A 40,584-nucleotide genomic window follows, 5' to 3' on the forward strand; every position below is an offset into this window, starting at 1 on the left:
CCGGTCGTGGAGGTCGAGGCGTGGCTGGAGCGTTGGGGTGGCCGGGTGTCGGTCGCGGCGGTCAATGGGCCTCGCTCGGTGGTGGTGTCGGGTGACCGGGAGGCGTTGGATGAGCTGGTCGAGGAGCTGACGGGCGAGGAGGTGCGTATCCGGCGGATCGCGGTGGACTACGCGTCCCACTCCGCGCACGTCGAAGAGCTTCACGAAGAGCTGCTGGACCGGCTGGCACCGCTGTCTCCGCGCACGGCGGAGGTGCCGTTCTTCTCCACGGTGACCGGTGACTGGCTCGACACCACGGGTATGGACGCGGACTACTGGTACCGCAATCTTCGGCAGACGGTCGGCTTCGAACCGGCGATCCGCGCCCTTCTGGCGCAGGAACACAGGGCGTTCATCGAGGTCAGCTCCCACCCCGTACTCACCGTCGGGGTCCAGGAGACGGTGGACGACACCGACTGCCAGGCCGTCGTCTGCGGCACGTTGCGCCGCGACCACGGCGGTCTCGACCGGTTCCTCACCTCGCTGGCCCAGGCGTTCGTGCGCGGTGTGCCGGTCGACTGGGCGGGCACGTTCGCGGACTTCGACACCCACCATGTGGAACTGCCCACCTACGCGTTCCAGCGGGAGCACTTCTGGGCCATGCCCGCCGGGCCGGACCCGGACGGCCGGGCGGACCCGGAGGACACCCGTTTCTGGACCGCGGTCGAGCAACAGGACATCGCGTCCCTGACCTCCGCCCTCCATATCGACGAGACCTCGCTGGCCGCGGTGTTGCCCGCGCTGTCGTCCTGGCGCCGGCGGCGCCAGGACCGGGCCACCGTGGACGGCTGGCGCTACCGGGTCGCCTGGCGCCCGCTGCGCGGCGTCCCCACCGCGTCCCTGTCCGGCACCTGGCTGGTCGTCACCGCCGAGGGCATCGCGGACGGCGAGGTGACCGCGGCTCTCGCGGGACACGGCGCGGACGTACGCCGACTGGCGCTGGACGAATCATGCGCCGACCGCGCCGTGCTGGCGGCGCGCCTCAGCGACGTCACATCACCCTCTGAGGACGGCTCCCCGGGCCTCGCCGGGGTCGTCTCCCTGCTCGCCGCCGCCGAGGAACCGCACAGCGACCACCCCGCGCTGGCCAACGGCCTCGCCCTGACCGTGGCCCTGGTCCAGGCCCTCGGTGACGCGCGTATCGACGCGCCGCTGTGGTGCCTCACCCGGGGCGCGGTGTCCGCCGGACGCTCCGACCGCGTGACGAGCCCCGTCCAGGCCCAGGTGCACGGCGTCGGCTGGACGGCCGCGCTCGAGCACCCCGACCGCTGGGGCGGTCTGGTCGATCTGCCCGAGACCTTCGATCAGCGCGCCGCCCAGCGGCTGGCAGCGGTACTGGCGGGGGCCACCGGCGAGGACCAACTCGCGATCCGCGCCTCCGGTGTGCTCGCCCGGCGTGTCGTGCGCGCGTCCGCGGGCGACACCGAACCGGACCGGCGCTGGACCCCGCGCGGGACCACGCTGATCACCGGCGGCACCGGGACCCTGGCGCCGCATCTGGCCCGCTGGCTCGCCGGGCAGGGTGCCGAGCACATCGTGCTGACCAGCAGGCGGGGCATGGCCGCGCCCGGTGCGCCCGCGCTCGTGGCCGAACTGGCCGAGCTGGACGTCGAGGTCGAGGTCGTGGCGTGTGATGTCACCGACCGCGCGGCGCTCGCCGCCCTGCTGGCGCGGCTCAAGGAAGACGGCCGTACGGTCCGTACCGCCGTGCACACGGCCGCGAGCATCGCGCTGCACAGCCTGGACGAGACCACCATGGCCGAGTTCGCCGAGGTCATCAACGCCAAGGTGGCCGGGGCCCGGCACCTGGACGAACTGCTCGACGGCGATGAACTCGACGCCCTCGTCCTCTACTCGTCCACGGCCGGAACCTGGGGCAGCGGCCGCCACGCGGCCTATGTGGCGGGCAACGCCTTCCTCGGCGCGCTCGCCGACCACCGCCGCGCCCGCGGACTGCCCGCCACCTCGCTGGCCTGGGGCATCTGGTCCGATGACACCCGGCTGGGCCGGGTCGACCCGGAGCAGATCCGCCGCAGTGGCCTGGTCTTCATGGACCCCGAGCCGGCCCTGGCCGGGCTGCGGCAGGCCCTGGACGACGACGAGTCCGCGCTGGTCGTCGCCGATGTCGACTGGGAGCGCTACTACCAGGTCTTCACCTCGGTGCGGCCGACGCGCCTGTTCGACGAGGTGCCCGAGGTACAGCGGCGGGCGGAGGCCGCCGAGCCGTCCGGTAGCGCCCAGGGTGAGTTCGCGGCGAGGCTGCAGTCCCTGCCCGCCGCCGAGCGGGACCGGCTGCTGCTGGAGCTGGTCCGTACCGAGGCGGCGGCGGTCCTGGGACATGGCTCGCCTGAGGCGCTTACGGAAGAACGGGCCTTCCGCGATATCGGGTTCGACTCGCTGACCGCGGTGGATCTGCGCAACCGGCTCGCCGCCGCCACCGGCCTGACGCTGCCGACCACCCTGGTCTTCGACCACCCGAGCCCGGCCGCCCTCGCCACGTATCTGCGGGTGCTGATCGCCGCCGACCGGGACGCACCGGCCGGGTCCGGCCTCGCGCCCGCCGCCGCGGTCGCCGACGACGAGCCCATCGCCATCGTCGGCATGAGCTGCCGTTACCCGGGAGGTGTGGCCTCCCCCGAGGAGTTGTGGGATCTCGTCGTCGGCGGAGGAGACGGCATCACCGGTTTCCCGGCGGACCGCGGCTGGGACGCCGATGCCCTCTACGATCCGGACCCGGACCGCAAGGGCAGGACGTACTCCACCCAGGGCGGTTTCCTGCACGACGTGGCCGACTTCGACGCCGCGTTCTTCGGGATCTCGCCGCGCGAGGCCGTGGCGATGGACCCACAGCAGCGGCTGCTGCTGGAGACCGCGTGGGAGGCGTTCGAACGTGCCGGTGTCGACCCGGCCACGCTGCGCGGCAGCAACACCGGGACGTTCATCGGCGCCAGTTACCAGGACTACACCACGGGTGTGCGGGGGGCCGCCGAGGGCTCCGAGGGCCACATGATCACCGGCACTCTGTCCAGTGTGCTGTCGGGCCGGGTGTCCTATGTGTTCGGGCTCGAGGGCCCCGCGGTCACCCTGGACACGGCGTGCTCGTCCTCGCTGGTGGCGCTGCATCTGGCCTGTCAGTCGCTGCGTGACGGGGAGAGCTCCCTCGCCCTGGCGGGCGGCGTCAGCGTGATGGCCACCCCCAGCGCGTTCGTGGGCTTCAGCAGGCAGCGGGCGATGGCCGCCGACGGCCGGTGCAAGGCGTACTCCGACGCGGCCGACGGCATGAGCCTGGCCGAGGGCGTCGGGCTCGTCCTGATCGAGCGGCTGTCCGACGCGCTGCGCAACGGCCACCCGGTGCTCGCGCTGGTCCGCGGCTCCGCGATCAACCAGGACGGCGCGTCGAACGGGCTGACCGCCCCCAACGGCCCGGCGCAGCAGCGGGTCATCCGGCAGGCCCTGGCCAACGCCCGGCTCACCGCGGGAGAGATCGACGCGATCGAGGGCCACGGCACGGGCACCGCGCTCGGCGACCCGATCGAGGCCCAGGCGCTGCTGGCCACCTACGGGCAGGACCGCGAACGCCCGCTGCTGCTCGGCTCGGTCAAGTCCAACATCGGCCACACTCAGATGGCCTCCGGCATGGCCGGTGTGATCAAGATGGTCATGGCCATGCGCCGGGGGCTGCTGCCGCTCACCCTCCATGTCGATCAGCCCTCCTCCCACGTGGACTGGTCGGCCGGCGCCATCGAGCTGCTGACCGGACCGGTCGAGTGGCCCGCCACCGGGCGCCCCCGGCGGGCGGCCGTCTCCTCCTTCGGCCTCAGCGGCACCAACGCCCACACCGTGCTCGAACAGGCACCTGGGGCGGCGGAGCCCGCAGAGCCCACCGACGATGGCGCCCTCTCCGCCCCGGCGCCCGTCACCCTCTCCGCCCGCGGCGACGAGGCCCTGCGCGCCCAGGCGGCCCGGCTGCTCTCGCTGCTGGAGACACGGCCCGAACTGCCCCTGAAGGATGTGGCTTTCTCCCTGGCCACCACCCGCTCCGCGCTGGAGCGGCGCGCCACGGTCGTGGCGGCGGACCGGGCGGAGCTGCTGAGCGGCCTCTCCGCGCTGCGCGACGGAGACCCGCACGCCGCCCTCCTCCAGGGAGGCGTGGCCGGTGGCCGGACCGCGTTCCTCTTCTCCGGCCAGGGCAGCCAGCGGGCCGGGATGGGCCGGGAGTTGTACGAGGCGTTCCCGGTGTTCGCCGAGGCCCTGGACGAGATGTGCGCGCATCTGGACGGCCACCTCGAACGGCCGCTGCGCGAGGTGCTGTTCGCCGAGGAGGGGACGGCGGAAGCGGAGCTTGTGGACCGCACGGGCTGGACGCAGCCCGCCCTGTTCGCCATCGAGGTGGCGCTGTACCGCCTCGTCGAATCCTGGGGGATCACGGCCGACTATCTGGCGGGTCACTCGATCGGCGAGATCGCCGCCGCGCATGTGGCGGGGGTGCTGTCGCAGGCCGATGCGTGCGCACTGGTGGCGGCCCGGGCCCGGCTGATGCAGGAGCTGCCCCCGGGCGGGTGCATGGTGGCGATCGAGGCGGCGGAGGACGAGGTCGTCCCCCAACTGGGCGAGGGAGTGTCGATCGCGGCAGTGAACGGGCCGCGTTCGGTGGTGGTGGCCGGTGAGGAGTCCGCGGTCGAGCAGATCGCCGCGCGGTTCGCCGAGGAGGGCCGTAAGACCCGGCGGCTGACGGTCAGCCACGCCTTCCACTCACCGCTGATGGAGCCGATGCTGGCCGAGTTCCGTCAGGTCGCGGAGGGGCTTTCGTATGAGGCCCCGCGTATCGCCCTGGTCTCGAACCTGACCGGAGGGCCGGCCTCGGCCGAGGACGTGTGCTCGCCGGAGTACTGGGTGGAGCATGTGCGCCGCACCGTGCGGTTCGCCGACGGGGTGGAGTGGCTGGCCGGGCAGGGCGTCACCGCCTTCCTGGAGCTGGGCCCCGACGGGGTGCTGAGCGCGATGGCCCAGGAGAGCCTGGCGGACCGGCCGCGTACTGCGCTGCTCCCGGTGCTGCGCAGGGGCCGTGCCGAGGTGTCCGCGCTCGTCTTCGCGCTGGCGCGGCTGCACACCCACGGCGTCGGCGTGGACTGGACCGCCTTCTTCGCCGGATCCGGGGCGCACCGCGTCGACCTGCCCACCTACGCGTTCCAGCGCCGCCGCTTCTGGCCCGAGACCGTCGCCGGGGCGGACGGCGACGGTGTGACGGACGCGGCGCGGGCCGAGGACACCGAGTTCTGGTCGGCCGTGGAACGGGCCGACCTGGAAACCCTGTCCTCTGCGCTCGATCTGGACGACGGTGTGCTGACGGCGATGGTGCCCGCGCTGTCGACCTGGCGCAAACAGCGCCGCGACCGGTCCGCCACCGACAGCTGGCGCTACCGCGTCACCTGGAAACCCGTCACCGGCAACGCGTCCAGTGCCCCCGCGCTCTCGGGGCGCTGGCTGGTCGTGGCGCCGCCCGGCGCGGCCGAGGACGCGTGGGCGCGCGCGGTCCTCGACGGCCTCGGCGTGCCGACCGTACTGGTCGAGTCCGCGGCCGAGGACCGGGCCACGCTGGCCGAGCTGCTGGGCCAAGCCGACACCGAGGGCATGGGGTTCACCGGCGTCCTGGCGCTGCCCGCGCACCACACACCCGGCGACGAGGGCGATCCGGCCACGGACGCGGCGCGGGCCGCCACCGTGGTCCAGGCCCTGGGCGACGCGGGCGTCGAGGCCCCGCTGTGGTGCCTCACCCGGGGCGCCGTGTCGATCGGCCGCTCCGAGCCGGTCCTCGATCCGGCGCAGGCCGCGGTGTGGGGACTTGGCCGGGTGGCCGCCCTCGAACACCCGGAGCGCTGGGGCGGCCTTGTCGACCTGCCCGCGGATCCCGAGCCGAAGGCCGTACGCCGACTCGCCGGGGTGCTGGAGCGGACCGGCGGCGAGGACCAGGTGGCGGTGCGCGCGTCCGGCGCCTACGCACGGCGGCTGACCCGCATCCCGGCTGAACCCGCCACTGACCAGGGGGAGTTCACCCCGACCGGCACCGTACTGATCACCGGCGGCACCGGTGCCCTCGGCGGGCACCTCGCCCGCTGGCTGGCCGCCGAGGGCGCCGCGCATCTGGTGCTCCTGAGCCGCCGGGGGCCGAGCGCGCCGGGTGCGGACGACCTCGTCCGGGAGCTGACCGAGCTCGGCGCCCGCGTCACCGTCGAGGCATGCGACGCCGCGGACCGCGACACGCTGGCCGCCGTGCTGGACCGGATCCCTGCCGACACCCCGCTGACGGCCGTGATCCACACCGCGGGCGTCCTGGACGACGGGGTGGTGGACGCCCTCACCCCGGACCGGTTCACCGCCGTGATGCGGTCGAAGGCGCGGGCCGCCCGCAACCTCGACGAGCTGACCGAGGACCACGGCCTCGCCGCGTTCGTCCTGTTCTCCTCGGTCGCGGGCACCATAGGCGCCCCGGGGCAGGGCAACTACGCCGCGGCCAACGCCTATCTGGACGCCCTGGCCCAGCGCCGCCGGGACCGCGGTCTGACCGCCACCTCCCTCGCCTGGGGACCGTGGGCCGAGGCCGGGATGGTGGCCGACGGCGCGGCGCTGGAGGGCCGCGTACGCCGGGGCGGCTACACGCCAATGCCCCCACGGCTGGCCGTCGCCGCGCTCCGACAGGCCCTCGAACGCGACGAGCGGGCGTTGACCGTCGCCGACATCGACTGGGACCGCTTCCTCGACGTGTTCGCCACGGCACGGCCCGCGCCCCTGGTGGCGGACCTGCCGGAAGCACGGCGCGCCCGGGAGGCGACGGACACCGGCCGCGGCGGCGCGCTGTCGGACGGGCAGGGGCTGCACGGCCGGCTGACCGGCCTCCCCGAGGCCGAGCGCGGCGCGTACGTACTGGACCTGCTGCGCGGCCGGGTGGCCGCCGTACTCGGACACGGCGACACCACGGCCATCGCCCCCGACCAGGCATTCCGGGATCTGGGCTTCGACTCGCTCACCACGGTCGAGTTGCGCAACGCGCTGTCGGCGGAGACCGGGCTGACCCTGCCGTCCTCCCTGGTCTACGACTACCCCACGCCGTACGCGCTGGCGGACTTCCTGCTCGCCGAAGTGCTCGGCGCGGCGGTGGACACCGCGCTGGCCCCGACGGCTGCGGCGGCGCCCTCCGCGGCCGACGACCCGATCGCCATCGTCGGTGTCAGTTGCCGGTTCCCCGGCGGCGTGGCGTCGCCCGAGGACCTGTGGCGGCTGCTCGCCGACGGCGGCGACGGCATCACACCGTTCCCCACCGACCGGGGATGGGACCTCGACGCGCTCGCGGGCGGCGCCTCCGCCACGCGGGAGGGCGGTTTCCTGCCCGGCGCGGGCGACTTCGACGCCGCGTTCTTCGGGATCTCCCCGCGCGAGGCCCTTGCCATGGACCCCCAGCAGCGGCTGCTGCTGGAAACCTCCTGGGAGGCGCTGGAGCGGGCCGGGATCGACCCCGCCACCCTCCGGGGCAGCGACACAGGCGTGTTCGTGGGCACCAACGGGCAGGACTACGCGGGTGTGCTGCGCAAGGCCACCGCCGATGTGCGCGGCCATGTGGCCACCGGCAACACGGCCAGCGTCATGTCCGGGCGGCTGTCGTACACCCTGGGGCTCGAAGGCCCGGCGGTCACGGTCGACACCGCCTGCTCGTCCTCGCTGGTGTCGCTGCACTGGGCGGCCCAGGCGCTGCGGCGCGGTGAGTGCTCGCTCGTCCTGGCCGGTGGCGTGTCGGTGATGTCGAGCCCGGACTCGTTCACCGAGTTCAGCGTGCAGGGCGGACTGGCCCCCGACGGCCGGTGCAAGGCGTTCGCCGACGCCGCCGACGGCACCGCCTGGTCCGAGGGCGTCGGGGTGCTGGTCCTGGAGCGGCTGTCGGACGCCGTACGCAACGGGCACGAGGTCTGGGGCGTGGTGCGCGGCACCGCGGTCAACCAGGACGGCGCGTCCAACGGGCTGACGGCGCCCAACGGTCCCGCGCAGCAACGGGTGATCCGGCAGGCCCTCTCCGATGCGCGGCTGACGCCGGCCGACGTCGACGCGGTGGAGGCGCACGGCACCGGCACCACCCTGGGCGACCCCGTCGAGGCACACGCCCTGCTCGCCGCCTACGGCCGGGAGCGCCCGGAACCGCTGCTGCTGGGCACCGTGAAGTCCAACATCGGTCACACCCAGGCCGCGGCCGGGGTGGCGGGTGTCATCAAGATGGTCATGGCGATGCGACACGGTGTGCTGCCCAGGACCCTGCATGTGGACATGCCGTCCTCGCATGTGGACTGGGCATCGGGCGCGGTGTCGCTGGTGCGCGAGGCCACGCCGTGGCCGCGGACGGGCCGGCCGTGGCGGGCCGGTGTGTCGGCCTTCGGCGTCAGTGGCACCAACGCCCATGTGATCGTCGAACAGGCGCCGATGGCCGAACCTTCCGAGCCGTACGAGCCCGAACGGATCCCGGCCGTGGTGCCATGGGTGGTCTCGGGCCGTGGCCCCGAGGGCTTGAGCGCGCAGCTCGACGGGCTCACCTCTTTCATCGAAAGGAGCGATCCGCGGCCGTCCCCCGTGGCCGTGGGGTACACCCTGGCCACCGGCCGCCCGGCGTTCGACCACCGCGCGGTGCTGCTGGCCACCGGCGACGGAGTCACGGAGGCGGCCCGCGGGGTGATACGCGCGCCCGGCGGCAGGACGGCGTTCCTCTTCTCGGGCCAGGGCAGCCAGCGGCCCGGTATGGGACGGGCACTCCACGACCGCTACCCGGCCTTCGCCGAGGCGCTGGACGACGTACTGGCCCATCTGGACGTGGAGCTGGACCGCCCGCTGCGGGAGGTGTTCTTCGCCGACGCCGGGACGGCCGAGGCCGAGCTGCTGGACCGTACGGGATACACCCAGCCGGCCCTGTTCGCCGTCGAAGTGGCCCTGTTCCGGCTGCTGGAGTCGTGGGGAGTACGGCCGGACCTGCTGGCCGGCCACTCCATCGGGGAACTGGCGGCGGCCCACGTCGCCGGGGTGTTCTCGCTCGCCGACGCGTGCCGGCTGGTGGCGGCGCGGGCACGGCTGATGGAGGCGCTGCCGGCCGGTGGCGCGATGGTCTCGCTGGAGGCGGCCGAGGACGAGGTCTCCCCGCTGCTGGCCGGACACGGCGAGCTGGTGTCCATCGCGGCGGTCAACGGCCCCACCGCGACGGTGATCGCCGGTGACGAGGAGGCGGTGGCGCGGATCGCCGCGCGGCTGGAGTCCCGCGGGCGCAGGACCAGGCGGCTGCGGGTCTCGCACGCCTTCCACTCGCCGCTGATGGAGCCGATGCTCGACCCGTTCGCCACGGTGGCCGGACACCTGGCGTACCAGGAGCCGCGGATCCCCGTCGTCTCCACCCTGACCGGCCGCCTCGCCACGGCCGAGGAGCTGTGCTCACCCGCGTACTGGGTGCGCCAGGTGCGGGAGACCGTACGGTTCGCCGACGGCGTACGCACCCTGCGGGACGCGGGCGCGACCGCCTTCGTCGAGCTGGGCCCGGACCGGGTGCTGGCCGCGATGGCCCGGCACACGCTGGCCGATGAGCGGCCCGAACCGCTGGTGGCCCCGCTGCTGCGCGCGGACCGCGACGAGGAGACCGAGATCACGGTGGCGCTGGGCGCGCTGTATGTGCACGGGATGCCGGTGGACTGGTCGGCGTACTTCGGCGGCACCGGCGCGCACCTGACCACCCTGCCGACGTACGCCTTCCAGCGCGAGCGTTTCTGGCCCGAGTTGGCACCGGGCGCGGCGGAGAGCGCGGTGGTCGATCCGGTGGACGCGGAGTTCTGGTCGGCCGTGGAGCGGGAGGACCTGGAGTCGCTGGCGGCCACGCTGGAGGTGGACGGCGATTCGCTGACCGCGGTGGTGCCCGCGCTGTCGTCGTGGCGCCGGTCCCGCCACGACGAGTCCGTCGTGGACGGCTGGCGTTACGAGGCGAGCTGGACACCGCTGACCGGCCCGGCCTTCGCCGGGACGCCGGTCGGCGCCCTGGAAGGCACCTGGCTGCTGCTCGTCCCCGCCCCCGACGACGCCAGGGTGGTCGACGAGGAGTGGTTGGCGGCCGTCGCCGAGACGTTGGGTCAGGGGGAATCGGGCACCGTACGCATCGAAGTGGCGGACGCGGACCGGGCCGCCCTGGCCGCACGGCTTGGTGAGATGCGGGAACAGTTCGCGGGTGTGCTGTCCCTGCTCGCCCCCGGGCGGACCGGGCCCGAAGCCACCGCGCTGACCTGCGCCTTGATCCAGGCATTGGGCGACGCGGGCATTGAGGCACCCCTGTGGTGCGCCACCGTGGGCGCGGTCCGCGTGGGCCGCGGTGACGGCCCGGCGGATCCGGGGCAGGCCGCGGTATGGGGCCTGGGCCGGGTGGCCGCGCTGGAACACCCGGAGCGCTGGGGCGGGCTCGTCGACCTGCCCGGCTCTCTCGACCAACGGGCCCGCGCCCGGCTCACGGCCGTACTGGCGGGCGGCGCGGGCGACCCCGCGGAGGACCAGCTCGCGGTGCGCGCCGGCGGGGTGTTCGGCCGACGTCTGGTGCGGGCCGCGGCGCCCGTCCCCGACGGGCGGTGGCGGCCACGGGGCACCGTCTGGGTCACGGGTGGCACCGGCGACGCGGCAGGACAGCTCGCCCGGTGGCTGGCCGCGGAGGGGGCCGAGCATCTGGTGCTGACCGGCCCGCAGGACCGCGACGGGCCCGACATCGCAGAACTGGCCGCCGAACTCGCCGAGTCGGGTGTCCGGGTGACCGCGCGGGCGTGTGACCCGGCCGACCGCGGCGCCCTGGCGGCGCTGCTCGACGAGTTGCCGCCGGACGCGGTCGTGCACGCCGGACAGCCCGACCTGTCACCCGTCGCGCCCGGCGCCACGGACCGTATCGACGCGCTCGGGCCCGCCCCGCTCGCGGCGGCGCTGGCGGACCGGACCGCGGAGGCGGCGCACCTCGACGAACTGCTGGGCGACCGGCCCCTGGACGCCTTCGTGCTGCTCACCTCGGTCGCCGGGGTATGGGGCGTGGCGGGGCGGGCCGCCGACGCGGCCGTGGACGCCGCGCTCGAAGCGCTGGCCCGCCGGCGCCGGGCACGCGGGGCCCCGGCCACCTCGGTGGCCTGGAGCGCCTGGGACACGTCACCCACCGACACCCCCGACGGGATGGCGGCACATCTGCGACTCAGCGGACTGCCCGCCCTGCCGCCGCGGCTGGCGGCGACCGCGCTGGGCCGGGCGGTGGACGGCGAGCCGGCCGCGGTGACGATCGCGGACGTGGCCTGGGACCGGTTCGCTCCGGCGTTCACCGCCGTACGGCCGAGCGCGCTGTTCGCCGCGCTGCCCGAGGCCCGTACGGCGCTGGCAGCCGCGGCGGCCGAGCGGGACACCGACGTTGCCGGCGCCACGGGCACGGCGGCCGAGCTGCGGACCCGGCTGCTGGGCCTGCCCGGCGTCCAGCGCTCCCACGCCCTGCTGGACTTGGTGCGCGGCGAGGTCGCCGAGGTGCTGGGCCATGCGGGTGCCGAGGCGATCGAGGCCGACCGGGCATTCTCGGACCTCGGATTCGACTCGCTGACCGCGGTGGACCTGCGCAACCAGCTGACCCGGGCCACCGGTCTGCCCCTGCCCACCACCCTCGCCTTCGACCACCCGACCCCGGCGGCGCTCGCCGGCCACCTGTACGCCGAACTGCTCGGGCAGGACGGCGCCGACGACACGGCGTCGCTGCCCGCCCGTACCGCCGACGACCCGATCGTGATCGTCGGCATGAGCTGCCGCTACCCCGGCGGTGTGCGCTCGCCCGAAGACCTGTGGCAACTGGTCGTGGACGAGGCCGACGCGATCGGACAGCTGCCCACCGACCGCGGCTGGGACCTCGACACGCTGAGCGGCGGCACCCGGGACGGACGCGGGCGCAGCACGGCCCAGTCGGGCGGGTTCCTCTACGACGCCGCCGACTTCGACCCGGGCTTCTTCGGTATCGCGCCGCGCGAGGCCATGGTGATGGACCCGCAGCAGCGGCTGGTGCTGGAGGCAGCGTGGGAGGCGCTGGAGCGGGCCGGTGTCGACCCGCATACGCTGCGCGGTGGCGATACGGGCGTCTTCGTCGGCGCCACCAGCGGCGACTACCGCCCGCCCGCCGACCAGCGCGGCCACGCCCAGACCGCGCAGGCGGCCAGCCTGATCTCCGGCCGCCTCTCCTACAGCTTCGGCCTGGAGGGCCCGGCGGTGACCGTGGACACCGCCTGCTCCTCGTCCCTGGTGGCGCTGCATCTGGCCGCCCAGGCGCTGCGCTCGGGCGAGTGTTCGCTGGCACTGGCCGGTGGTGTGACGGTGATGTCCACGCCCGTGGGTTTCGTGGAGTTCAGCGACATGGGCGCCCTGTCCCCGGACGGCCGGTGCAAGGCGTTCGCCGAGGCCGCGGACGGCACCGGCTGGTCCGAGGGCGTCGGCATGCTCGTGGTGGAGCGGATGTCCGACGCCCGGCGCAACGGGCACCGCGTCCTGGCGGTCCTGCGCGGCTCGGCGGTCAACCAGGACGGCGCCTCGAACGGGCTGACCGCCCCCAACGGCCCCTCGCAGCGCCGGGTCATCCGCCGCGCCCTCGCGAACGCCGGACTGTCCCCCGCGGACGTGGACGTGGTCGAGGCCCATGGCACCGGCACCACCCTCGGCGACCCGATCGAGGCCCAGGCGCTGCTGGCCACCTACGGCCAGGACCGCGACCCCGACCAGCCCCTGCTGCTCGGCTCGGTCAAGTCCAACATCGGGCATACGCAGTCGGCGGCGGGCGTCGCGGGCGTGATCAAGACGGTCATGGCGATGCGCCACGGAGTGGTGCCCAGGACCCTCCATCTGGACGCCCCCAGCTCGCATGTGGACTGGTCGGCGGGCGCCGTGGAACTGGCCGCCGAGGCCACCGCGTGGCCGGGGACCGGGCGGCCGCGCCGGGCCGGGATCTCCTCGTTCGGCGCCAGTGGCACCAACGCCCACGCGATCATCGAGCAGGCGCCCGACGACGAGCCCGCCCGGACCCCGGCCGCGCCGCGGCGTGACGGCGCGGCGTGGCCCGTCGCCCTGTCGGCCCGTACCCCCCAGGCGCTGCGCGACCAGGCCCGGCTGATGCTCCACCATGTCACCGCGGACCCGGATCTCGGCCTCGCCGACCTGGCGTTCTCGCTGGCCGCCACCCGGTCGGCCTTCGAGGAGCGGGCCGCGGTGCTGAGCGCGGACCGCGACGAGTTGATCGAGGGCCTGGCGGCGGTGGCGGACGGACGCCCGTCCCCACGGGTGATGGAGGGCACCGCGGCCGGTGGCCGGACCGCGTTCCTCTTCTCGGGCCAGGGCAGTCAGCGGGCCGGGATGGGCCGGGAGCTGTACGAGACCTTCCCGGTGTTCGCCGAGGCGTTCGACGCGGTGTGCGCGCATCTGGACGCCCACCTGGAACGGCCGCTGTCCGAGGTGGTGTTCGCGGAGCCCGGTTCGGCCGAGGCGGAGGCGCTGGACGAGACACGGTGGACCCAGCCCGCGCTGTTCGCGGTGGAGGTGGCGCTGTTCCGGCTGCTGGAGTCCTGGGGGATCGTCCCGGACTATCTGGCGGGGCATTCGATCGGCGAGATCGCGGCCGCCCATGTGGCGGGGGTGTTCTCGCTGCCGGACGCGTGTGCCCTGGTGGCCGCGCGCGGCCGGCTGATGCAGGAGCTGCCGCCCGGGGGAGCGATGGTGGCGTTGCAGGCCACCGAGGAAGAGGTGGCTCCCCATCTGGGCGAGCGGGTCTCGGTCGCGGCCGTGAACGGTCCGCGGTCGGTGGTCGTGGCGGGCGACGAGGCCGCCGTACGGGATGTGGCGGCCAGGTTCGAGGAGCAGGGCCGCAAGACCAGACGGCTGGCGGTCAGCCATGCCTTCCACTCCGCGCTGATGGAGCCGATGCTGGCGGAGTTCGGGCGGGTCGTACGCGGTCTGTCGTTCGAGGCGCCACGGATCGCGCTGGTGTCCAATCTGACGGGCGATGTGGTGTCGGCCGAGCGGGTGCGCGCGCCGGAGTACTGGGTGGAGCACATCCGCCGTACGGTGCGGTTCGCCGACGGTGTCAGCCGGCTCGCCGCCGAGGGCGTCACCACCTTCCTGGAGGTGGGGCCCGACGCCGTACTGACCGCCATGGCGCAGGAAACCCTCGGCGAACGGTCGGCCGACGCGCTTCTCGTCCCCGCGCTGCGCAGGACGCGTGGCGAGGAGACCGCCCTGGTGGCGGCGGTGGCCCGGCTGCACACCCACGGCGTCGGCGTCGACTGGGCGGGCTTCTTCGCCACCTCCGGCGCCCGACCGGTCGACCTGCCGACCTACCCCTTCCAGCACCAGCGCTTCTGGCCCGAGAACCCCGAGGACGCCGTCGGTCAAGAAGCCACGGCCCTCGATACGGCGGACGCGGACTTCTGGGCCACCGTGGAACGGGCCGACCAGGCGGACATCGCCTCGCTGGCGACGACGCTCGACGTCGACGACGAGGCGTTGACGATGGTCCTGCCCGCGCTCTCGTCCTGGCGCCGCCGACGCCACGAGCAGTCGGTGGTCGACAGCTGGCGCTACCGGATCGGCTGGAAGCCGCTCACCGGCCCGGCCCCGGCCGCCCCCTCGGGGACCTGGCTCGCCGTGGTCCCGGCCGGACACGCCGAGGACCCCTGGGTGAACGCGGTGGTCGCGGCGCTGGGCACCGAGACGGTACGGCTGGAGGTCACCGGACCGGACCGCGCGGCGCTGGCCGAGCGGCTGCGGGCACGGATGGCCGAGGGGCCCCGGCCCGTCGGCGTGGTGTCGCTGCTGGCCGTGGCCGACTCCACGGGGCCGGTCGTCCCGCCGGGACTCGCCCTGACCGCCGTACTGGTGCAGGCCCTGGGCGACGCCGAGGTCGAGGCCCCGCTGTGGTGTGTCACCCGGGGCGCGGTGTCGGTCGGCCGTACGGAGCGCGTGGCCGACCCGCGGCAGGCCGCGGTGTGGGGGCTCGGCCGGGTGGCCGCGCTCGAGCACCCGCAGCGCTGGGGCGGGTTGGTCGATCTGCCCGAGGAGCTTGACGGGCGGATCGCCGCCCGGTTCGCCGCGGTGCTGGGCAAGACCGGCGGCACGGAGCCGGCCGAGGACCAGGTCGCGGTGCGCGCGTCGGGCGTGTTCGGCCGCCGACTGCAACGGCCGGTCGGCGCCTCGCCGGAGGGCGGCTGGCGGCCCTCGGGCACGGTGCTGGTCACCGGCGGCACCGGGACACTGGGCGGCCATGTCGCCCGGTGGCTGGCCCGCAGTGGCGCCGAGCACATCGTGCTGGCCAGCCGCAGCGGCCCCGGGGCCGAAGGAGCGGAGGAGCTGCGGTCCGAGCTGGCCGGGACGGGGGTTCGGGTGTCCATCGTGGCCTGCGACGTGGCCGACCGCCGACAGGTGGCGGACCTGCTGGCGGGCATCCCCGGCGACTGCCCGCTGACCGCTGTGGTGCACGCGGCGGGGGTGCTGGACGACGGGGTCCTCGACGGTCTGTCGCCCCAGCGGTTCGAGACGGTGTTCCGGTCCAAGGTGGAGTCGGCGACCGTCCTGGACGAGCTGACCCGGGACCTGGACCTGACGGCCTTCGTGCTGTTCTCCTCCGCGTCCGGCGCCGTGGGCAACGCGGGCCAGGCCAACTACGCCGCCGCCAACGCGGTACTGGACGCGCTGGCCGAGCGGCGCCGGGACCAGGGCCTGCCCGCCACCTCGGTGGCCTGGGGCGCCTGGGCCGGTGGCGGCATGGCGGCGAGCGCCCGCGCCGAGGAGACGTCGCACCGCACCGGGGTGGCCGCGATGGCCCCGGAGGCGGCGCTGTCGGCCATGTGCAGCGCGGTGGGCTCCGATGAACCCACCTCCGTGGTCGCCGATATCGACCAGGCCCGGTTCATCCACGCCTTCACCACCCTGCGGCCCAGCCCGCTGCTGCGGGAGCTGCCCCGGTACGCCGAGCTGACCGCGGGCGCCACGGTCTCCCCGCACGACCAGGCGTCGGCCGCGGCCGAGCTGCGGGAGCGGGTGCTCGGGCGGGCGGCGGCGGAGCGGCCCCGGGTGGTGCTGGACCTGGTCCGCGCCCAGGTCGCCGGGGTGCTGGGGTATACGGGGCCCGAGGCCGTCGGTGCCGACCGGGCGTTCAAGGACCTCGGCTTCGACTCGCTGGCCGCGATCGAGCTGCGCAACCAGCTCACCGCGACCACCGGGCTGAGCCTGCCCGCCACGCTCGTCTTCGACCACCCCACGCCCGTCGCCCTCGCCGAGCATGTGCTGCGGGAGCTCGTACCCGAAACGGCCGGTGGTTCGCCCGCCGACGAGCGGGAGAACGAGATCCGGGCGCTGCTGACCTCCGTACCTCTCGCCCGGCTACGGGAGGTCGGGCTGCTGGAGCCCCTGCTCCAGCTGGCCGGCCAGCCGGCGGCGACGGCGGAGCAGGCGCCGGGGGACTCGATCGACGCGATGGACCTGGACGACCTGGTCAGGGCCGCGCTCGACGGCAACGAGCACTGACCGCAAGCCGGGGGCGGCCCCCGGGCTCGTCGAGCGGACGGGCCCGGGGGCCTCTCGTATGCCGCCGGCCCCCGGACACGCCACGGCTGCCGCGCGCCCCCGGACACGCTCCGTCCGTCGGCGTTCCCCGGACACGCCACGGCCCACCGGCGGCCCGGGACATGGCAAACGGCCCGGATGACGGCTTCCAACGGGGCTGGAGCGCGTCATCCGGGCCGCGAGGTCCGGTCAGGAGCCGTCCGGGTCAGGAGCCGTGGCGAGACACCCAGGAAGGCACCGGGGCCATCACCCCTCCTCCAGGGTGATGGCCCCGGACGGGCAGAGGTGGACGGCCTCGCGGGCCGCGTCCTTGGTGGCCGCGCCGGGCTCCGAGAGCACCGTGACGGTGCCGTCGTCGTCCTGGTCGAACAGGTCCGGCGCGGCGAGCACACACTGGCCGGCCCCGACACAGCGGTCGGCGTCCGCGTTGATTCGCAACGTATTCACCTCCGTCGGAACTACCAGGTGACCGGCAGTTCATGCAGGCCGAACAGGATCCCTTCGTCCTTGAACGGCAGTTCCTCGGGCGGCACCGCGAGCCGCAGGGTCGGAATCCGCTCGAACAGCGTCCGGTAGGCGATCCCCATCTCGGACCTGACCAGGTGCTGGCCGAGACACTGATGCACGCCGTAGCCGAACGCCACATGGTGGCGCGCGGTTCGGCCGGGATCGAACTGGTCGGCCCGCTCGAAGGCGTTCTCGTCATGGTTGGCCGCCGCGCCCAGGGGCACGATGCCCTCCCCGGCCTTGATCAGCTGACCGCCGATCTCGACGTCCTCGACCGCCACCCGCAACGCCACCCGGTCGGCGACCGACAGATAGCGCAGCGCCTCCTCGACCGCGCGCGGATCCCCGATCCACTCCCGGTTCAGCAGCAGCATGACCACACCGAGGGCGATGTTGTTGGCCGTGGTCTCATGGCCGGCGATCAGCAGCAGCAGCGCGATGCCGGAGACCTCCTGGGCGGTCAGCGTCTCGTTCTTCAGCAATCCGCTGATCAGATCGTTGCCGGGGAACTTGTGCTTGATGGAGATCAGCTTGGTCAGATAGGTGATGAGCTCCTTGGCCGCGCTCTCCCGCTGCTCGTCGGTCGAGGTGAACGTGACCAGGACGCGAGTGCGGGACTCGAAGTACTCATGGTCGGAGTACGGCACCCCCAGCAGCTCACAGATGACCAGGGACGGCACGGGCAGCGCGAACTGGGCCACCAGATCCGCGGAGTTTCTGCCCTCGAGCAGGGCGTCGATGAGCTTGTCCACGATGCGCTGGATGGCCGGCTGCATCTCCTTGATGCGCCGCACCGTGAATTCCGGGATGAGCGCCTTGCGGAACCGGCCGTGTTCCGGCGGGTCGTACGCGACGAACCAGCCGGGCACCTGGTCGGGCGGCGGCACCGTGCCGTTCTTTCCCATGCTGGGGAAGCCCTCGTGCAGGGGGTTGGAGCTGATCCGGGGATCGGTGAGCACACTGCGTACGTCTTCGTGGCGGGTGACGAGCCACACCGTGCTGCCGTTGGGCAGTGAGGACTTGACCAGCCCCTCCTGCGAGCGCAGCCCGGCGTACTCCGCCGGTGGGCAGAGACGGCCTGGCTGCCGCCTCGGAAACTCGATCGGAATTGCGTCAGCGGTTGCCATCTTCACGCTTCCCACGTAGGTGGTGTTCGGACAAGGAGTGTCGGCCGGTCGTCACTTCAGCGCGCCGCTACTTCAGCGCGGGGGAACCGAGAATCAGATCGGCCGCGGTGTTCAAACCGCCCGCCTCCCGCTGCACCTGGGCGAAGTGCCGGGCCCGCTCGTGGAACGAGGCCTCGTTCAGCACCCGCGTCAGCTTGTCGACCACATCGTCGACGTCGAAGGTCTGCGGCCGGTCAAGCGTCAGACTGACCCCGCTGTCCGCGCCGCGTACGGCCTGGTCGTAGCAGTCGATCCACAGCGGCCGGACCACCAGCGGTTTGCCGAAGTAGATGCCCTCGTGGAAGCCGTTGCCCCCGCCGTGGGTGAAGAACACCTTGACGTTCGGGTGGGCCAGCACATCGAGCTGGGACGGCACCCAGCTCTCGATCCGCAGATTGCCCGGCAGTTCGCCGTCCGGCGGCAGAAACTGCTGCTGGTCCTTGGGCAGCTTCCACAGCACATCGTGGCGCCCATCGAGCCGGCGGACCACCTCCACCAGGGAGCGCACCTGGTCGGCGGTCAGCCGGGTGACCGTACCGAAGCCCATGTAGACCACCGAGTCCCGGGCGTCGAGCCACCGGGACAGCCCGCCGTCGTCCGGTGCCTCGGGCAGTGGCGGCACGATCGCGCCCAGCAGGCGCATGTTGTCGGGGAACGGGAACGGATACTCCAGGCCGGTGACCGAGAAGCACAGGACCTGTTCGGCCAGGTCGGTCCGCGCGGTCATCTTGGCCGCCTCGGGGGCGATACCGAGGTCCTTGCGCACCTGGTTGAAGGCGCCGAGCGTCTTGAGCATGCTCGGCTTGAAGAACATCGCCACCTTGCGGATCTTGAACCAGCGATTGGCCATCCGCTGAGCGAAGGACATGTGGAGCGACAGACCGGAGTGTGCCGAGGGGAAGTTGGAGCGAAGGCTGGTCATGAAGAGGTTGCTGGGCAGGAAGGGGACGCTCAGCATGAACGGGATCTTCCTGGTGATGGCCACCTCGACACCGAAGAACGACACGCTGTCTATGATCATCAGCGCGGGCTCGACCTCATCCACCACCGCGTCCAGAGCGCGGTACTTGGGGACCCGCAGCTGCGGTTTGAAGGTGTGCTCCACGAGCGCGCGGTGGGCCTTCCACCGCGAGGGCTGAGTGACGCGCCGATACGTCTCGTCGTCCCAGGTGGGGGAGGAGAACTCGGGCACCACCTCGCCCAGGGAGGCAAAGCGCACCGGGCTGTCCTCGTTGATGCTCTCGATGTCCGCACGCCGCTTCTCGTCGGTGGCGAACCACAGATCCGGCACCCCCCGCCGCGACAACTCGGTGGCGATGGTGAACAGCGAGTTGAACAACCCGCTCTCCGGTGAACTCACAAACAGGATCGGCCGTCGGGACGAGGTCACGATCAACACCTCCGCGGGTGCGGGCTGGATGACGGGAGGCATGCCGAGCGCGTTCGCGCGTTGCAGCGCGCGAACAAGGCGATCGGTACTCGATCGGCAGCCAGGCTTCTTTGCTACCGGCACACGGTCAAAGAAATCCCCAGTAGTTGACCGACACCGGGGCGCTGAGCTGCTGGCTGACGCGCGCTGCGGCAATGACTAGGGGATTGCCAGTGGCTCGTCGCTTTCACTTCGAAACCAGGGACGCCGATTGGTTCGACGGCGCGCACTGGGAAACCGCGCACGCGGCGCTGCGCCCGTGAGCGATGTCCACGGATCCATGCCGAACTACGGAGTTGATCATGGCTACGCCCAGCGACAAGGTCGTCGAAGCGCTCCGAGCCTCCATGAAGGAGACCGAGCGGCTGCGTCGGCAGAACCAGACGCTCGTTGCCGCGGCAACGGAGCCGATCGCGATCGTGGCAATGAGCTGCCGGTTCCCGGGCGGGGTGGGTTCCCCGGAGGAGCTGTGGGAACTGGTTGCCGACGGCCGCGAGGCGATCTCCGGTTTCCCCGTCGACCGCGGCTGGGACCTGGACGCGCTGGACGCGGGTGACGGCCGTCCGGGCGCCAGCGCCACCCTGGAGGGCGGTTTCCTCGACGGTGTCGCCGACTTCGACCCCGGCTTCTTCGGGATCTCGCCACGCGACGCGCTGTCCATGGATCCGCAGCAGCGGCTGCTGCTGGAAACCTCCTGGGAGGCGGTGGAGCGGGCCGGGATCGACCCGATACGGCTGAAGGGCTCACGCACCGGGGTTTTCGTCGGCATGAGCGGCCAGGACTACTCGTATCTGACCGTGAACTCCCTGACCGACCTGGAAGGCAACGTCGGCACCGGCATGGGCGCCGGCGCCGCCTCCGGACGGCTCTCCTACACGCTCGGTCTCGAAGGCCCCGCCGTCACGGTGGACACCGCCTGCTCCTCCTCGCTGGTGGCCCTGCACCTCGCCACCCAGGCGCTGCGGTCGGGGGAGTGCTCGCTGGCGCTGGTCGGCGGTGTGACCGTGATGTCCACTCCGGGCTCGTTCATCGAGTTCAGCCGCCAGGGCGGGCTGGCCGCCGACGGCCGGTGCAAGTCGTTCGCCGAGGCGGCGGACGGTACGGGCTGGGCCGAGGGTGTCGGCGTACTGGTGGTGGAGCGGCTGACGGACGCCCGCCGCAACGGACATCAGGTGCTCGCCCTGGTACGGGGCTCGGCGATCAACCAGGACGGCGCGTCCAACGGCTTCACGGCGCCGAACGGGCCGTCGCAGCAGCGGGTGATCCGGCAGGCGCTGGAGAACGCGGGGCTGTCCGTCGCCGATGTGGACGCGGTGGAGGCACACGGCACGGGCACGAAGCTGGGCGATCCCATTGAGGCGCAGGCGCTGCTGGCCACCTATGGCCAGGAGCGCGAACAGCCGCTGTGGCTGGGGTCGGTGAAGTCGAACATCGGTCATACGCAGGCGGCGGCGGGCGTGGCCGGTGTCATCAAGATGGTCATGGCGATGCGGCACGGGGTGCTCCCGGCCACCTTGCATGTGGCGGCCCCCTCTTCGCATGTGGACTGGTCGGCGGGCGCGGTCGAGTTGCTGACCGAGGCGGTGGCCTGGCCGGACGGGGAGCGCCCGCGCCGCGCCGGGATCTCCTCGTTCGGGGTCAGCGGCACCAACGCGCACACCATCCTGGAGCAGGCCCCACCGGAAGAGTCCGAGCCCGAGCCCGAGATCGCATCCGCCGGGTGCCCCGCCGTGGTGCCGTGGGTGCTGTCCGGTAGAACCGAACCCGCGCTGCGCGCCCAGGCGGCCCGTCTCGTGTCCTTCCTCGACGGCGCCACGTCCAGCGCGCCGCGGACGGACGCGCTGGACGTGGCGCTGTCGCTGGCCACCACCCGGTCGGGCTTCGAGCACCGGCTGGCGGTGCTGGCCGAGGACGCTGTGGGCCTCCGTGCGCAGCTGGGCTCCTGGCTCTCCGGGCGGACCACGGCGGGTGCGCTCCAGGGGGTGGCCCGGCCGGACGGCGGGCTCGGGGTGCTGTTCTCCGGCCAGGGTGCCCAACAGCCGGGCATGGGGCGGGAGTTGTACGCACGCTTCCCGGCGTTCGCCGAAGCGTTCGACGCGGTGTGCGAGCACCTGGACGAGCGGTTGGAACGCCCGTTGCGGGAGGTGGTGTTCGCCGAGCCCGGGTCGCCGGAGGCGGCGCTGCTGGACGAGACGGGATGGACACAGCCCGCGCTGTTCGCCATCGAGGTGGCGCTGTTCCGGCTGGTCGAGTCGTGGGGCGTCCGGCCGGACACTCTGGCGGGGCATTCGATCGGTGAGATCGCGGCGGCACATGTGGCCGGGGTGTTCTCGCTGGCGGACGCGTGCACGTTGGTGGCGGCGCGAGCCCGGCTGATGCAGGAGTTGCCGTCCGGTGGGGCGATGGTGTCGCTGCAGGCCGCCGAGGACGAGGTCGTCCCGTATCTGGGTGAGCGGGTGTCGATCGCCGCGCTCAACGGACCGCGCTCGGTGGTGATCGCCGGGGATGAGGCCGCGGTGCTGGAGATCGTGGCGCGGTTCGAGGAGCAGGGCCGCAAGACCCGCCGCCTGCGGGTGTCGCATGCGTTCCATTCGCCGTTGATGGACCCGATGCTGGCCGAGTACGACGAGGTCGCGCGTGGGATCTCGTACGAGGCGCCACAGATCCCGTTCGTATCGAACGTGACCGGCGAACCGGCCACGGCCGAGCTGGTGTGTTCCCCCGAGTACTGGGTGCGGCACGTCCGGGAGCCGGTGCGGTTCGCCGACGCGGTGAGGGTAATGAGCGCGGCCGGTGCGTCCGCCTTCCTCGAGGTCGGCCCCGACGGCGTGCTGTCCGCCATGGCCCAGGAGACACTGGGTGGTCGGCCCACCGCCCCAGCCCTCGTCCCCGCGCTCCGCAAGGACCGGACCGAAGAGGAGACTCTGACCGAGGCGGTGGCTCGGCTGCACATCGTTGGGGTTCGTCTGGACTGGACGGCGTTCTTCGCCGGGTCCGGGGCGCGGCGCGTGGATCTGCCGACCTACGCGTTTCAGCACGAGCGGTACTGGCCCGAGGCCGCCGTGGCCGCACCGGGCGGTGCGGCGGATCCGGTGGACGCGGAGTTCTGGGCCGCGGTGGAGCGGGAAGACCTCAGCGCGTTGGCGGCCGACCTGGATGTCGACCTGGATGTCGACGGCGCGGCGCTGGAATCCCTGGTACCGGCGTTGTCGTCGTGGCGTCGCCAGCGGCGGGAGCGGTCGGTCCTGGACGGGTGGCGACACCGCGTCACCTGGAAGCCGCTGACTGGCGTGCCCGAGGGCGTGGTGTCGGGCACCTGGCTGGCCGTAGTGCCGGAGGGGCTGGCGGAGGACCCGTGGGTGTGCTCGGTGGCCGCCGCGCTGGGCGCGGGGGCGGTGCGGTTGGAGGTCGGTGACACGGACCGTACGGCCCTGGCCGCGCGGTTGCGCGAGGTCGTGGCGGACGCCGGGCCGCCCGCGGGCGTGGTGTCGCTGCTGGCGCTGCTGGAGTCGGCGACGGCGGAGCGTCCGGCCGTACCCGAGGGCGTCGCGCTGACGACGTCGCTGCTGCAGGCGCTGGGCGACGCGGGCGTTGACGCGCCGGTGTGGGCGGTCACCCGGGGCGCGGTGTCGGTGGGGCGTTCGGAGCGGGTGACGAATGCGGTCCAGGCCGCCGTGTGGGGCCTTGGTCGCGTTGCGGCGCTGGAGTACCCCCAGCGCTGGGGTGGTCTGGTCGATCTGCCGGAGGCCGTGGACGGGCGGGTGGCATCGCGGTTCGCCGCGGCGCTGGCCGGGTTCGAGGGCGAGGACCAGATCGCGGTCCGGAGGTCCGGAGTGTTCGGCCGCCGACTTGTCGCGGCGCCGGCCGGGATTGGGGCGGGGGCCTGGGAGCCGTCGGGCACGGTGTTGGTGACCGGCGGTACGGGGGTGTTGGGCGGCCATGTCGCCCGCTGGCTGGCGCGCAGTGGCGCCGAACACCTGGTGCTGGCCAGTCGCAGCGGCGAAAAGGCCCCGGGCGCCGACGAGTTGCGGTCCGAGCTGGTGGCCCTGGGCGCTCGGGTCTCGGTGGTGGCGTGCGATGTGGCCGATCGGGACGAGGTGGCGGCCGTGCTGGCCGCCGTTCCCGACGACTGCCCGCTGACAGGTGTGGTGCATGCGGCGGGTGTGCTGGACGACGGAGTGCTGGAAGGGCTGACGCCGGAGCGGTTCGAGGCGGTGTTCCGGTCCAAGGTGCGGTCCGCCCTCGTCCTGGACGAGCTGACCCGGGACGTGGACCTCGCGGTGTTCGCGCTGTTCTCGTCGGCGGCGGGCGCGCTGGGCAACCCGGGACAGGGGAACTACGCCGCCGCGAACGCGGTGCTGGACGCGCTGGCGGAGCGGCGCCGCGCTCAGGGCCTGCCCGCCACCTCCGTGGCCTGGGGCGCCTGGGCCGGTGGCGGCATGGCCGGGGACGGCCGGGGCGACGCCCTTACGCGGCGTACCGGCACCTCGGCCCTGGAACCCGAGATGGCGATCTCCGCATTGAGCCGGGCCGTCGTCGGGCAGGACGCGGTCGTCGTCATCGCCGACATTCAGCGGCCCGAGTTTCTGCGCGTGTTCGCCGGCGTACGTCCCAGCCCGGTCCTGTCCGACCTGCCCGGCTATCGCGAGCTCGCCGAGGCGGGAACCGCCGGCAGCCGGGAGATCGCACAGGCCGCGTCCGCCCTCGTGGAGCGGCTGTCCGGGCTGGCCGCGTCGGATCGCCCCGCAGCCGTACTGAACCTGGTCCGCAGCGAGGTCGCCGCGGTGCTCAGGCACTCCGGCGTGGCGGCGATCGAGCCCGACCGGGCGTTCAAGGACCTGGGCTTCGACTCGCTGACCGCGATCGAGCTGCGCAACCAGTTCGCCACCGTGACCGGGCTCAGCCTGCCCGCCACCTTGGTGTTCGACCACCCAACCCCCGCCGTCCTCGCGGACTTCCTGGTGGCCGAGTTGACGGGAGACCGCGACGAGGGGCCCGGCCCGGCGGTCGCCGCGGCCGACGTCGCCGACGACCCGGTCGTGATCGTCGGGATGAGCTGCCGCTTTCCGGGTGATGTGCGATCCCCCGAGGATCTGTGGCGACTGGTCGCCGAGGGGCAGGACGCGATTTCCGGCTTCCCGACCGATCGTGGCTGGGACCTCGACGGACTCTCCGGCGGCGGTTCCGGGAGCAGCGACACCGCCAAGGGAGGCTTCCTCTACGACGCGGCCGGGTTCGACGCCGACTTCTTCGGGATCTCCCCGCGTGAGGCGATGGCCATGGATCCCCAGCAGCGACTGCTGCTGGAGTCCGCGTGGGAGGCGTTCGAGCGCACCGGAATCGACCCGGTATCGCTCCGCGGCGGCCAGGTCGGAGTGTTCGTCGGGACGAACGGCCAGGACTACTCGGACCTGGTCAGGACGGCGAACTCCGATATGTCGGGGCACACCGGTACGGGCATCGCGGCGAGCGTGGCGTCCGGCCGGCTCTCCTACACACTCGGCCTCGAGGGTCCCGCGATGACGGTCGACACGGCCTGCTCGGCGTCACTGGTGGCGCTGCACCTGGCGGCGCAGGCGCTGCGATCGGCGGAGTGCTCACTCGCCCTGGCGGGCGGTGTGACGGTGATGTCCACCCCGGGCGGGTTCGTGGGCTTCAGCGGGCAGAGCGGACTGGCCCCGGACGGTCGCTGCAAGGCGTTCGCGGATGCGGCGGACGGCACGGGGTGGTCCGAGGGCGTGGGGCTGCTGGTGCTGGAGCGGTTGTCGGACGCCCGGCGCAACGGCCACGACGTGTTGGCTGTAGTACGCGGTTCGGCGGTGAATCAGGACGGTGCGTCCAATGGGCTCACGGCGCCGAACGGTCCGTCGCAGCAGCGGGTGATCCGTGCCGCGTTGGCGAGCGCAGGTCTCTCCCCGGTGGATGTGGACGCGGTGGAGGCGCACGGTACGGGGACCACGCTGGGCGATCCGATCGAGGCGCAGGCGTTGCTGGCCACCTACGGGCAGGGGCGGGAGCGGCCGCTGTGGCTGGGGTCGGTGAAGTCGAACATCGGTCATACGCAGGCCGCGGCGGGCGTGGCCGGTGTGATCAAGATGGTGATGGCGATGCGGCACGGGATGTTGCCGCGCACACTGCATGTGGATGAGCCGTCGTCGCATGTGGACTGGTCGGCGGGTGCGGTCGAGCTGTTGCGGGAGCCGGCCGAGTGGCGGGAGGCCGGCGGGCCCCGCCGGGCGGGTGTCTCGTCGTTCGGGATCAGCGGTACCAACGCACACATCATTCTCGAGCAGGGTCCGGCGCCTGTGGTGTCCGAGACCGTGCCGGTGGTCGCGGGGCCGGTGGACGCGCGGCCGGTGCCGTGGCCGGTGTCGGCGAAGAGTGCGGAGGCGCTGGCGGCGCAGCTGGACCGGCTGCGGGAATGGGCCGATGAGAACCCCGGCCCGGCGCCGTTGGATGTGGGCTACTCGCTGGCCACGGGCCGGTCGCTGTTCGAGCACCGCGCCGTGCTGCTGGCCGACATCGGTGATGACGACGACCCGGTGGAGATCGCCCGTGACGGGGCGAGGAGCGGCGTCAAACTCGGGGTGCTGTTCTCCGGCCAGGGCAGCCAACGCGCCGGTATGGGACGGGAGTTGTACGGTTGCTTCCCGGAGTTCGCCGAAGCCCTCGACGCGGTGTGTGCGCATCTGGACCGGGAACTGGACCGCCCGCTGCGGGACGTGCTCTTCGCCGAGCCCGGTTCGGCCGACGCGGCACTGCTGGACGAGACGGGATGGACGCAGCCCGCGCTGTTCGCGGTCGAGGTGGCGCTGTTCCGGCTGCTGGAGTCCTGGGGTGTCCGGCCGGACCATCTCGCCGGGCATTCGATCGGCGAGGTCGTGGCCGCGCATGTGGCAGGGGTGTTCTCGCTGGCGGACGCCTGCACGCTGGTGGCCGCCCGGGCCCGGCTGATGCAGGAGCTGCCGTACGGCGGGGCGATGATGTCCGTACAGGCGACCGAGGACGAGGTCGTCCCGCACCTGGGCGAGCGGGTGTCGATCGCCGCGCTCAACGGACCGCGCTCGGTGGTGATCGCCGGTGAAGAGCCCCAGGTGGATCAGGTCGCGGCCCGCCTCGAGGCCGAGGGCCGCAAGACGAAGCGGCTGGCCGTCAGCCACGCCTTCCACTCTCCTTTGATGGACCCGATGCTGGCGGACTTCCGGCACGTGGTGGCACGTCTGTCGCCCCAGGAGCCGGCCATCCCCGTCGTGTCCAATCTGACCGGCCGCCTCGCCACGGCGGAGGAGCTGCTGTCGCCGGAGTACTGGGTGCGGCACGTACGGGAGTCGGTGCGGTTCGCCGACGGCCTGCGGACGTTGACCGAGGAAGGTGTTTCCGTACTGGTCGAACTGGGCCCGGACGGCGTGCTGTCGGCGATGGCCCAGGAGTCGGTGCCCGAGGATGCCGTGGTGGTCCCGGCGCTGCGCAAGGACCGGGATGAGCGGTCCGCCTTGGTGGCGGCACTGGCCCGGCTGCATGTGACGGGTGTCGGCGTGAACTGGTCCGCGTTCTTCGCCGGAACCGGTGCGCGCCGGGTCGACCTGCCCACGTATGCCTTCCAGCACCAGCGGTTCTGGCCGTCCGCCTCGGTGAGCGCGGCGGACCTGACCGGTGCGGGACTGGAGCCGGCCGGACACCCGCTGCTGGGCGCCGCCATGACGGTGGCGGCCTCCGAGGAGCTGGTCCTGACCGGCACGCTGTCCCTGACCACCCACCCCTGGCTGGCCGACTACGTGGTGGGCGAGCAGGTGTGCTTCCCCGGCACCGGCTTCCTGGAACTGGTGGTCCGCGCCGCCGACCAGGCCGGATGCGATCGGATCGAGGACCTGTCCCTGACCACCCCCCTGGTACTGGCCGAGCGGGGCGGGGCGCGGGTGCAGCTCTGGGTGGGGAGCCGGGACAACCTCGGACACCGGGAACTGCGGTTCCACTCGTGCCCCGCCGACGGCCCCGGGCAGGAGTGGACCCTGCACGCCACGGGAGTCCTCACGGAGGGCGCGGAGGTCGCCGACTTCGATACGGCGGCATGGCCGCCGCACGGGGCGACCACGATGGACCTGGACGGCCTGTACGAACACCACGAACGGGCCGGGCTGGCCTACGGACCGGCCTTCCGCGGACTGCGGGCGGTCTGGACGCGCGGTGCGGAGGTCTTCGCCGAAGTCGCCCTGCCCGAGGACGTACGGGACGCGGAAACCTTCGGTGTGCACCCGGCGCTGCTCGACGCCGCACTCCACGCGGCCGTGTTCACGGATGCCGACGGCGGCGAACCGGGCCTGCTGCCGTCCACCTGGAGCGGAGTGTCGCTGCATGCCTCGGGGGCATCGACGCTGCGAATCAGGCTGACCAGGAGCGGCCCGGACACGGTCGCGCTGAGCGCCGTCGATGTGCAGGGCGCACCGGTGATCTCGGTGGGCTCGCTGGCACTGCGGGCGGCATCGACGCGGACGGTTGCGACGACGGGCCGCGACGAGCTGAACTCGCTGTTCCGGGTCGAGTGGGTGCCCCGGCAGCTGGACGGCGCGGCCGGGGCCGCCGAGTGGGCGGTGCTCGGCACGGACGCGTGGGATCTGGCTGCGGTACTGGAATCCGCGGGCGTCACCCGGGACACCACGCCGGTACGGGCGTTGGCCGACCTCGCCGGGCCCGAAGGCGCCGCGGTCCCCCAGGTCGTGGTCGCCCCGCTCATGGGCGAACCGCTCATGGGCGACGACCCCGCTCGTGGCCCCGAGTCGGTGCGCGAACTGACACACCGCGCGCTGGAGCTGTTGCGGGACTGGCTGGCCGAGGAGCGGTTCGCCCGGTCGCGCCTGGTGTTCGTCACCCGGGGAGCGGTGGCCGACGCGGACCAGGACATCACCGACCTGGCGGCCGCGGCGGTGTGGGGCCTCGTACGGTCCGCCCAGTCGGAGAACCCCGGCCGGTTCCTGCTGGTTGACCTGGACGACTCGGCGGAGTCCGCGGCCGTGCTGCCCGCGCTCCCCGGGCTGCTTGACGCCGAGGAGCCGCAGGCAGTCGTCCGCGCGGGCGCGGTACGTGTCGCTCGTATGACGCAGCTGGCCTCGTCCGACAGCCTGGTGCCGCCGACCGGTGCGCCGTGGCGGCTGGACATCCGCGCGAAGGACAGCCTGGACACCGACGAGAATGGCAGCCTGGACGGGCTGACGCTCGCCGCGTGCCCGGAGACGCTCGAGCCACTGACGGACCGCGAGGTGCGGGTGGCCGTACGTGCCGCCGGGGTGAACTTCCGCGACGTCCTGGGCGCGCTCGGCGGGAACCCGGGCGGAGCCGGGCCGCTCGGCTCCGAGGCCGCAGGTGTGGTCGAGGCGATCGGCCCCGAGGTGACCGGGCTCCGGCCGGGCGACCGGGTGATGGGTCTGCTCTCCGGCGGATTCGGCCCCGTGGGGGTGACGGACGAACGGCTCCTCACCCGCGTACCCGACGGCTGGACGTGGGAGACCGCCGCCTCGGTGCCGCTGGCGTTCCTGACCGCGTACTACGCACTGGTGGAACTCGCCGGTCTGCGAGCCGGGGAGAAGGTGCTGATTCACGCGGGCGCGGGTGGCGTCGGTATGGCGGCGATCCGACTGGCCCGCCATCTGGGCGCGGACGTGTTCGCCACCGCGAGCGAGGGCAAGTGGGACGCCCTGCGGTCGCTGGGCGTGGCGGAGGATCACATCGCCTCCTCGCGCACCACGGAGTTCGAGCCGAGGTTCGCCGCTGCCACGGACGGGGGCGGGGTGGATGTCGTACTCAACGCCCTGTCGGGGGAGTACGTCGACGCCTCGCTGCGCCTGCTGGCGCCGGGCGGCCGGTTCCTGGAGCTGGACAACCTGGATGAGGCGAACATCCGCGACCCACAAGCGCTGCCGGAGTGCCACTACCAGCCGTTCGACCTGGGGCTGGTGGACCACGAGCACATCCAGCGGATGCTCGTCGAGTTGGTGCGGCTGTTCCGCGACGGTTCTCTGCGGCCGCTTCCGGTGCGTACCTGGGATGTGCGCCGGGCCCGCGATGCGTTCCGGCACATGAGCCTGGCCCGGCACATCGGCAAAGTCGTCCTGACCACGCCCCGCCGATGGGACGCCGAGGGCACCGTACTGATCACCGGGGGCACCGGCGGGCTCGGTGCCGAGCTGGCCCGGCATCTGGTCACCCGACGCGGCCACCGACACCTGCTGCTGGCCGGCAGGCGCGGCCTCGACGCCCCCGGCGCCGTGGAGTTGCGGGACGAGCTGATCGCATACGGTGCCGAGGTCACCGTGACCGCCTGTGACCTCTCCGAACGAGCTGCCACCGCCGAACTGCTCGCCGCCGTCCCGGCCGGACACCCGCTCACCGCGGTGGTACACACCGCGGGCGTACTGGACGACGGAGTCATCGGATCGCTGACCCCGGAACGACTGGACACGGTACTGCGGCCGAAGGTCGACGCCGCATGGCATCTGCACGAACTCACGCGTGACCTCGACGTGGCCGCATTCGTCTGCTACTCCTCGGTGTCCGGTGTGATGGGCACTGCGGGCCAGGCCAACTACGCGGCGGGCAACGTCTTCCTGGACGCCCTGGCTCAGCACCGGCGTGCCCACGGCCTCCCCGCGATCTCCCTCGCCTGGGGAGCCTGGGCGCAGGGCACGGGCATGACCAGCACCCTGAGCGACGACGAGATGCGCCGGATCAGCGAAGCGGGCATGCCACCGCTCTCGGTCGAGCGCGGACTGGCGTTGTTCGACGCCGCCACCGCCTGTGACGAGGCACTGGTCCTGCCGCTCGGGATCGGAAACGGCGCGCTGCGGCTGCCCGGCGGTGTCCCCGCCATCCTGCGCGGACTGGTACGGCCCGGTCGTCGTAAGGCCGCGGGTGGTGTCACGGAGTTGTCCCGGGCGGGCCTCGCCGAGCGGCTGGCCGGGCTGCCGGAGGACGAGCGGTCGCGGTTCCTGGTCGACCTGGTGCGTACGGAGGTTGCCCAGGTGCTGCGGTACTCCAGGACGGCGGCCATCGGCGCCGACCGGGCGTTCAAGGATCTGGGCTTCGACTCATTGACCGCGATCGAGCTGCGCAATCAGCTCGCGGCGACGACCGGTCTCAGCCTGCCGTCCACGCTGGTGTTCGACCACCCGACGCCCGCGGCGCTGGCACAACTCCTGCTGACCGAGCTCATGGGCACGCGGACCGAGACCGCTCTCCCGGCGTTGCCGGCCGTCCCCATGGACGACCCGATCGTCATCGTCGGGATGAGCTGCCGGTTCCCCGGCGGTGTGCGCTCTCCCGAGCAGCTGTGGGACCTGGTCGCCGACGGCCGCGACGCGATCTCGGCCTTCCCCACCGACCGCGGCTGGGACCTCGGCATACTCGCCGACGACCCCGACGGGCGGGGCGGCGGGGCCGTCCGCGAGGGCGGGTTCGTCTACGACGCGGCGGAGTTCGACGCGGGCTTCTTCGGGATCTCACCGCGTGAGGCGCTGGCGATGGATCCGCAGCAGCGGCTGCTGCTGGAGGCCGCGTGGGAGGCGTTCGAGCGCACCGGGATCGACCCCGTGTCGCTCCGAAGCAGCCGGACCGGTGTGTTCGTCGGCACGAACGGCCAGGACTATTCGACTCTGGTCATGAACGCCGGGGAGGAGCTGGCCGGGCACGCCGGTACAGGGCTCGCCGCGAGCGTGGCGTCCGGACGTCTGTCCTACACGCTGGCCCTGGAAGGCCCGGCGATGACGGTGGACACCGCGTGTTCTTCCTCGCTGGTGGCGTTGCACCTGGCGGCCCAGGCGCTGCGGTCGGGGGAGTGTTCACTGGCCCTGGCGGGCGGTGTGACGGTGATGTCCACCTCGGTGGGATTCGCCGGGTTCAGCCGCCAGGGTGGGCTGGCGCCGGACGGCCGGTGCAAGGCATTCGCCGATGCGGCGGACGGTACGGGCTGGTCCGAGGGTGTCGGCATGCTCGTGGTGGAACGGCTGTCGGACGCCCGGCGCAACGGCCACGAGGTGCTGGCGGTGGTGCGGGGCTCGGCGATCAACCAGGACGGCGCGTCCAATGGACTCACGGCGCCGAACGGGCCGTCGCAGCAGCGGGTGATCCGGCAGGCGCTGGCGAGCGCGGGGCTGTCCACGTCGGATGTGGACGCGGTGGAGGCGCACGGTACGGGGACCCGGCTGGGCGATCCGATCGAGGCGCAGGCGCTGCTGGCCACGTACGGCCAGGAGCGCGAACAGCCGCTGTGGCTGGGGTCGGTGAAGTCGAACCTCGGCCATACGCAGGCGGCGGCGGGTGTCGCCGGTGTGATCAAGATGGTCATGGCGATGCGGCACGGGGTGCTGCCCCCGACGCTGCATGTGGATGCGCCGACGTCACATGTGGACTGGTCCGCCGGCGCGGTCGAGCTGCTGGCCGAGCCCACCCCGTGGCCGGAGGCCGATCGGCCGCGTCGGGCGGGTGTCTCGTCGTTCGGGATCAGCGGCACCAACGCCCACATCATCCTTGAGCAAGGCCCGGCACCCGCGGCGCCCGAGGGCTCTTCCGCGGCTCCCGGCCTGGTGCCGTGGCTGGTGTCGGGCAAGAACGAGCCCTCGTTGCGAGCCCAGACCGACCAGCTCATGTCGTTCGTCGACACGAACCCCGGTCTGGCGCCGGTGGATGTGGGCTTCTCGCTGGCGACGAGCCGGTCGGTGTTCGAGCACCGTGCGGTGCTGCTGGCCGACGGGGAAGGCGTGGCGGCGGTTGCCGAGGGCGCCGCCGACATCGAGCCCACGGTGGCGTTCCTGTTCTCGGGACAGGGCAGTCAGCGGCTGGGGATGGGCCGCGAGCTGTACGGGCGGTTCCCGGTGTTCGCCGATGCGCTGGACGGGGTGTGTGCGCAGTTGGACGCGCACATGGACCGGCCGCTGCGCGATGTGCTGTTCGCGGAGACGGGCTCGGCCGACGCCGAGTTGCTTGACCGGACGGTGTTCACACAGCCCGCGTTGTTCGCTATCGAGGTGGCGTTGTTCCGGCTGCTGGAGTCGTGGGGTGTTCGGCCGGACTGTCTGGCGGGTCATTCGATCGGTGAGATCGCGGCGGCGCATGTGGCGGGGGTGTTCTCGCTGGCGGACGCGTGCACGTTGGTGGCGGCGCGGGGCCGGTTGATGCAGGAGTTGCCGTCGGGCGGGGCGATGGTGTCGCTGCAGGCCGCGGAGGACGAGGTGAGTCCGTATCTGACCCGTCGGGTGTCGATCGCCGCGGTCAATGGACCGCGCTCGGTGGTGATCGCCGGGGACGAAACCGCGGTGTCGGAGGTCGCGGCCCGGTTCGCGGAGGAGGGGCACGGGACCAGGCGGCTGCGGGTGTCGCATGCGTTTCACTCGCCGTTGATGGAGCCGATGCTGGACGGGTTCCGGCGGGTGGTGGAGGAGCTGTCCATCGAGGCTCCGCGGATCCCGCTGGTGTCGAATGTGACGGGTGAGATGACGTCGGCGGAGTCGGTGTGCTCGCCGGAGTACTGGGTGCGCCATGTGCGGGAGGCGGTGCGGTTCGCCGACGGGGTGGCCGCACTCAGCGCGGCCGGGGTGACCGCGTTCCTGGAGGTCGGCCCCGACGGAGTGCTGTCCGCCATGGCCCAGGACAGCCTGCCCGAGCCGTCCGCCGACACCGTCGTGATCCCGGCGCTGCGCAAGGACCAGGAAGAGGAGAGGGCGCTGCTCACCGCGCTGGCCCGACTGCACGTCATCGGTGTGCGGGTCGACTGGCAGGCGCTGTTCGCCGGAACGGGTGCTCGACGGGTGGACCTGCCCACCTACGCCTTCCAGCGCCGGCGCTACTGGCCGGCGACCTCGCTCCGTACGGGAGATGCCTCGGGTCTTGGCCTGGTCTCCGCGCTCCATCCCCTGTTGGGCGCGGCGGTGGAGCTGGCCGATGCCGGCGGTCTGCTGTTCACCGGTCGTCTGTCCGTGGCCACTCACCCGTGGCTGGCCGATCACGCGGCCGGCGGTGTGGTGCTGTTCCCCGGCACCGGCTTCCTGGAGCTGGCCATTCGCGCCGGTGACCAGGTCGGCTGCGGTTCGGTGGAGGAACTCACCCTGGCGACGCCTTTGGTGGTGCCCGAGCGGGATGCGGTGGCGGTACAGCTGCGAGTGGGCGAGCTGGACGACTCGGGACGCCGCAGTCTGACGGTGCACTCCCGTCCCGCCGATGTCGCGGAGGGGCCCTGGGTACGGCATGCCACGGGCGTGCTCGCGGCCGGGGAGCGCCGGGCGGAGTCCCGTGGCGCGGTGTGGCCGCCTGAGGGAGCGACCGAGGTCGATCTTGAGGGGTTCTACGAGCGGTTCGCGGAGGGCGGTTTCGCCTACGGGCCGGTGTTCCAGGGGCTGCGGGCGGTGTGGCGGCGCGGGGACGAGGTCTTCGCCGAGGTCGCCCTGGACGAGCAAGTGACCGATGCCGAATCCTTCGGCGTGCATCCCGCGCTGCTGGACGCCGCGCTGCACGCGGCGTTGTTCGTGGACCTGGATGCGAGCGCGGCCGGCCGGTTGCCGTTCTCCTGGAACGGGGTCTGTCTGCATGCCGGTGGCGCGTCGACGCTGCGGGTACGGCTGACCAAGGCCGGTGCGGAATCGGTGTCGCTGCTGGCGCTCGACCCGGCCGGGGACCCGGTTGTGTCGGTCGATTCGCTCGTGCTGCGGGCGGTGTCCACCGAACACATGGCCACCGCTTCCGCACGTCGCCACGATTCGCTGTTCCAACTGGAATGGACACCCTTGCCGGTGCCCGGGTCCGCCCATGGCACCGAGGATGCACCTGACGCCGTGGTGGTCCCGATCGACGGACGTGCCCACGGCGACGAGGCGGGCCCGGACACGGTGGCCGACACGGCGCGAGCACTCACCTCCAAGGCGCTGCGGCTGATTCAGGACTGGTCTCCCGACGACCGGTCGGCCCGGTCCCGCCTCGTGTTCGTGACCCGGGGCGCGGTCGCGGCGGAGGACGGGGACGAGGTCCTCGACCTTGGCGCCGCCGCGGTGTGGGGCCTGGTGCGGGCGGCGCAGGTGGAGAACCCTGACCAATTCGTGCTGATCGACCTCGACGAGAAGGAGGACGCCGCCGCGGCGATCCCCGCCGTGCTCGCTTCCGGAGAGCCACAGGCGGTCATCCGTGACGGCGCCGTCCGGGTCGGACGACTGGGCCGCGCGGTCACCGGGGAGCTCGAGCCGCGACAGTGGGATCCGGCGGGGACGGTCCTGATCACTGGTGGTACGGGCGGTCTGGGACGTCTGCTCGCACGGCACCTGGTGGCCGAGCACGGTGTGCGGCATCTGCTGCTGGCCAGCAGGCGCGGTGGCGAGAGTGACGCGGTCGTCGAGATGGTCGCCGAACTGACCGCGCACGGAGCCGAGGTCCGGGTCGTCGCATGCGACGTCGCGAACCGGGCCGCCGTATCGGAATTGCTCGCGGGGATCCCCGAGGAGCATCCGCTCACCGCGGTCGTCCACACCGCCGGTGTCCTGGACGACGGTGTGATCGGTTCGCTGACCCCGGACCGGCTGGACACCGTCTTCCGGCCCAAGGTGGACGCCGCGTGGCAGCTGCACGATCTCACCCAGGACATGAATCTCGCGGCGTTCGTGGTGTTCTCGTCGGTCACGGGCATCGTCGGCGGCGCCGGGCAGGCCAACTACGCCGCGGCGAACAGCTTCCTGGACGGCCTGGCCCAATACCGGCGAGCACATGGTCTCGCCGCGACGTCCTTGGCGTGGGGCCCATGGGAACAGAGCGCGGGAATGACCGGCGAGCTCGGCGAAGCGGACGTCAAACGGATGGCCCGGGGCGGAATGTCGCCGCTGCCCGCCGAGCAGGGCCTGGCCCTGTTCGACACCGCGTGCTCGCTGGGGCAAGCACTGCTGGTGCCCGCCCGCGTCGATGTGGCCGCGCTGCGGGCCCGGCGTGAGGTGCCATGGCTGGTGCGCTCCGACGCCGACCGGACCCCGCGCCGCCACGCCGCCGCAGGCGACCCGGCCGCGGCGGCCACACTCACCCAGCGGCTGACGGAGCTGCGCCCGGCGGACCGGGTCCGTGCCGTGGTGGACCTGGTGAGCACGGAGGTGGCCTCGGTTCTCGGGCACGAGTCGCCGGAAGCGGTGGAAGTCCGACATGAGTTCCGTGAGCTGGGCTTCGACTCGCTGACCGCGGTGGAGCTCCGTAACCAGCTGGCCAACGCCACCGGACTGCGCCTGCCGTCCACCCTCGTGTTCGACTACCCCACACCGCTGGCGCTGGCCGAACACCTGGTGGCGGAACTCGTCGGCACCGACAGCGGCCCGCTCGCGCCGGCGCCGCCCCGTACGCCCGTCGACGAGGACCCGATCGCGATCGTGTCCATGGCCTGCCGCTACCCCGGTGGTGTGGATTCCGCGGAGGGCCTGTGGCAGCTGGTGAGTGACGGACTGGACGGCATCTCCGGATTCCCGACCACGCGGGGATGGGATCTGGACGCGCTCTACGACCCGGATCGGAACACTCGCGGCAACACGAGCTATGTGCGTGAGGGCGGGTTCCTGCACGAGGCGGGCGAGTTCGACGCGGGCTTCTTCGGGATTTCGCCGCGTGAGGCGCTGGCGATGGATCCGCAGCAGCGGCTGTTGCTGGAGACCTCGTGGGAGGCGATCGAGCGGGCCGGAATCGACCCCCTGACGCTGCGCGGCAGCCGGACCGGTGTCTTCGCCGGAGTGATGTACCACGACTACGGCTCCGGCGCGGAATTCCCGGAGGAGGTGATGAGCTTCGTCGGGACCGGTACGGCGGGCAGCGTGATGTCGGGCCGGGTCGCCTACGCCCTCGGCCTGGAGGGCCCGGCGGTGACGGTCGATACCGCGTGCTCCTCGTCGCTGGTGGCCATGCACTGGGCGGCTCAGGCGCTGCGGGCCGGCGAATGCGCCCTGGCGCTGGCCGGGGGTGTGACGGTCATGGCCACTCCGGGGCCCTTTGTGGACTTCAGCGCCCAGGGCGGCCTGGCGGCAGATGGCCGGTGCAAGTCCTTCTCGGAGAGTGCTGACGGGGTGGGCTGGTCCGAGGGTGTAGGGATGCTGGTGCTGGAGCGGCTGTCGGACGCCCAGCGCAACGGCCATGAGGTGCTGGCCATCTTGCGGGGCTCGGCGGTGAACCAGGACGGTGCCTCGAACGGGCTCACGGCGCCGAACGGCCCGTCCCAACAGCGCGTCATCAAGCAGGCCCTGGCCGACGCCGGTTTCTCGCCCATCGATATCGACGCAGTGGAAGGACACGGAACCGGCACCACGCTGGGCGACCCCATCGAAGCCGAAGCGCTGCTGGCGACGTATGGCCGGGATCGGGACGCGGAGCGTCCGTTGTGGCTGGGGTCGGTGAAGTCGAATATCGGGCATACGCAGGCGGCGGCGGGTGTGGCCGGCGTGATCAAGATGGTCATGGCGCTGCGATACGGCACGCTGCCCGCCACCCTGCACCTCGACGAGCCGACCTCGCATGTGGACTGGTCGTCCGGCGCTGTCAGGCTGCTGACCGCACCGGTGGAGTGGCCGGAGGGCAGCCGCCCCAGGCGAGCGGCGGTGTCGTCGTTCGGGATCAGCGGCACCAACGCGCACACCATCTTGGAGCAGGCGCCGCCGGCGGCTGCCGGAGCCGAGGACGACACACCGGATGCGGCGCCCGGCGTCGTGCCGGTGGCGGTGTCGGGCAAGACGGCGGAGGCGCTGCAGGCCCAGGCGGCGCGGATGCTCTCGCACCTGGAGCGGAATCCGGGGCTGACCCCTGCCGACCTCGCGTTGTCCCTGCTGACCACGCGGTCGGCGTTCGAGCGGCGCGGAGTGGTGTTGTCCGGGGACCGTGGTGAGGCCATGGAGGGGCTGCGTGCCCTCGCCGTGGGCGGTGCGGCTGCCGGTGTGGTGCAGGACGTGGCCCGGGAGGACCGGGTGGTGGCGTTCCTGTTCTCGGGGCAGGGAAGTCAGCGGGCGGGGATGGGCCGGGAGTTGTACGGGCGGTTCCCGGTGTTCGCGGAGGCTCTGGATGAGGTGTGTGCGCATCTGGACCGGGAGTTGGACCGGCCGTTGCGGGAGGTGATGTTCGCCGAGCCCGGGTCCGTCGAGGCGGAGCTGTTGGACGAGACGGGGTGGACGCAGCCCGCGTTGTTCGCCATTGAGGTGGCGTTGTTCCGGCTGGTGGAGTCGTGGGGTGTCCGGCCGGACTGTCTGGCGGGTCATTCGGTCGGTGAGATCGCGGCGGCGCATGTGGCGGGGGTGTTCTCGCTGGCGGACGCGTGTGCGCTGGTGGCGGCGCGGGCCCGGCTGATGCAGGAGTTGCCGTCGGGCGGTGCGATGGTGTCGCTGCAGGCCACCGAGGACGAGGTCGCTCCGTATCTGACGGCCGGGGTGTCGATCGCGGCGGTCAACGGGCCGAGTTCGGTGGTGGTCGCCGGTGAGGAGGCCGCGGTGCTGGAGGTGGCGGCCAGGTATGAGGAGTTGGGGCGGAAGACTAGGCGTTTGCGAGTCTCGCATGCGTTTCACTCAGTCTTGATGGATGCGATGGTGGCGGAGTTCGGGCGGGTGGCCCGGGACATCTCCTATGAGGCCCCGGCGATTCCGTTCGTGTCGAATCTGACGGGTGAGTTGGCCGGCCCGGAGCTGGTGTGCTCGGCCGAGTACTGGGTGCGCCATGTTCGGGAGACGGTCCGTTTCGCCGCCGGCATGCGGTGGCTGGACGAACGTGGGGTGACCACGTATCTGGAGCTGGGCCCGAATGGGGTGCTCTCCGCGATGGCACAGGAGAGCCTGTCCGAGAAGTCGGCCGCCACCGCTGTTCTCGTCCCGGCCCTGCGCAAGGATCTGGACGAGGAGCGCGCGCTGGTCACGGCGCTGGCCCGGTTGCACTCTCATGGCGTGGCTGTCGAGTGGCAGCGGTTCTTCGCCGGGACCGGAGCCCGTCGGGTCGAGCTGCCGACCTACGCCTTCCAGCACGAGCTGTACTGGCCGGCCCCCGCGGCCCGCACCGGGGACGTGACCGCCGCTGGGCTGGGAGCCCCGGAGCATCCACTGCTGGGTGCCGCGGTGGAGCTGGCGGACGCCGGCGGTCTGCTGTTCACCGGCCGGCTGTCGCTGCGGTCGCATCCGTGGCTTGCCGACCACGCCGTGGGCGGCGTGGTGCTGTTCCCGGGGACCGGTTTCCTGGAGCTGGCGATCCGCGCCGGGGACCAGGTCGGCTGTGACCGTGTCGATGAACTCACGCTCGCCGCACCGCTGGTGCTGGAGGAGCGAGACGCGGTGGCCATCCAGCTCTGGGTGGCCGAGCCGGACGAGTCCGGCCGCCGCGGTGTGAACCTGTACTCCCGGCCCGCTGACGCCACGGACCAGCCCTGGGTCCGCCATGCCACGGGTGTGCTGGCCGCTGGGCAGGGGCCCGCCGAACCCACCATGTCGACCTGGCCTCCCACGGAGGCCACCCCGGTCGAACTGGACGGCTTCTACAAGCGGTTCGCCGAGGGAGGGTTCGGCTACGGCCCGCTGTTCCAGGGGCTGCGAGCGGTCTGGCAGCGCGGCGAAGAGACCTTCGCCGAGGTGGCGCTGCCGGAGCAGGGGAGCGACGCCGAGTCGTTCGGGATCCATCCCGCGCTGCTGGACGCGGCCCTGCACGCGGTGTCCTTCGTGGACCTCGGAGAGTCGGACCGGGGCCGGCTGCCGTTCGCGTGGAGCGGGGTGTCCCTGCACGCCGGCGGAGCCTCCGTGCTCCGCGTACGGATCGCCAAGGCCGGGGCCGAGTCGGTGTCGCTGACGGCGGTCGACATGGCGGGTGCGGTGGTCCTGTCGGCGGAATCGCTGACCTTGCGGCCACACTCCGCCGAGCAGCGGACCGGAGCACATCGCGGCGAGCGGGACGAGATGTTCCGGCTGGAGTGGGTGCCCGCCCCGGCCGACCCGGTGGCCGGCACCGGCCTGAACACGGTGGAGCTGACCGCCGACGAGGCCGCGGACCTGGAGGTGCTGGAGACAGTGCCGGACGTGGTGACGGTCGCGGCCGGGTCGGCGGGAGCCCACGATGTGGTCACGTCGGTGCACGAGGAGACCGCGCGGGTACTCGGCCTGATCCAGGGATGGGCGGCCGACGACCGGTTCGCGCACTCCCGTCTGGCGTTCGTCACCCGAGGAGCCATCGCGGTCGACGAGGGCACACCGGTGAGGGATCTGGCCGGGGCGGCGGTATGGGGGCTGGTGCGCTCGGCACAGGCCGAGCACCCGGACAGGTTCCTGCTCGTCGACGTGGACGAGCGGGAGGCATCCATGTCCGCGCTGCCGGTGGCGCTCGCCTCCGGCGAGCCGCAGGTCGTGGTGCGTGACGGAGCCGTACGCGTCGGCCGACTGGCCCGGGTGTCCACCGCAACGGACCTGGTGCCCCCGGCAGACGTGGCATGGCGCCTGGACAGCAGGCAGAAGGACAGGCTGGACAACCTCTCGTTGGTGGAGTTCCCGGAAGCCACCGAACCGCTGCGGGCCGATGAGGTCCGGCTCTCGGTACGGGCGGCGGGGATGAACTTCCGCGATGTGCTCAACGCGCTGGGCATGTACCCCGGGGACGCCGGATGGATGGGTTGCGAGGCCGCCGGGGTGGTCCTCGAAACCGGCTCCGAGGTCACCGCTTTTGGGGTCGGTGACCGGGTGCTCGGAATGGTGCAGGGCGCGTTCGGCCCGGTCGCCGTGGCCGATCGGCGTGCGCTGGTGAAGGTCCCCGACGAGTGGTCGTTGGAGGATGCCGCGGCGGTGCCGCTGGTGTTCCTCACCGCGTATTACGGGTTGGTGGATT

General features: G+C 72.8%; 5 protein-coding genes. 2 read left to right on the top strand and 3 right to left on the bottom strand.

The features are described 5' to 3' along the window. The coding region (locus ACFV2X_RS50150; RefSeq protein WP_385629757.1) for a type I polyketide synthase at positions 1-16,614 on the top strand (16,614 nt) is incomplete at its 5' end. 285 nt (positions 16,615-16,899) lie between these two features. On the opposite strand, the gene ACFV2X_RS50155 is transcribed toward ACFV2X_RS50150, so the two are convergent. The 3 genes from ACFV2X_RS50155 to ACFV2X_RS50165 form a co-directional block, all read right to left on the bottom strand. Further along, a complete protein-coding gene (locus ACFV2X_RS50155) occupies positions 16,900-17,091 on the bottom strand; it encodes a ferredoxin (RefSeq protein WP_385629760.1) in 192 nt (63 codons plus the stop codon). A gap of 20 nt (positions 17,092-17,111) precedes the next feature. Next, positions 17,112-18,287 carry a cytochrome P450 gene (locus ACFV2X_RS50160; RefSeq protein WP_385629763.1) on the bottom strand — a complete coding sequence of 392 codons (1,176 nt, stop codon included), beginning with the start codon at positions 18,285-18,287 and terminating at the stop codon, positions 17,112-17,114. Positions 18,288-18,354: 67 nt separating this feature from the next. Next, positions 18,355-19,716: a glycosyltransferase gene (locus ACFV2X_RS50165; RefSeq protein WP_385629766.1), complete on the bottom strand. Its 1,362-nt coding sequence runs from the start codon at positions 19,714-19,716 to the stop codon at positions 18,355-18,357. 341 nt (positions 19,717-20,057) lie between these two features. On the opposite strand from ACFV2X_RS50165, the gene ACFV2X_RS50170 reads away from it, so the two are divergent. Continuing rightward, a partial coding sequence (locus ACFV2X_RS50170; protein WP_385629769.1) for a type I polyketide synthase occupies positions 20,058-40,584 on the top strand: 20,527 nt, incomplete at its 3' end.

The sequence above is a fragment of the Streptomyces sp. NPDC059679 genome, assembly GCF_042734105.1.
In the GTDB taxonomy this organism is placed as follows: Bacteria; Actinomycetota; Actinomycetes; order Streptomycetales; family Streptomycetaceae; genus Streptomyces.

Bases quoted from the DNA above. Each gene is read 5' to 3' on its own strand.
- ACFV2X_RS50160 (WP_385629763.1), bottom strand. From the start codon at position 18,287: ATGGCAACCGCTGACGCAATTCCGATCGAGTTTCCGAGGCGGCAGCCA.